Source organism: Amycolatopsis marina, from assembly GCF_900111885.1.
Lineage (GTDB): Bacteria > Actinomycetota > Actinomycetes > Mycobacteriales > Pseudonocardiaceae > Amycolatopsis > Amycolatopsis marina.
In genome coordinates this window covers 1-57671 of sequence record NZ_FOKG01000007.1, presented here as the reverse complement: position 1 = coordinate 57671, position 57671 = coordinate 1, and the positions used below count along the sequence as shown (strand labels likewise).

Below are 57671 nucleotides of genomic sequence, written 5' to 3'. Positions count from 1 at the left end.
CTCGACGTCGACGCGCTCGAACGGGCCATCCGCCCCAACACCAGGGTCGTCTCGGTCAACTTCCCCAACAACCCCACCGGCACGGTTCCGGACCAGCGGAACTGGGCACGGTTGGTGCGGCTCTGCGACGAACACGGGATCCGGCTGTTCAGTGACGAGGTCTACCGCGGCGTCGAAACCGACCAGGACACCACCCTGCCGCAGGCCGCCGACCTTTCGGCCACCGCGCTCTCCCTCAACGTGCTGTCCAAGGCATACGGACTCGGCGGACTGCGTATCGGCTGGATCGCCTGCCGGGACCGCGCACTGCTGCGGCGGCTCGAAGGCGCCAAGCACTACGCGTCCATCTGCAACTCGACCGTCAGTGAGATGCTCGCTCTGATCGCGCTGCACTCCCGCGAGCGCCTGCTGGACCGCAACCGCCGGATCATCGCCGCGAACGTGCCCGAGTTCGACGCCTTCTTCGCCGCCTTCCCCGGCCTGTTCGAGTGGCGGGCCCCCCAGGGCGGCTGCGTGACCTTCCCGCGCTACCTCGGTGCGGACGGGGTCGAAGCGATGTGCGCCGACCTCGTCGCCGAAGCCGGTGTGCTGCTGCTGCCGGCCAGCATGTACGTCTCGGAACTGACTCCCGTCCCCACCGACCGCTTCCGCGTCGGTGTCGGGCGCAGCGACCCGAAGGAAGCGCTCGAGGTGTGGGCGAGCTGGATCGAGCGGCGTCAGCGGGTCTGAACGTCCTGTTTTCTGCCCACCATCAGCAGCGCCAGCAGCATCAGCACCGCCGCGTAGACCAGGCTGGCGCCGAAGAAGGGCAGCATCGCCGCCGCGGTGATGGCGACACCGGCGTTGCACGCCCGTGCGCCGCGCCCGGTCAGCAGCCGGTGCGCGGCCAGGAAGGTGAACAGGAAGATCAGCAGGAAAGCCGCGGAGGTCGCGGTGATGAGCCGTTCCTCCGTGCTGCCGGTCACCGCGAGCAGACCAACCGGCACGCCGTAGCCGGCGATCAGCGAAAACAGCGCGAGGTAGGGCACTCCCCGGCGGGCGGAAATCTTCGTCAATGCGGCCGGGAGCAACCCTTCCCTGGCCGTCGAGTAGATCACCCGCGAGGTGCCGAGGACCCACGCGTTCGTCGCGAGCAACAGCAACACCACCGCGACGACACCCCCCACCTGCGACATCGTTTCGCCGCTCACGATCCGCAGCAGCGTCGTGAACGCGGTGATCTGACTGCCCTCGGCGGTCCCGGGCGGCACCACCAGCACGATCGTCGCGGCCATCGCCAGGTACAGGAATCCGATCACGAACACGGCCAGCGCGATGGCCTTCCGGAACGTCCGGGCGGGGTCCACCACCTCCTCGGCGACGGGTGCGGCGTTCTCCCAGCCGATGAACCCGAAGAAGCACACGATCAGTGCCGCGCCGAGGCTGGACATCCCGTGTGGCGCGAACGGCGTCAGGTGTGCGGAGTCGGCGCTGGGCATGGCGATGATCATCACCACGACCAGGAACGTGATGAGCGTGACCAGGACGGCCCCCTGCACGAGGCTGCTCGTCCTGACCCCGAACAGGTTGAACAGGATCGAGCCGACCATGATCACGAGGCCGAGCAGGACCACCTTCAGGTCGCTGGGGTCGGGCTCCCACATGTTCAGCAGGTACCTTGCCGCGGCGAGACCCAGCACGGGGTTCGCGATGAGCAGCGACAACACAAGGAACGCCCCGACCCAGCGGCCCGCCCGCTCGCCGAAGGCGGAGCCGACGAACCCGGCGATACCGCGAGCGCTCGGATACTGCCCGGACAGCCGCGCGAAGGTCAGCGCGAGCGGATAGGAGTAGATGATCAACAACGCCCACGCGAGCAGTGACAACGGCCCGGCCTCGGCGGCCGCATGTCCGGGCAGGATGAGGATGCCGACCCCGACCACCGAGGTCACGTAGTGGATGACCAGGCCGGGAACGCCCAGCGACCGGCGCAAGGTGGCCATCACCGGGCTCGCTCGATCTCGTCCAGCAGCAGTTCGACCATCTGCCGGTTCGCGGCGGTACCGACCAACCCGATCCGGAACGTCACGTCCGCGAAGGGCTCGAGGCCCGCCGCGATCATCAACCCAGCAGCCAACAGCCGGTCACACAGCTCGTTCGCGCGTGGATGGCGGGCGACGACCACCAGGTTCGCCGCGTGCTCGTCCTCGGCGACGACGTCAAACCCAAGGCGCCGCAGGCCATCGCGGCATTCGGCGCGCAACGCGGCGCGCTCGCCGACCCAGTTTTCCCGGCCGGCGAGGTGAATCCGCCGAACGCTGCTCGCCAGCACCTGCACCAGGCTGGTCGGCATCGTCACCGGGGTGGGCTCCCAGTCGTCCTCGGTCAACGCCCGCTCCCAGCGCGCGAGGTCGAAGTACCAGGTGGGCGGTCGAACCGAGCGGGCGTCGATCCGTTGCCTGCCCGACTCGGTGAGCGCCACCACGGCCAGACCGGGTGCGCCGCCGAGCCCCTTCTGCGACGCGGAGACGAGCGCGTCGACACCCATCGCGCGCATGTCGATGTGCTCGCCGCCCGCCGCCGCGATGGCATCGACGAGCAGCACCGCGCCGGACTCGTGCGTGAGCCGCGCCAGCCGTTCGATCGGATGGCGGACCGCGGTAGCCGTCTCCACGTGGGTGACGAGCAGGCCTTCGCAGCCGCCGAGATCCACTCGCGCCGGGTCGACGGGGCGCCCCGGTTCACACGGCACGACGCGCACCTCGAGCCCGTGCGCCCGCGCCATCGCGACGAGCCTGCTGCCGAAGTAGCCGGAGTCCACCACGGCCACCCGCTGGCCCGGTTCGAACAGGTTGAACAGCGCGGCGTCCAGCCCGGCCGAGCCGGACCCCGGCAGCAGGTACGTGCGGTCAGCCCCCAGCAGCAGCGTGAGATCCTCCCGCACCGCACGGAAATCGGCCATCCAGCCTGGCCCGTAGTGCGGCTGGATCTGCCGCCCCAGCACGGCCAGCTCACGGGGATGCAGCCGGCACGGGCCGGGGATCATCAGATGCCTGATCTCGCCCTGCCCGCCTTCGACCGCCGCCAGCGCGTTACTCATCGTCTGCTCCCCTGTTGTCGAATGCCGTCAAGCGCTGTCAGGCCGCACGCGCCAAGGGGAACCGCCGCGCGGCGATCTCGCGCAGTGCGCGCCACAGCCGTTCCACGTCGGCGCGGGTGGTGTGGATATTGCCGATCGACACGCGGATCACATAGCCGTCGTCGATCACCGTGTGCGAAACGAAGGCTTCGCCGGAGGCGTTGAGTTCCTCGACGATCTCGGCGTTCAGCCGGTCGCAGACCTCCCGATCCTGGCTGGGTTCGTAGCGCAGACACACCAAGGGGTAGATCGAGTCCACCGGGCAGCGCCACAGCGGTTCCGCGGTGACCGCTTCCCGTAGCCCGACCGCCAGTTCGACGCTGTGCTCCAGTCGCTCCGCAAGACCCGTCCGGCCGAACGTCCTGATCACCCACCACAGTTTCAGCGCACGAAAACTACGTCCCAGCTGCGGTGTCAGGTTCATGTAGTCGACGGTGTGCTCGTCCTGCGCCGACGTGAGGTACTCGGCGACCAGGCGGAACGTGTCCGCGAGCGCACCCTCGTGTCTGCAGTGCAACACCGTCGCCTCCATCGGGATGTAGAGGCACTTGTGCGGGTTGACCACCAGCGAATCCGCGCGGGTCAGATCCTCGACCTGGCCGGCGAGCGACGGCGCCAGCCGCCAGAACCCGCCGAACGCCGCGTCCACGTGCAGCCAGACGCCATTTCGCTCGCAGACGTCGGCGATCTCCTGGAGCGGATCGGCCGCCCCGACCGAGGTCGTGCCGACGGTGGCGACGACGGCCACCGGTTTGTACCCGGCGGCCAGGTCATCGAGGATCGCCGCTTCCAGTGCCTCCGGCCGCATCCGGTACCGCTCGTCCGACGGCACCTTGACCAGGTTCACCTGACCGAAGCCGAGGGTGATCGCGGCCTTGTCGACCGAACTGTGCGCCTGGTCGGACGTGTAGAGCCGCAGCACCGGAAGATCGCGCCCGGCCAGGCCCTCCACCCGCACGCTCGGCCCGAGCGCGGCGTCGCGCGCGGTCGCGAGCGCGTACAGCGTTGCCAGCGAAGCACCGTTCACCAGCACCGCGTCCGCTTCCGCCGGGTAGCCGACCATTTCCGCGACCCACCCGAGCACGACCCGTTCGAGCGCGGAGGCGGCGGGGGCGCTCTTCCACAGCATCGCGTTGACGTTCAGCGCCGCCGTCATCGTCTCCGCGAGTATCCCCGGAAAGCTGGCACTGTTGGAGAAATAGCCGTGGAACGACGGGTGGTTCCAGTGCACCAGGTACGGCAGGACCAGCTCGCGGGTGTCGTCGAGTACTCGCTCGAACTCCACGCCGTGCTCGGGCAGGTCCTGCCGCAGTGAGGCCGAAAGCTCCCCGGTGCCGCGCGGGACGGTCACCGGGACCTCCCGGATCGACTCGAAGTGCGCCCTGAGCACCGCGAGCAGCTCCCTGCCGTGCTCCTCGAACAATTCGGGCGGCCAGTCGCCGGGACTCTCAGAGCCCTTCCGGAAACTCGGGTCGGCCGAGTTCGACGGCTCACCGTGTCCTCGCGGTTTCCAGTCCTCAGACGCCCTCTCAGACATGGGCGGCCTCATCGCCGACCTGACCGGGCTCCTCGGCAAAAAGCTCGGTCACGTCCTCGTCGTGGTCGATCGGCCGGTTGTCCCAGTCCCAGCCGCCCGATACCGAAAGTGTGGCGCCGGAGATGTACCCGGCGCGGTCGGAGACCAGAAACGCCACCGCGTCAGCGATGTCGTCCGCGGTGCCCAACCGTCCCGCGGGCATCCGTTTCGCCATCCACTGGGCCTGTTCCGGTGGCAGATGCCCGTTGTCGATCAGGCCGGGCGCGACACAGTTCACCGTGATGCCGTGCCTGGCCTCCTCGATGGCCAGCGACCGGGTGAACACCGCGATCCCGGTTTTCGCCACCGTGTATGCCGCGAGGTTCGGCGCGCCCCTGACGTGGAGTGCGGGAGCGAGTCCGACGGTGATGACCCTGCCGAACCCCCTGGCTCGCATACCGGGCAACGCCGCCTTTGTCGCGTAGAACGCCGAGTTCAGGTTGCTGTCGATGATGAACCCCCAGCGCTGCGCCGAAGTCTCCGCCGCCGCGCCGAGGACGAACTCACCGACGTTGTTGACCAGTATCGAGACTTCCGCACCGAACATCTCGGCGGTCCGGCGCACGGCGAGTTCGGCCTGCTCCGGGTCGCACAGGTCGGCCCGGACCGTCACCGCGCGGGCACCGGCCGACCGGAGCCGGTCCACGAGCGCCTGTGCGCTCGCGGAGTCGCTGCGGTAGTTCACCGCGACCATCGCGCCCTCTTCGGCGAGACGCTCGCACAGGGCACTGCCGATCCCCCGCGCACCGCCGGTGACGAGAGCGACCTGGCCGGTGCCGGGTAGCCGGGTCCGCATCAGTGCTCGTGCTCGTGGTCGTCGTCGTGGTCGTGCTCGTGCGGGACCTCGGTGAGGTAGCTGATCTCGCGCGGCGCGGCGCAGTACGTCTCCTCGAACTCGCTGATCAGCGACGCCTCCCCGGAAATCAGCTCTTCGGCCTCCTCGCGGCTGCGCCACGGGTACATCACCCATACCTTGGTGGCCTGGTGCTCGTGCTGGTAGAAGGTGGCGTGCCCCAGGAAGGCAGGGTGCTCGTGCGCTCGCGGGCCGACCAGATTGTCCATCTTCTGCATCAGCTCGGGCACGCGGTCGGCGTAGTCGTCCTTCAGTTCCCAGGTTTCCAGAACGTGGATCATGACTCTCTCTCCTCATCGGTAGTGGATTGCCTGGAGTGGAAGAACTCGGACAGCAGAGACTTCCCCTCCGGTACGAACTGCTCACAGACGAAGATGTGGTGGCGCCGGTTGCGCGACTGCGCGGACCAGAGCCTGGTGGCCGCATCGCGCACGTCACCGGGCGCCCGCCCGGCCCGGTCCGCGGACTTGAACCCGCGCCGCAGCGCGGTGAGTCGGTTGAGCATCTGCTCGTGTTCGATGTTCAGCACGCCGGAAAATCCCGGTGTCATGAACGGCGGTGCCATCGAAGGGCGGATCACCCGCTCGTAGAGCTCCTGACTGAAGTCCGCGGCGTAGCGCATCGTCGCCGTCGCCGCGTCATAGAGGACGGTCAACCTGCCGAAGACCGCTTCGAGCTCCGGCCAGTGAGACTTCTCTAGCGCGTGTTCCCCCTGCAGCAGCAGCCCGTTCATCGTGGCCAGATGCAGGTGGAAAAGCTGATGCCCCAGCTTCCAGCGGAGCACTGCTTGTGCGGTGTCATTCACGCGACAGCCTCTCCGTACCCGGAGGGGGCCACCCACTCCTCCAGGGTGCTGTGCAGTACCACAACACAGCCCGCCAGAATCGCGGCCTTCTCCTCATCGGACAGGGTGCTGTGCTCTAGGTCCTCAAGCACCTCACGTTGAACGTCTAAGCAGGACCGCGTCCAGGTCGTGAGGTCCGGGCGTTCCCGTATCAGCCGGAAGTAGCCGTCATAGTGTTCCTGGCCCGCGACGCTGGTGAGCGCATCGGGTATCTTTCCGTCGCTTGGCAGGGAAATGGACTTGATTCCACCCAGCTCGCCACCGTCGTGCCCTTCTTCGTCCTTACTGCTCATGACGCCACTCCTCGAAATGCCTGCGAATGGTTTCGCTCGCGTTCTTGCCCGGTATCCCGAACACCCCGCCGCCCGGCCGGGTGCCGGAGCCGCACAGAAAGAGCCCTGGCACCGGGGTGTGATAGTCGGCGTAACCTCCCACCGGCCGCCCGGCGAACAGGTCTCGCGGAGACATCGCACCGTGGTAGAGATTCCCCCCGGGTAGCGCGAGTTCACGTTCGATGTCCGCCGGGGTGAACAGCCGACGGTCGGTCACCGCCGCTGTGAGTCCCGGCAGGTACGGCTCGACGTAGGCCAGCAGTGTGTCGAGATAGGACTCCCTGATCTCGTCCCAGGTCGTGCCTGCCGGCTGGTACGGCAGGTACTGCAGATACATACTCATGACGTGTTTGCCCGGCGGGGCGAGACCGGGATCGAGGATGCTCGGGACGGTGCACTCGACATGCGGCTGGGCGGGCGGGATCCCCGCCTTCGCCTCGGCGTGCACGCGGTCGAGATGATCCATGTCGGGCAGGATCTGCAGTGTTCCCTTGAAGTGCTCACCGAATCCGTCGAAGCCGCGGACCCCCGGCAGATGGTCGAGCGCGAGATGGACCTTCGCCGCGACACCCGGGTACTCGCGGCCCGCCAGTGCGGCACGGTAGCTCGCGGGCACGGCACCGGGTTCGAGTAGCTTCTCGAAGGTGGCCTTGGGGTCGGCCCCCGAAACCACCACCCGCGCGTCCAGCCGGGTGCCGTCCACGAGCTCGACGCCGCGGGCACCGTCGCCAAGCAGGATCCGCTCGGCCGCCTGCCCGGTGAAGATGTCCACCCCGAACTCGGCACACGCCGCGGCCAGCGCCTTCGTGATGCTCCCCATCCCGCCTTTCACCTGGCCCCACGACGGCCGAGCGTCCTCGGTCGCGCCCATCTGGTGGTAGAGCAACAGGTAGGCGGTACCAGGCATGGACGGCCCGCCGTCGATGCCGACGGTGCCGTCCGTGGCCAGCGTGACCTTCAGTGCTTCGGACTCGAACCATTCGTCGAGCACCTCACGCGCACTACCGAAGAGCGTGGACACCAGCAGGCGAAGGTCCTTGTCGCCGAGCGCGGTGGCGGCTCCCAGCGCCGCCTTCAACGCGGGAATGTCCTCAAGCAACGGTTTCCTGGACCCGCCGAGCAGATAGGGCTCGGCGAAACGGGCGATCCGGCGCATCGCGTCGCCGTATTCGAAATACTTGTCCGCGTCCTGCTCGGAGAATTTTCCTATTTCCGCGGCCATTTTCGCGGAATCGGCGCTGAAGGTGAGATAACGCCCATCGGGCAGGAGGGCCGTGACCGACGGATCGCGCTCGAGTACCTCCATCCCGTGCTTGGCGAGACTGAGGTCGTCGATGATCTCCTTGCGGAACAAGGTGGTCACCAGACTGGCCGTGCTGAACCGGTGGCCGGGAAAGATCTCCTCGGTGATGCACGCGCCGCCCACCAGCTCACGCCGTTCGACCACCGCGACGCGGTAGCCCGCCTGTCCCAGGTAAGCCGCGCAGACCAGACCGTTGTGCCCCGCTCCGATCACGACCACGTCATATGATTCAGTCACCAATCCATCGTCGGTGAACACGTCACCGGGCGGCATCTCCGAGGATGCTCTTGGCAATGCGCACTACCAGAGATGCCCTGCCTCACCCCGAATCGGCATGCTCCTCCCGGAGAACTTCACCAGGAGGTCACCGTGTCTTCTACCGTGTCTTCACTGCAGTTGGAACCGGCACTGCCCGCGGTGGCAGGCGCGGATGTCGCGGTGCCGCTGGCGAACGGATCGCAGGTGCCGTACGCGAACTTCGACTACGCCGCGAGCGCCCCCTGCCTGCTCGCGGTCAAAGACGCACTGGACGCGGCGTTGCCGCTGTACGCCAGCGTCCATCGGGGAGCGGGACACCTTTCCCGGATGACCACCCGCGCCTACGAGAACGCCAGGCAAACCGTGCGGCGCTTCGCGGCGGCCCGGCCCGACGATTCGGTCATCTTCACCCGCAACACGACCGACTCGATGAACCTGCTCGCCTCCTGTGTTCCGCTGGGCACCACCGTCGTGGTCTTCGAATCAGAGCACCACGCCAACCTGCTTCCCTGGCTGCACCGGCATTTCGTGGTGCGACTACCCATGCCCCGCTCGCCGGAGGACGCCGTGGCCACGGCCGCCGACGTACTCGCACCCGGCGGGCTGCTCGTGGTGACCGCGGCTTCGAACGTGACCGGAGAACTGTGGCCCATCGACGAGTTGGCCGCTGCCGCGCACGCCCGCGGCGCCCGGATCGCGGTGGACGCGGCGCAGCTCGCTCCGCACCGACCGTTGGACATGTCTAACGTGGACTATCTGGCCTTCTCCGGCCACAAGCTGTACGCGCCCTTCGGCTCCGGTGTGTTGATCGGTCGGGGCGACTGGCTCCGCGACGCGGATCCGTACCTGCGTGGCGGTGGCGCCAGCAAGACGGTCGGCTCCGGCACCGTCATCTGGGCATCCGCGCCGGAGGAAAGACATGAAGCGGGAAGTCCGAACGTCCTTGGCGCACTGGCGATCTCGGCGGCCTGCGCGGCGCTGGACGCCGCGGGCCGGCCGGCGCTCGCCGCGGCCGAGGAACGACTGTTCGCGCATTTGCGCTCCGGTCTGTCCTCGGTTCCCGGTCTGCGCGAACTGTCGTTGTGGGGGCCTGATTCGCCACGGGTGGGAATAGTCTCGTTCGTCATCGAAGGATGGGACCCGCACTCGCTGGCCCAGACCCTGTCTGACTCCTACGGAATCGGTGTCCGGGATGGCAAGATGTGCGCTCACAATCTCGTGCGCCAGCTGCTCGGCGGCACGGACGGCTCGATCGTCCGTGCCAGCATCGGCCTCGGCACGACCCGCGCGCACATCGATCGTCTCGTCACGGCACTCGCCGAGCTGACCACCGTCCGCGCCGCCGCCTGAACCCGCGATGCCGACAGCCGCAGGACAGAGGAAGTAATCCCGGGTCACCGGCGGACAATGGACCCGGGACGACCATTGCTATGCGATCGCATCGATGAGGAGACTTTTATGTCGGTCAGTGCTGAGGACAGGTTGGCGGCCTATTACGGTCCGTTCACTTCCGAACGCGAGAAGGAAGTTCTGAGCGTCCCGCTGCGTCTGGTGGGTGCGTGGGCGGAAAACGACGCTGATGGCGTGGCGGAGGTGTTCACCGCCGACGGGATCCTGGTCCTGCCCGGTGACGTGTACAAGGTCGGCCGCGAGGAGATCCGGGCGTTCATGAAGGCCGCCTACGCCGGCCCGTTCAAGGGCAGCGGTGTGACGGGAACTCCGGTGGATGTCCGGTTCGCCTCGGACACGGTCGCACTGGTGCGCACCCACGGCGGGATCCTCGCTCCCGGTGAGACCGAGATCGACCCCGAACTCGCCGTGCGCTCGACCTGGGTCTGCGTGAAGCAGGACGGTCAGTGGTACCTGGCCGGCTATCAGAACAGCCCCCGTGGCGCAGGCGCCACCCTCCGCTGGTAACCCCCGAACCGAGGAGAAAACCATGCCAGGCAAGGCATCCGAACTGGTCGCAGGCGCCAAGAAGTGGGCGTCCAACTACGGCGACTTCCCCAACGGCGAGGAGGGCGCGGTGCTGAGTGTGCCATTGCGCATTCGTGGCGCGTGGGAACGTAACGACGCCGCACTGTTCGCCGAGGTGTTCACCGAGAACGGCAGCATGCTCGTCGGTGACAACCAGCTCACGAGCCGCGAAGAAATCCTCGAGTACATGAAGGAGGCCTTCGCGGACGGCTATGCGGGCGCCCGGATCGAGGAAACTCCCGTGGTCATCCGCAAACTGTCGGACACCGTCGCCTTCGCGGTCACCAAGGGCGGCCTCGTCCTCAAAGGCGAAACCGAGGTCGCTCGGGAACGCGAAGTCCGCGCGACCTGGGTGATCGTCAAGGAAGGTGGCGACTGGAAACTGCTGTCCCACCAGACCAGCCCCATCGCGGGCTGAGCGCGCTTTTCCTTCGCAGATGCCACTTATGGAACCTTGGCCGTTCCATAAGTGGCATTCCTGTATCCGTGGCACGGGATACAAGCGAGCCCCCGCGCCGGGGCGGGCGCGGGGGCTCGGGTGAAGTCGGTTCATCCGCGCAACGCGGCGACGGCCTTCTTCCATTTGGTCTGGTCGCGGGACTCCCGTGGGGAGACGATCTCGGCGAATCGGACGATTCCCTCGGTATCGATGAGGAAGGTACCGCGGTTGGCCATCCCGCCGACGTCGTTGAACACGCCGTAGGTCTTCGCGACCGCCCCGTGCGGCCAGAAGTCGGACAGCAGCGGGAACGTGATGCCCTGCTGCTCCGCCCAGACCTTGAGGCTGAACGGGGTGTCCACGGAGACGCCGACCACCTGGACGTCCTCGTCGCGGTAGCCGGCGAGTTCGTCACGGACCTGACAGATCTCTCCTTGGCAGAGCGGGCTGAACGCGAACGGGTAGAACACGAGGAGCACGTTGTTGTCCCGCCGCAACGAGCCCAGCGACACCTGCTCCCGGTCGAGATCGCTGAGCGTGAAGTCCGGCGCCACCGAACCTGGTTCAACCACCATGAGCCGATACCCTTCCGTCATCCCTTGATGGGGCTGGTCTGGTGGGACAGCAGCTTCAACTCGCCGCCGTCCCTGACGATCACCCAGGTGACCCGGACCTGCCGCTCGGGAGCGGTCTCCGTCTCGCCCTCCAGCAGGATGCCACCCTGGCTGATCACCATCGCCGTGTCCTCGCTGAGGAACTTGACCGACAACGGCCAGCCGCGCACCCGCGCGCCACGGAAGTAGCCCTCGAAACCTGCCTTCATGTAGTCGCGGATCTGCTCGCGGCTGGTCAGCTGCTCGTCCTTCATCAGCAGGCTGCCGTTGCCGGTGAAGGTCTCGGCGAAGAAGTCGGCATCGTTGCGCTCCCAGCCCTCCTGGATGCGCATCGCGACCGTGAGCACGGCCTTCTCGTCGTCCCCGGTGAATTCGCGGTAGTACGAGGTGTCCTCTTCGATGCCCGCGGCGGCAAGGATGGCCGACGCGTCTCCCCACGGCGTGGTCGTTGCAGCCATGCTGTTTTCTCCCTGTTCGCTAGTCGTCGCGCGCCTGTCGGTTCAGACAACCTTCGCGCAACGCGCTCGCCGAGAAGTCCTCTGCCTTGCGCGAAGACGCCGACCGTGGGGCCGGGTCCGCAGGGTTGCCCGGCCCTGGCCGCCGGGGATGAGAGACAACGGCTGCCGACTATGAATTTCTCATGTTCCGCGGTGCAGGAAATCATGCCAACTCGTGAATGAAGCACTTAAGAAGATGTCGGGCACGGCGCTAATGTGCGGTGAGAGGAATTCGAATCGCGAAATTTCGCCGAGCGGGCCGACAAGGGCCCTGAGGGGACTCCGCAATGGATGACATCGTTCGTCGCGCCGTTGAGCGGGCCATCGGCACCATGCAGGAGCAGCTCGGCGAGCGGCTCACCATTGACGACCTGGCGCGCTCGGCGATGTTCAGCAAGTTCCATTTCTCCCGGGTGTTTCAACAGGCTACCGGGGTCTCCCCCGGCCGGTTTCTGTCGGCGCTACGAGTGACCGAGTCGAAGCGGCTGTTGTTGTCCACCTCGATCACCGTGGCCGACATCAGCCATCGCGTCGGTTACAACAGCGTTGGCACCTTCAGCACCCGCTTCAGCAGGAGTGTCGGGGCCCCGCCCATCGCCTACCGCCAGCTCCGTGGGGTCCTGCCATGGGTCCCCGCCGGACAGGCCCATCGCGGGACCCGGTTCGGCCCCGTGCGCGGAAGGGTCCGCGTCCCGCCCGGAACCAACCCCGGCACCGTTTTCGTCGGCCTGTTCCCCAGCCGGATTCCCGAAGGACCACTGGCGGCGTGCGTCATTCTCGACGAGCCGGGGCCCTACCTGTTCCAGAACGTCCCGCAGGGCACCTGGCACGTCGTGGCGCAGTGCCTCTTCCGGGACGAGCGGAACGACATGATCTACACGGGCCACCACGGCCCGATCACGATCCAGTCCGACGTCGCCCGAATCGCCGACGTCCAACTGCGCCCCACCCGAATCTTCGACCCGCCGGTCCTGCTGGCCCTACCCAACCCGGGCCTCAACCCGCCTGTGCGAGTCGCGGTATAGCCGCCAACTGACGTATCCCGCCGCTCAGGGCAACGAAACAGGCAGCCCGAACGGCGGGAAGTGCTCTTCGCCGATGAACGCCGTGATCTCCCTGATGCGGTCGTCGCGCAGGGTCAGCACGTTGATCGACCAGGCCCGATGCTCGCGGACGGCGTCGTCCCACAGATAGCAACCCACCCCTGGCTGTCCGTTGGCGGTGGTCGGGAGGTGGCGCCAGCTTCCGCAACTGGTCATCGGAATCCGGATCGCGAAGTCGGTCACGGTGTCGACGCCGTGGTACCAGTGCGGCAACGGGGGCATGGACCACGTGACGTCTTCGGTGAGCAGGGTGACCAGTGCGTCGGCGTCACCGCGTTCCAGCGCGGCGGAGAATCCGGTGACGATCTCCCGCAGCCGCGTGTCGCCGAGCCTGCGCAGCGTCCGCTGCTGGCTGGCTGGAGGAATCTTCTCGGCGACGATCCGCCGGGCCCGCTGCAGGGCGCTGTTCACCGACGCGGTCGAGGTGTTCATCGTCGAGGCGATCTCGGCGACCGAGAAGCCGAGGACCTCGAAGAGCAGTAGCGCGGCGCGCTGGTTGCCCGGCAGGTGCTGCAGCGCCGCGACGAATGCGAGTTCGACGGCCTCCCGCTGCTCGTAGCGGGCCTTCGGGTCCGCCCGTCCTTCGGCGAGGCCGGCATCGCAGTAGGGACCGAGCCAGGCAACGTCGACCAGCGGGGTGTCACCGACCACCGGCTGCGTACTGGACGGACCGAGGTCCACGGGCAGCGCGCGCTTGCGGCGGTGCGCGACCACGTCGAGGCACGTGCGGGTGGCTACGGTGTAGAGCCAGGACCGCAGCGAAGCGCGCCCCTCGAAGCGCCCGAGCCCACGCCACGCCCTCAGCAAGGCGTCCTGCAACGCGTCGTCCGCGTCGTACGCGGAGCCCAGCATGCGATAGCAGTGCGCGTGCAGTTCCCTGCGCAGCGGCTCCACAAGGCGGGTGAACGCGGCGTCGTCCCCGTCGCGCGCCCGCGCCAGCTCGGGGCCGGTCTCCGCACCGGCCACAGGGGCCTTCGCGACAGTTTCGCTCATAACCGATGATTCTGCCCCACGACGGGAGTCACTTACGCCGAACACGCGATTTCCGCCGTCCACCAGGAGGATCCGATGAATCACGCGGCACCAGCCGTCACGGTCGAGTCACTGCGGGTGGCTGACGCCCGCCTGCACTACGAGGTGCGCGGCAGCGGCCCCCTCGTGTTGCTGACCGCCGCACCGATGGATGCCAGGTCGTTCGAACAGCTTGCCGATCGTCTCGCTACCGAGCACACGGTGCTGACCACCGACCCTCGGGGAATCCACCGCAGCCCGGTCGACGACCCCGACCGGGACTCGACGCCGGAGTTGCGTGCCGACGACCTCGCACGCCTGTTGACGCACCTCGACGCCGGACCGGCCGTGGTCCTCGGCTCCAGCGGCGGCGCCGTCAGCGCCCTCGCCCTCGTGCAGACGCATCCGGAACTGGTCCACACCGTCATCGCGCACGAGCCGCCACTGGACGAGCTGCTCGACGAGCGCGAGGAGCTGCGCGCGAGGACCGAGGACATCATCGCCACCCACCTCTCCGGTGACGTGCTCGGTGCCTGGCGGAAGTTCCTCGCCGTCGCGAACATTGATCTGCCGGAGGAGGCCATCGAGCAGATGTTCGGCGGCGACCGTGATCCGCAGGAGGTCGCCGACGATCACTTCGCCCATGCGCACATGCTGCGTGCAACCACCCGCTGGCAACCCGACATCGGGGCGCTGCGTACGGCGTCGACCCGTGTCGTGGTCGGCATCGGTGAGGAGTCGGCCGGACAGCTCTGTGACCGCACATCGCGGGCGCTGGCCGCGGCACTCGGCATCGAACCGACGATGTTTCCCGGCGACCATGTCGGCTTCACCAGCGAGCCGGACGCGTTCGTCGCCCGGATGCGCGCGGTCCTCGACCGATAGTCGGCCCGCGCGGACGGCCCCTCGGGAAGGGTCAGTTGTAACCGAGGACGATGCAGTCGTCCTTACCGTCTCCCCGGGGTTCGGCCGCAAGGGACGTACGTCCCGGCTCACCCGGAGGATCGCCGCTCGGCGGGACGGCAACGGGTTCCGTCGAGATGTCCGGTGCCGTCCTGTTCTCCGACATGGCAACCTCCGATGCACGCCGCAACCTGGACCTACCGGGCAAGTGTGAGGCAAGTCACCACAGCTACGGTAGGTCGCCCGCTCGAGAACCGGTCGACCCGGAGGCTGGATCAGACCGGCAGTCCCGAGCCTCGCCAGGCATCCGGACGAGACGGACGGAGCACCCCGAGGTGGCGGCCCGGGTCCGCCCACACCGGCGTGCAGGGCCGTGGTGTCGGTCGGGGTGGCTCGGCGAGCGCCGCGAGCACGGCGGTGACGGCGGCTACCTCCTCCACGTCCGGCATACCCCGCAGGATGTGGAATGCCGGGTGCGGCAGCTCGGGTGGCGGGCCGCTCACAGCGGCACATTCCCATGTTTGCGTTGCGGGGGCCGGGAACGCTTGTCCCGCAGCATCGCCAGCCCCCGAGCCACGGCCGAGCGCGTGTCGGCCGGGTCGATCACGTCGTCCACCAGCCCGCGCTCCGCCGCGTACTGCGGATGCATGAACTCCTCGGTGTACTCCCGGACCAGCCGCGCCCGCAGTCGTGCCGGATCCGCCGCGGCGGCGAGTTCTCTCCGGTGCAAGATGTTGACCGCACCTTCCGCCCCCATCACGGCGATCTCGTTGGTCGGCCACGCGAGGGAAAGATCCGCACCGATGGACCGGGAGTCCATCACGATGTACGCCCCGCCATAAGCCTTGCGCAGGATGACCTGGATACGCGGCACGGTCGCCTCACAGTAGGCGTAGAGCAGCTGCGCGCCGTACCGGATGATCCCACCGTGCTCCTGTTCGGTTCCGGGGAGGAACCCGGGCACGTCGACCAGCGTCACCAATGGGATGTTGAAGGAGTCGCAGAACCGGACGAACCTGGCCGCCTTCTGTGCCGCGGCGCGGTCCAGCACGCCGGCCAGCACGAGGGGTTGGTTGCCGACGACTCCGACGACCGCACCGTCTATGCGCGCCAGCCCGCACACGATGTTGCGCGCCCACAACTCGTGCAATTCGAAGAACTCACCGTCATCGACCAGTTCTTCGACGACCGCCCGTATGTCGTAGGGCTGGTTCGGCTCGGCGGGCACGATGTCGGCCAACCTGGGACGGAGTTGTGTCGTGGCTCCCCGGCTGGCCGCGGCCGGTGCGGGGTCGAGGTTGTTGCCGGGCAGCATCGATACCAGGTATCGGACGTCGGCGAGACAACTCTCCTCGTCGTCGTGTACGACGGTCGCGACACCGGACAGTCCACCGTGGACGTCGGCGCCGCCGAGCTCGTCGTGACCCACTCTTTCCCCACTCACCGCCTCGACGACGTCCGGCCCGGTCAGATACATCTTGGCCGTCCCGCGCACCATGAAGGTGACGTCCGCGAGCGCGGGCGAGTATGCCGCACCGCCTGCGCACGGCCCCAGGATGACGTTGATCTGCGGGATGACGCCCGATGCCTCCACGTTGCGCCGGAAGATACCGCCGAACCCGTGCAACGCGAGGACGCCTTCCTGGATCCGGGCGCCCCCGCTGTCGTTGAGCCCGATCAGCGGGGCGCCGGTGGCGATGGCCAGATCCATCACCTTGTGGATCTTCGCGGCGTGGGACTCACCGAGCGACCCGCCGAACACGGTGAAATCCTGGGCGTAGACGAACACCCGCCGCCCCTCGATGGTCCCGGAACCCGCGACCACGCCATCGGTGTGCGGACGGCGCTCGCCCGGCCCCGCTCCGGTCGCCCCACGCCGGCGATAGAGATCGACCTCGGTGAACGAGTTCTCGTCGAGCAGCAGGTCGAGACGTTCCCGCGCGGTGCGTTTTCCCAGGGCGTGCTGCCGTTCGATCGCTGCCGGAGCACCCGCGACGATCCGCTCGCGCAACGACTGCCGCTCCCCGTTCAGCTCCACCATGGACCGGATGGGCACCGGTTCCGGAACGATTTCGAGATCCGGCTTCTCCTCCGGCCGCCCACCGGCCGAACCGCCCTCGGTGCGGAATTCCTCCTCCGGGAAGGAATCCTGGAGCGCTGCGCTGCCGTGGACATAGGATCTTCCGCCAGATCGCTCGGTCACGCCGCGGCCTCCCGGTCCTCCAGTTCCCGGTCCACGAGTTCCTGGTGCATCTCCGCGACCAGGTCACTCCATCGGATCCCTCGTCCCAGCCGAGGGACAGAGGTACGCGGCATCTCGGGCACCTCGCTGGTCTCGGCGCGGCGAGCCACCAGGCCGGTGAGTTGTGCGGTGTTCTCGATCATGGTGATCTTCCTTCCGATGTGGCTACGTCGACGACGGGCACCTACGCGACCTGGTGGTAGTCACCACCGAAGAACAGCAGTGCCTCGGGACTGGAACCCCGGCTGGAACTCAGGACCTCACCGAGGAAGATGGAGTGGTCCCCGCCCGCGTAGGTTCGGGCGAGACGGCACTCCAGCCAGGCCAGGGAGCCGGCCAACAACGGAGCTCCGGTCTGGGGACCGGGAGTCCAGTCGACCTGGTCGAACTGGGCGAGCCCGCGAGGTCGCCGCCAGTCGGCGAAGTACCGGGCCTGTTCACGCTGCCCGGCACCGAGAATGGACACGGCGAACGACTGCGCCGAGACGATCGCCTCGTGCATGCGCGCGGCCCGGGACACGCAGCACAGCACCATCGGCGGTTCCAGTGACACCGAACTGAACGCGTTCGCCGTCATACCGTGACCGTTCTCGCCACCAGCGGTGAGGACGGTGATACCGGTCGCGAACCGGGACATCACTTCCCGCAGTGTGCTCTGCTCGGACAGGCGCGACTGTCTCGGCGAGGAACCCGCACCTGGTGCCGCCGTTCGCGTCATGGGGCCGCCGGAGCCGATCACGTCACACCCCCGTGGCCGGAACGGCCGCGGACTCGGTTCTGGCGCCCTTCACGTCCTCGGCATAAGGAGCGAGAGCCGTGCGCAGTTCCTCCGGCACCCGTGCGGGAACCGTCGCCGTGTTCGGTCCGCGCATACACGCGATGCGCTGTCGCCCTCTGGCAACAAGATTCTCCCTGCCCTCGGCGAGCTGCACGTACTCGAAGGTGAACTGGATCTGGGTCTGGGTCAGTTCTTCCAGCCGCATCCGGATGGACAGTTCGTCGAACGCGGTGATCTCGGCGAAGAACTCGCAGTCCACCTTGAGGGTGAACAGCTTCAGGTCGGCTCGTACCTCCTCGAGCACCGCGGGAGCCTTCTCCTTGAGGAACATCTCCCGGCAACGCCCCTGCCACCGCAGGTAGTTGACGTAGTAGACATTGCCGACCAGATTGGTCTCCTCGAACCCGACGATGTGGCGGATCTCGTAGTAGGCCATGCGTCAGTCCTCATTTCCCTCGAGTACGGCGAACACCACGGGCTCACTCCGGTCGTTGACCGTGCTCACCCAGGTCGCGACTCGTGCCCTTCCGCAGGCCAGCACGACCCAGCCGTCCCCGTGCACTCGATGCACGGTCAGCGCCTGGGTCATCAGGCCGGTCTTGCGGACGGACTCCAGAGCGGTCCACACGCGCGTGCCTGCCACCGAGGCCGACTCGCCCGTGTCCGCGACGAGCAGATCGCGCACGGCCACCAGCTCCGGCCCGAGCAGGCCCGACCAGTCCTCCTCGCCGCGCTCGACCGCCGACTCGATGTCGCAGGCCAACAGTCCGGCACCGGCCACCGCCAGCGTCAGCGCGGCACCGTGCGAGGCGGACACCTCCGCGCCGGCGACCTCGGGTTTGCCGTCGGCGCGATACAGCGGCGCGACCGGCCGGTCCAGTGCCCTGCTCACCGCGAGCCGCGTCTGTGCCCTGCGCTGCGCGGTCGTCGCGACCTCGGCACCGGCCGGGTCCGGCTCGACGACGACGGCGCGGTGTCCACCGAGGACTCGTTCCAGCGAACGCTCGAGGTAGGAACCGAGCATCGAGGGCACCCAGGGGCCTGCGCCGTCGCGCTTGCGGACCGCCCGCAACGACAACCCTTCCCAGCGTTCCACCACCATGCCGTCCGGATCACGCACGTCGAGGTCGTAGACGTAACTGTCCCCGTCCTGCGAACGTTCGCGGGCGTGGAGCACCACGTAGTCGGCTTCCCGCACAGAACTGTCGGCCAGGTAGAGCTTCTCGATCCCCTGTGGCAGCAGAATCGCGTCCGGGACACAGCACTGGATCGCGTGCATCATCGTGTCGCGCGTACCCGGATCGGCGAGCAGCTGCCGTTGCGGCAGGAACGGAGCGAACCAACCCGCGTCCGACCCGCTCGCGACCTCGGCAACGGCATGCCGTGCGCTCACCCGCCGGTAGCCGGTCAGCTGCTGGAAACGCTTGCCCTGGAACAGCACACCGCCGTACAGCTCGGTCACCGGGTCTACGGGGACGGCGGGCAACTCCGCCGGCGAGGGCGCGGGCGGAGTGGGTAGCTCGGGGCGCGGAAACCTCAGCCGGGCCCGGAAATGGTCCGCGCTGAACCCCGTCTCCTCACTGCGCAGCGCGATGTCCACGGTGGCGGAGTCGGCGGCCAGTGCCGCCAGGCGGATCGTGGTCGAACCTCCCTGCGACACCACGACGGGTCGCAGGAACTCCACGTTCTCCAGCAACGGCACGCCGGGCCTGCCGGTGACCGCGGCGGCGACCTGGGCCATGGCCTCCATCCCCAACACGGCGGGGAACAGCAGGTCCCCGTCCAGCAGGTGATCGACGAGATAGGGGTCGCTGCCCGAGGACAGGTCCGCCTCGGTGATCAACTCGACGCCCGGATAGTGCACCACCACCCGGTCGACAAATCGAGTCAGCGGCAGTTCCCGTTGCTCCACCGGCAATGTCACCAGTCCGGCGGTCCGTCCGCAAACCACGAGCACGGGCGGCGCAGACGGGTCCGCGAGCACCTGGCGCAGTACGTCGATCCCGCTCTCGGTGGGAATCGGGGTGATGCCGTCACGCAGCAACGCTCCGACGACGCCGAGCCGCTCCCCCATGCCCGCGCCGGACCACACCGACCACTCGAGCGCCAGCACCTTGGCCCGGGGATGACGTCGGCCGAAGCGCAGCGTCTCCTCGGTCATCCAGTCGTTGGCCGTGGCATAGTGCGCCTCACCACGGAGGCCGGCCCGGCCGATGATGCTGCCGAACGTCACCAGCAGCTTGATCCGGTCGCCGTCGACCGCATCGAGTACGGCACGCAGTCCACCGGTCTTCGGCGCGATGGTCTGCCGGAACGCGTGCTCGGTCAGGCTGAACAACCCCGCTGGTTCGTTGCGGCCCGCACCGTGCAGTACCGCCGTGACCGGGCCCAGTTCGGATTCCACCCGGCGCACCGCCGCGCGCACCTGCTCGGCCGAGGTCACGTCGGCCCGCTCGTACCGGTACCTGACGCCGGAGGAGTCCATTCTCGACAGGTTCTCCGCCAGTTCGGCGTCGTCGGCCGGATCGCCGCGTCCCAGGAGTGCGAGGCCGGCTTGCGAATCCCTCGCCATCGCCAGCGCGCACTCCGCGGTGATCCCCTTCCCGCCCCCGGTGACCAGCAGGACGTCATCCGGGCCCAGCGGAGAGTCGTTCTCGGCCGGGCCGGCGGGAACCGAACGAAGCACGGGTACCGTACGGACCCCGGCCGCGTCATAGCGCACCTCGGCGAAATCCGTGGTCGCCGCGGTCTCGGCGACCACCCTGGACACCGCATCGTCGATCCCGTCCGCACCATGGGGTTCGATGTGCGCGAGGTCCACAATGGTGGTTCGGGCGGACGGGTCCTCCAGGCGCAGGGTCTTCGCCAGTCCGGAGGCCCCGAAACCGTGCTGCACGACCACGAACCGCGTGCCGTTTGGTGCGGCCATCACCGCCCTCGCCGCGTCGAGAAAGAGACCGGTATGGCTTTCGTCGCAGTCCTCCGGCAGGCAGAGCAGCACACCGTCACCGATACCGGCCCTGGCGAGTCCTCGCTGAAGGTGCTCGGCCAGCGGGTGTCCTGGCGTGGTGAACACGGACCAGTCACTCGCCGCACCGTTTCCGCCCGTTTCGACCACGGGACGGTCGGCTTCGACGTACTCGACGGCGAACGGACGCACCCAGGGCGCGACCCCCTGCACCTCACCGGTGCCCGTGCTGTCCGACGGCCGCGACGTCTCCGCGAGTTCGTCGATCATCTCGGCCAGTTCACCGAGACAGACGGTGGCGAAGTTGGGCATTCCCTCCAGCGGCGGACGGCCGAGCGCACGGGTCACGTCGTTGACGATCTGCCCCACGGTGATGGAACTCAGGTGCAGGTCGTCCAGCGGGTGCGTATCCGGTGTGACGGTCTCCAGCGGCAGCTCCACGCGCTCGACCGCGAACTTGCGCAGCAGCTCGAACGTCGTGTCACCGTTGTCGGTCGTCACCGCCGTGGGCGATCCGGTCGCCGACAGGGTGGTCTGCCTGGCGAAGTCGCCCCCGTACACCGGAACGGACTCGCACGGGTTCTCGAGAAAGGTCATCTTGGTGTCCAGCGACAACGGCCGGACGATCCGGCCCGCGAACAGCGCACGGACGTCGACCGGAACACCGAGGGCGAAAGCCGCGCCGACGACACGCAGCAGGGCGACCAGCGAACCGCTGTCCGTGTCGACCGAAAGGGCAGGCGTGTCGGGCACGATTTCGTGCACGAGTCCGGTGAGCACACGGCCGGGACCAACCTCGACGACGAGATCACTGCGATCGGCCGCTCGCTCCGCGGCCTCACGGAACCGCACCGGCAGCATGATCTGCTCCCGTAGGAGCTCGCGCAGATCCTCGCCGCCGTGCAGGACGTCACCGGTCACAGTGGACACTACTGGCCTGCTCAGCCGAGCGAAGCCGATATCCCGCAACCGGTCGCTCATCGCCTCGGCCGCGTCAGCCACAGCCGGGGAATGGAAGGCGTGGGAGACGCTGAGTCGCGTCGCGGTGACGCCGTCGGTCCGCGCCTTCGCGCACACCCGGTCGATGGCGTCCGCCGGGCCGGAGATCACGGTCTGGGCAGGGGCGTTGTAACCGGCTACCACCACGTCCTCGCCGTCGGCAAGATGTTCGGCGCGGTTGGGGCCGACGCTCAGACCGGCCATCGCACCGTCACTGCCACCGGCAGCGGCCATGACGCCGCCGCGGATGGCCGCGAGGCGCAGCACCTCGGCCTCGTCCAGAGCACCGCCCCAGTGCAACGCGGTCAGCTCCCCGAGACTGTGCCCGACCGCGGTGTCCGCGTCGATGCCGAACTCGCGAAGGACCCGCAGCGCCGCGAGCGAGCCCGCGACGATCCGTGGTTGGGCCACCTCGGTCGCCACCTGGTCACCGCCCTCGGGCAGGGTGGCGGTCCGGTAGACCTCGTCCGCGGCGAGGAACCTGCGGCGGATGGCGCCACCGGTGCCGTTTCCCGACCCCTGGCCGGGGAACAGGAAGGTGACCCTCGGGGCGGAGGTCCTGCTGTCCAGGAAGATGCCCTCCTGCGCCGCGAAGACCGCACCCTTGCGCTCGTCGATCAGCGTGAGCAGCCGGGTCAGCCGCTGTGTCGCCTCCTCGGGAGACGTGGCGACGACCGCCGCACGGACCGGTTGTCCTGACAGCTCACCCGCCAGGGTGCCCGCGAGGTCGGTCAGCTCCGCCATCGCCAGCTCGGGCGTGCGCTCGACCAGCCGGGCGACTCGATCGCGCAGTTCCGCGTGGTCGGTGGCATCGAGCAGGAGAAGCTCGGCGTCCTGACGCCCGCGAACCACACGCAGGGTGTGCTCGTCGAGAACGTCCCGCCGCTCGGCGTCCGGCGGCTGTTCGACCGCGATGTGGGAGTTGATGCCGCCGAAGCCCATCGCCGACACTCCTGCCCGGACCGGCTGGTCGCCGGGCCACAGACCGGCCTCGGCCGGCACGTACATCGCCGCCCCCGCACCGGTCAGCAGCGGATGCGGCTGTTGGTGTCCCGTCGCGGGCGGGATCACCTGGTGGTGTACGGCGAGGGTCGCCTTGATCAACCCAGCGACCCCCGCCGCGGCTTTGGTGTGTCCGATGTTGCCCTTGATGGTGCTCAATGCCGCAGGCCGGGCGCTCGCGCTCGCGTCCCTGCGCGCCCCGGACAGTGCCTCGATTTCGGTGGCGTCACCGAGTGCCGTTCCCGTCCCGTGCCCTTCGAAGTACGACACCGTCTCCACGCCGTATCCGGCGCGGGTGTAGGCCCGGTGCAACGCGAGGCGATGCCCGCTCGCCTCCGGCCTGGTGATGGCGCCCTTCCCGTCGGAGGACACCCCCCAGCCCGTGATCGAGGCATAGATCCTGGCTCCTCTGCTGATGGCGTCCCGCTCACGCATCAGGACGAGGAGGCCCGATCCCTCCCCCGGCCAGAAGCCGTTGGAATCCTTGTCGTAGACCTTCATCTCCCCGGTGGCGAGCGCCCCCGTCTTGGCGAACCCGATCAGTTCGAACGGATCGATCGACAGGTCGACACCTCCCGCGAGGGCGACGTCGAGGTCGCCCGCGACAAGTGCGTTCGCAGCCGTGACGACCGACAGCAGTGAGGACGAACACGCACCGTCCACTGTGTATCCGCCACCGGCCAGGTCGAAGTGGTTGCAGATCCGACCCGCGATCGTGTTGGCCAGTCCGCCCGCGAGTGTGTCCTCGTTGATCTCCGGAAAAGGTGACTTGTACTGCACCTCCAGGTCGCGGAGGAACGCGGTGGCCTCGTCCTCGCCCCAGCCCTTGTCCACCAGTGCCGCGGCGACGGTCCGGCGAACGTACGGCCAGCGCAACCGCATCACATTGGCTCGGGAGAACTCTCCGGTGAGGCTGTTGCCCAGGATCACGCCGGTGGACTGCCTCGGGAGTCCCTCGCCTCCGTCGTACCCCGCGTCGGCCAGTGCCCTCGCGGCCACGTCCAGCGCGAGCCAGTGGGTCATGTCGGTCGAGCGGAAGGTACTGCCCGCCACCTTGTACCGCACCCTGTCGAACTCGAAGTCGCGCAGGACCGCGGCTTTCTCCGCGTAGTAGCGGTCCGGGTCCTTGGGATCGGGTGACCAGTAGTCGTCCCGGTTCATCCGCACGCCGGGCAGCTGGCGAAAGGCTCGACGGCCGGCCAGCACGTTGTCCCACAGTTCGTCCGGTGAACCGGCGTCCGGATAGCTGAGACCGATACCGACAATCGAGATCCGCTCACCGCTCATGCCACCGCACTCCAATGTTTCCACCCGGCACCGTGCTCGACCGGGAAATCCGTCCGGAACTCGGTCAAACTCGCCTCGCCTGACCACGACATCGCGTTCATGAAGCCCCGGCCACACTGTGGGGCCTCCGGTACATCAAGCATGTCCCAGTGGCACGGAACAGTCTTCTCCGTACATGCGTAGGACCACGGTGCGTCTCGTGCACGGATCGGACTGTTCGAGGCCGGCGCGCGATCATGCCGTCTCTCAGGAGTTGTAGGGCATCGTCGGCCACCACATCACGCCCGCCCGGTAGCCGAGTTTCACCGACCAGTACGCCACGAAGAATGTGCCGACCACGATGAAAGCCACCGCGGAGAATCGCGCCGCTCGCCCCGGAACCCGGAAGAGCCAGCGCTGGAACCGGCCGCGTGTGGCGAGCATGACGAGAAGGAAGAGAACGGCGACACCCAGGATATTTCCGATCGACTGCAAGGCGAATGTGAGGAATCCGAGCAGAATATTGTCGGTCGAGACCGCGTACTCGAACAGGCGCCGGAAAGGCGGCCACGGCCTGCCGATGAGAAACGCTCCGATCAGGCAGCCGAGAAACAGGGTCTCCGCCCAGGAGCGCCGCTGGAACACCCTTTCCAGCGGGTTGCGGACCAACCCCGCGTATGCCAGGCCACGCCAGAGCATCACCAGTCCGATGAGCCCGAACACGATTCCCGCCTGCAGGATCCGGACGGCGAGTCCGGTCTCCGGATCGCCGATCCGGGCGCCGGACACCTGCGGCATCGAGGGACCCACCAGCACACCGAGCACACCGTAGGCCCCGGCCACTCCGACCGCGCCGAGCATCAGCCAGCCCACCGGCCGCGCGAGCGCGAGCAGTGACGTGCGGGTTCTGGTCCCCTTGGCCCGATCACCGCTCATCGGAGCCAGTGCGCAGAAGACCGCGATGTTGCAGGCGGTGAACATTCCCGCGATACCGGTGATGACGGCGAAGCCCATGGCCATACCGGATCCGGTGATCGCGACCTCGTTCGCGTCCGCCCCGAGGACCGGTCCGGTGATGGCACCCGCGATGACCTTGTCCACCAGGTAGGGCGACCAGATCACGGCGAGAAGGAGGCCGGCCAGTCCACTGATCACCACCAGTCGCCATGGCTTTCCCGGTCCGCCCCCAGCCGGAACCAGGTCTCCCGCTGAGAATGGCGTTTCGCTCAGGCCCACGGCGCCGGTTGTGTCGGTCGAACTGCTGTCGCGGATCATTATGCCTCCTCAGGCGCGATCAGGTGCCGAGCCGAACTGGCCCGGTGCCCGGCCTGCGCCCGCGGGGCCGCGATACGCCTGGGCGATATCCAGCCAGTGGTCGGCCTCCGCTCCCACTGCCCGGACGCCGAGGTCGTCGCGGTGCCGTCGTCTCGTCGCGAGGAGGCAGAAGTCGACGGACGTACCGGTGATCCGCTGTGTGGCGTCCTCGGGCCCGAACGTCAGCACCTTTCCCGAAGGGTTGACGAGTTCGAACCGGAACTCCGTCTCCGGCGGGGTCAGCTTCCGCGCGTGGTAACCGAAGTCCCTCGTCCGGACCGCGAACTCCACGAGATGGGCGATCCGGTCGGTCCGGCGGGAACGTACTCCCACGGCGTCCGCGATGTCCTGCCCGTGCGCGAAGAGTTCCATCATCCCGGCGGCAGCCAGCACCGCGGGCGGAAGCGGGTTCACCAGCCACGGAACCACCTGGTCCGCGGGAACCGCCGCCAGCGCCTTGATCCCCGCGTCGCGCTCTGCCCGCCAGCGCGCGAGCAGCACTTCCGCGGGGTCGTGCACGTAGTCGGCGAGCGCGCCGTTCACCGCGGCGTCGAATCCCGCTCCATCGCTGATCCGGGCCGTCATCGCCGAGAAGGCCTGTGGGTCTGCCGCCGCCATGCCCGCGATCCGGAAGATGAAGGCGAGGTGCCCGACCTGATGCTTCACCGTCCACCCCGGTGCCGGTGTTTCCCGTTGCCATTCCGACTCGTCCAGGTCCGCGACGAGCTGGTCGACCGCCTCCGCTTCGGCTGTCAGGTCGTCGATCACGTCCTGCAACGTCGTCATCTGTCTCGTCCTCTCCTCGGGCAGGTGCTCGGAGTCGCCGTAGCGAGTGCGTCTCGAGCCCGTGCCTCGGCGCCGCCGAACTGACGTCGTCAATTCTCCTTCGCCAGCGGTGGCGCGGTCTTCTCCTTTCGCGCTGCACCGTCGAGCAACTCGCCGCGCCTGCGGGCGCCGGCGAGGCTCGCCCACGAGATCGCACCGACCAGTGTTCGGTCCCCGGGACGAGAGCGCCGGAACTCGTTCACCACACGGTCGTCGACCCGATAGGACGCCATCGCGCAGAGCACGGCAAGCCGTACCGCAGCGGTGTCCTTTACGGACGTCGCACCCACCGTGCGCACGGCCGACTCCAGCCACTCCTGGCCCAGTTCGGGCGGAGCACCGTCCCAACGGGACAGGATGTGCAGTACGGCATCGCGGACGGGATGCGGCAGTGCTGCCCTGCCCGCGGTTTCGATGGCGGCGGTTGCGCGCGCGAACGCCCCGCTGAGCACCGGGTCGGCCCCGGCCCAGGCCAGATCACCGGGCAACGGCGCCTGGGGCAGCAGCGCCAGTGACTCGCCCCGCGGCGGACCGGGACACGACGGCCGCAGCACGCGCGCGAGCAGGCCGCGAGCATATCGGCGCGCCGCCGCGGGGAGTTCGGCAGGAAACGGGGAACTCCCGAGAAAGACGTTCACCATGCGGTTCAGGTACTCGAAGGTGACGGCGACGCCGGTCAGCTCCGCGCGAGCGGGCTCCGAGAACGTGGCCAGGCCACCGGTTCCCCGCAACCACGCCACGATCGCCGTCAGCTCCGGGTCGGCCGCGTCGGGGCTCGCGCCCGTGAACGCCGCGGTGTGCACCTCGACGCAGTACGGGCACGTGTTGAGCGCCGACACCTCGGCCGCCACCGCCTCCCTGGCGGCCCTGCTGGTCTCTCCCGCCGCGAGCAGCGTCTCCCTGAGCAGCATCCAGCTCGCCGCGAGCGGGCCAGGTGCGGTCGAGTGCAGCGCCACCGGCGGGGCCAGCATTCCGAAGTCCTGTTCGACCTGTCGGTAGACCTCGCGCACGGCGCCGGTCGCCGCACGCGGGTGGACACATTGGACGTACCGGATCTGGGTCAGCGTTCTGCGCAGCGCGAACCGGATGGGTGCCGGGGCCATGGCACACCTCACTTCCCTGGAAAGCCTGCCTCGATCACCCGGCGGTGGACAGGATCGTGGCGTGTCCGGCCGCCGCGACGAGGGTGCTGGCGAGCCCCCAGGCCACGATCCGGACGGCTGTCAGCGTGCGTGGTGAGCGCGGCCTGCAGATCGTGGACCAGGACAGACCGACGAGTGCGATCGCGAGGCCGGTGTGCAACAGCACGGCAACGCCGTCCTGGCCCCGGTCCCCGAGCCAGGCCCTGCCGAATTCCGTCGCCGCGGCGGCCGCGGCCGTCCCCACCACCCACGGCGCCAGCCGAGCGATGCGTGTGGCTGCCGAGACCAGCCATGGTTCGCGAGCGCGGGAGACGGTCACCGGGACCGCCAGCGCCACGAGCAGCACGAGGGCGATCTGCTCGGGCACGTCGACTCCCTTGGCGAGCAGGAAGTCGAGCAGTCCCGTTCCGGCCGCGATCCAGGTGACGATCACGACCGTCCGCTGGCTCTGCTGCTCGAGGAACGGCCACAGCAACACGAACGCGGCCACCACGAGCGCGCCGCCGATCAGCAGGACGCGTAGCCAGAGCGACCCGGTGGTGCCGGAGAAGGTGACCAGGTGGTCGTGCGGTCCGACGGCGACGCCACCTGACACGCTCATCGCGTACCGGAGGCCGCGACCGCGCGGGCGGACCGGGGCGTGCACGAGCAGCGCATGAGCGCCGACTCATCGGGCCTCGGCCGCAGGTGGTACACCATCGCCACGACCATGGGAACGAAGACGATGGTGTTGTAGAACAGATGCAGCTCAACCCGTGGGATCACCAACTGGACGATGCTCGTGGGTTTCGCGTTGCCGAGCAGGTGTGCACCGGTGAGAGCCTGCAGGAGCAGCAGGAGATGCTCGAAGTGATGCCAGATCTGGATCCACATCGCCGCACGCCACCATGGGCGGGACCGGCCGGTGAAGCCGCGGCGCAACACGACGAACGCGACCATCATGCCCACCGCATAGCCGTAGTGCAGCCACTCCGACTTCACCAGCGCCGGAAACGCGAGGCCCAGTGCGCCGTTCGCCTCGGGAACAGGCCAACCCAGTAGGTAGATCTGAACGGCCTGAGCCAGGTGTTCCGCCCAGTGGGCGAGGACGACGATCGTGAAGACCGCCAACGCGGCCCTGTGCCAACGGCTGTTGAGTGCCGCGCTGACGTGCTGCCAGCGGCCGGGCCCGCGGAACTGGTTCGTCGTCATCGCGATTCCCCCGTGCGGCTCGGCACGAGACGGAGCGTCCCCCGCCGGGCGCTCGTCGCGCCGTCCGGTGCGGGCGCACCGTATGTGACGTCGACGCCACGAGCCCGCGCCGCCTGGACGATCCCCGGCACAGCACGCTCCGCGAGCGCGGCGATGGTCATCGCCGGGTTCACCGTCAGCGCACCGGGAACGGCCGAACCGTCGGTCACGAAGATGCCGGGATGACCGCGTAGCTCGTGGTCGGCGCTGAGCGCGGACGTCCTCGGGTCGTCACCGATCCGGCAGGACGCGAGGGGGTGCACGGTGTAGGCCCCGACCACGTCGTTGGTCCACGGCGCGACGGTGGCGATCCCGTCGCGCTCCAGTATCTCCTTGACGTCGGCATCCGCCAGCGCCCAGCCGTGCCGGGTGTTCTCGGTCGGATCGTATGCCAGCGGACCGCGGCCGAGCATCTGCTGGGAGATGCGGTGCGCGTTCCCGGTGGGCGGAGGCGGCCCGAAGACCCCCTCGTTGTCGTCCTCGGTCATCAGGAAGATCGTCAGCCAGGAACGCCAGCGCTTCAGCATCTCCTTCTTCTCGGCCCCGAACCAGGCGGGCTCACTCCCATTTGGCACCTGGGCGAGGATCGTGCCGAGTCCCGGCGGGAAGTACAGCTGCTCCAGGGAGTACCGGGAGTACTCGGGAAGCGAACCGTCGAGCCGGTCCCAGTTCGCGACGGTAGGGCCCTTCCCGATCTGGTTCGCCTCGTAGGGGACCCCGTCCTCGCGGGAGAGGCCCAGGACGTCGCGCACCCTGTCCTCGTTGATGACAGCGGTGTTGAGGCGCTCCCCGTTGCCGGAGAAGTACCGTCCTACCGCATACGGCATGGTGCCCAATGTGGACTCGGAGCGTTGCAGGATCACCGGTGTGGCGCCGGCACCCGCCGCGAGCACGACAATCTTCGCCTCGATCGCACCACTGCCGGTGTGAATCCGGTAGTCCTCGTCGTCGATGACGTTGAACTCCACCCGGTAGCCGCCGTCGTCGGTCCGGGACAACCGCTGCACCTCGTGCAGCGGGCGGATCTGCGCACCGTGGGCGAGCGCCGCAGGAAGGTAGTTGGTCAGCAATGAGCGTTTGGCGTCGAACCGGCAACCGCCCATCATCCAGTTGCAGTTCGTGCACCTGTCGTTGTCGATCGCCACCGGAGCCGGATTCGCCGTACGACCGGAATGGTGGCAGGCGGCAGCCCACAGACCGCCCGAGTAGGAGACGTCCCGCCAGTCCTGCTGACTGACCGGAAGCGATTCGGCCACCCGGTCGTACCACGGATCAAGGCTGTCCCTGCTGATCGCCGAAGGCCACATGCGCCTCCCGATGCTGCCGTGCCGGTCGAAGACGAACTTCGGTGCGCGGGGCATCGCCGCGAAGTACACGACGCTTCCCCCGCCGACACAGTTTCCGCCCAGCACGCTCATACCGTCGCCGACCACGAAGTCGAACGCGCGTGTGTACGACGAACCGAGCAGGAAGTCGTGCTCGAAGTCGTTGGTCTGCAGCCATGGTCCACGTTCCAGCAGGACGACCTCGGCACCGCCCGCCGCGAGGTGGTACGCGGTGATCGAGCCGCCGAAGCCACTGCCGACGATGAGAACGTCCGTCTTCTCGATGCTCATGCTGGGCTCCCTGACGGCGTCGTGTTCGGGTGGATGTCGGCGAGCTTGCGGCGGTAGGAGTAGTGCGGGAACCGCCAGAGTCCGTCGGCATCGGGATCGAAGAAGCCCATCGCGCGCAGTCCGGGATGCCCGGTGGCCATCGCCTCGGCCGTATGCAGATGCGCGGCACTGTCGAAGGCCATGTTGCAGAACAGCGCGAGGGCCACCCAGCCGTCCTTCTCGGGGTGGCCCGGAGCGGTGAGGGTGTACACGAGCGAGGTGCGTTCCCCGAACGGCAGCGCGACGAACGCGGGCAGCTCGGCATCGAGCTGGAGGCCGCGCTCCTCCGCCCAGCTCCGTGCGTGCTGGTTCAGTGCGGGAACCAGGAACTCCAGGCCGGCCGTCACTCCGGTCGCCGGAGTGTTCAATAACTCGAGAGCTCCGGCGGCAACTGCTCCCGGTCCCGCTGCCGCACCCGCGATCGCGTGGTCCGCATCGTGTCGCTTCTCCCCTGGCACGATCGTGTCGGCGAAGGCCTCAAGAGTCGAGGTCAGGCCCTGATCGTCGTCTCCGCTACCCGTGCGCACAGTTCTCCTCCTCCTCAGACCGCCCACAGTGGACCGTCAGCTGTGCGTCCCCGTCTCAGGACGCAGGGTGGACGGTCATCGGCAAACCGCCCCGGACACGCAGGGACAACATCGGTTCCGCGACGACCCGCCTTCCCGGAACTCCCGTCAGCCGCAGATCCCGCATGAGTACCGCGATGGTGAAGACCGCCTCCATCGTTCCGAGATTGCTGCCCACACAGAAACGTGGGCCGCCGCCGAAGGGCATGTAGGCGTATCGAGGCCGCGTCACCGGGCGGTCGGGGGCGAACCGCTCGGGGTCGAATCGGCCGGGGTCCTGCCAATGGCCGGGATGGCGGTGCATGGTGTACGGGCAGACGACCACATCGGCGCCCGCGGGCACGTGGTAACCGCCGATCTCGTCATCCGCGAGCGCCACGCGCGGGAGCAGCCACACTGGCGGGTAGAGCCGCAGCACCTCCTGAACCACCATGCCGGTGTAGGTCAGGCGGCGCAGGTCCGCGAACTCCGGCAACCGGTCGCCGAGCACGTCGACCGCCTCGGCGCGAAGTCGCCGGGCGACCCCGGGATGCCGGTCGAGCAGATGCAGCGCCCAGCTCAGTGTGCTGGCCGTCGTCTCGTGCCCCGCGAGCAGGAGGGTGGTCAACTCGTCGCGCAGCCCGCCGCGCTGCCCCCCGGCCGAATCGATCAGGCTGGACAGCACATCCGCCCCGGCCTCGGGACCGCCGTCCTGCCGGGCCCGTCGCACCCCGGCCTCGATGAGATCGTCCACCACGTTTCGCAGCTCAGCGCGTGCCCTGCGGAATCTCGACTGCCGTGGCAAGGGCAACCACGCCGGGACCATGGACAACGTGACCGCCTCGAACATGGCCTGATCCTGCACCGCCTCGAAGGCGTGTCCGATCGACTCGAGATCGCCGAGGTCGGAGTCGAGCAGTGTGCGCCCGAGCACGCCGAGCGTGAGCCCGGTCATCTCCCGGGTCATCTCGACAGGTCCCGCCCCGATGTGCTCGCGCAGCCGGGCGACGAGACCACCCGCCTCCTGCGCCACGGCACCGGCCTGCGCGGCGATCCGCTTGTGCTGGAAGGCAGGCTGGATCAGCGCACGCTGTCGTCGCCACAGCTCGCCCTCGCTCGTCAGCAGACCGTCGCCGATCACCTTCTTCGCTTCGACCAGACCGATTCCCTTGTGGTAGTTGGCGTGGTTGTCGGCGAGAACGTGCTTGGCCGCATCCGGGCCGTTGACCAGGTACAGGGCCTTCGGCCCGATCGCGATTCTGGCGACGTCACCGTAGACCGACGCCGTCGACGACATCAGCGCGAGCCGATCGGTGAACAGTTGCCGCAGCAGCCTTGGTGTGGCCGAGCGCGGTGGGCCGGGCGGCACCCGGCGCACCCTGCTCGACGCCCCCGCGAGGACCGTCATGCCGCGGCCCTCCTCGAAGGTTCGCCGGGCTGGGCGGCGACGGGCGCCGGGGAGACCGCGGGCGCGGCTTGCTCGCCTTCCGGTGCGGGAGGCGACGCCAGTTCGAGCGCGTCCCGCTGCTGGGCCTCCCACTGTTCCCGAGCCTTGTTGACGAAGTGCAGCGACCACAGGAACCCGCCGCGGATCAGACAGACCACCGCGGTCGCGAAGAACAGGCCGTAGGCGATGCCCGCACCGGTGAGCAATCCGTAGACGACCGCGACTCCCGCGCCGAAGGCGAACTGCGAGCCGGGTTTCGACGGCGTGGTACCGGGGTCGGTGATCATGTAGTTGGTGAACAGGACGAACGCGATTCCGGTCATCGTGCCGAGCGCGCCGAGAATCGCGGTGTCGAGCACCCAGCCACGCACCACGGACTGCAGGACGAAGAAGCTCAGCCAACCGGCGATCAGCCACATCCGGCCGGTCAGCTTCGCGTTCAGCATTGTTCCCGCGCCGATGATGACGGCGGGAATGAGCCAGTCGATCGGACCGCTCACGTTCTCACTGAAGTGGTAGGGAGGCGCGATGCTCGCCCAGGGGAACAGCACCAGGATGATCGCGATGCCGAAGTTCGAGGGGTTCATGTAATGCCGCATCCGGCCGCGGACCGGCGCCCGCAGAACCCACTTCGCACCCACCGCGACCGCGATGCCGAACATCATCACCAGTACCTGGTCGTTCGGGTAGGTCAGCATGTTCACGGCGAGGCTGGTGATGTGCGCGGGAAGCAGGAACTCGGCCAACCCCCGGAACCCGTTGCCGAGAAAGCGAGGCGGGCGCCGATCCGTACGGGCACCCACGAACTCCAAACCGATCTCCAGGCTGTAGCCCGTGGCGAGGGCGATCAGCGGCCACAGCCACGGCTGCTCGAACCCGAGAACCGTGTACCCGAGAATGTTGAACACGGTCATCGAGATGGCGAACCGGCGCAGCGCCGTGATCACCTTGGGGTCGTGCCGCGGCGCGGCCGCTGTCTTCTGGTCGGTCAATGTCCTCACCTCTCCTCGGCCCGGGAGCCCAGTCGCAGCGAGTGCCAGCCCGGGGTCAACTGAAGTTCCTGGTCGTGCATCCGGCCGGACCGGTCCCGCCACTCGAGCACCACGGTGACGGGCGCGGTCACGTCACCGAGACCGATGTGGACATCGCTGCTGCGCTTGCCGGAGTGACCCCCGCCGCCGTCTACCCGGTCGATCAGGGTGCGCCCGTCCGGCGTGGTCACGGTGACCTGTGCACCGACCACCGGCGATCCCGGTGCTCCTGGTGTGTCGTCATGCGACAGCTTCAGGCCGAGGAAGGCTCCGGCGTCAGGAGCCTCGTTGTGGTAGAACGCGGGCTGGTCCCACTGCCGGGCGACCGCGAGGTCGATCCGGCCGTCGCCGTCGGCGTCCCCTGTGGCGATTCCGCGTGTGGGCACGGGAACATCCAGGCCCAGCCGCCCGGCGATGTTGACGTACCCACCGTCCGGTTTCCTGGCGAAGAAGTGCAGGCGCTGGCTGCCCGCCAGGTCGTCGCCGGCACGCACGTGCGGCCACCAACTCGGATCGTGCACCACCAGGTCGTTGGCCGTGGCGAGTTCCTGCAGCTGCGGCCAGCGGTTCACCTCGCCCTTCACGAACCCGTTGGTCTGTGCGATCGCCAGGTCGCCGCTGTTGTTGAAGTCGCCCATCTTGACGTCCCAGGCCCAGCCGGACCATGCCGTGCCGTCGTCGGTGCTGCGGTCCTCCCATGGCGCCTCACCGCTCTGCAGCCTCGCCCGCATCTCCGAACGGCTCTCCGGGGTCGCCATGAACTGGTAGTTGCTCTCCTGAATGCCGAAGGACGTGGTGATGTTGCTGACGAACAGGTCGTAGAGCCCGTTGCGATCGAGGTCACCCCAGTCGACGGCCATGCCCTTGAAGGAGTCGGCGCCCATGCGCTTTGACTTCGGCAGCATTGGCGACGACGCGCCGAGGACCGGCTCGAACTTGATCGTCCCTGGGGTGGACCGGTTGTGCAGCATCGCGTCGCGACCGTGATCCTGTGCGAGGTACAGCTCCGGAAGCTGGTCACCGTCCACGTCGTTGGCACTCGAGCCGAGCACCCAGCCCTTCGAGAGATCAGTGGGCAGCACATCGTCGAGCCGTTCGAATCGGACCTCGGGGACAGGGCCTTCCGTCGCTCCGGTCCAGCGGAAGAAGTAGTCCTCTCCCCCGTTCGACGCGTTGGAGAGCGAGTCGTTCATCGCCACTCCGCCGGAGACCTTCGGGTCGAGAACAGGACCGTGCGGAAAGTAGTTCCCGAGATAGATGTCGACGTGCCCGTCACCGTCGAAGTCCGCGACGGCAACCGCGTTGCTGTTCCACTGTGGACCGGTGTACTGGGAGCCGGCCGCGGTCGGGACGAGCTCGGTCGGCAGGTAGGAGGCCGCGGTCAGGCTTCCGGCCTCCGGCTCGGCGAGGTGCACAATGGGCGTCCTGCCCCAGTAGTAGACGAGCAGGTCCATGAACCCGTCCTCGTTGAAGTCACCTGGGGCACAACCCATCGGCGCCATGACGTCGTTCATCGGCAGGGGCGCGTTGCGCAGGGCGAACGGCGGATAACGGTCCGCACGGGCACCGGGGGTCGGTGTCACCACCACCTGGTCGATCCGTGGGTCCGTGATGCACAGGTCGTTGGCGAGGCCGTCACCGTCGAGGTCGTTCATCGCGATTCCCGCGCCGACAGAGGAGATCCAGGCGTCGATGTCGGTGTAGTCCTGATTGACCTCGCGGATCTCCTGTTGTGGGAACCCGCTCGGCATGGCGATCGACATCGGCGTGAACCCGTAGCCGCTCGCGAGCTCGTCGACCTCCGCAGCCGACGACTCAGGCAGGCGGCTGACCAGGAACAGGCCGGCGACGAGTGTCAGCGCCACGATCCCGGCCAGCTGCTTACGCAGCCAGCGAACTGTCGCGATCATGAGTGCACACCTCCGAGGGTTGCGAATTCGTCGGCGATCCGCTGCCGCCACAGTTCGTAGGCCGGGACATCACCGTTGACCGGGTTGCTTGGCCGGACGTCCTGGGTGATCCGCGCCGCGGACTCCGGTGTGGTGCCGCACAGGACCCGCGTGGCCACCGCCGTGTGCGGTACGAGCAGGCCCGCTCGTACCCTCGCCTCCGCGGCGAACGCGGAAGCCTGCGCGAGGTGTTGCCGGAACCGCCCCGCACGGTCGCGAAGCACGTGCAGTTCTCGCTCGTCGGCACCTCCGGCATAGGTCGCCGCGAGCGCCGCACCGGAGTACAGGTCTGCTTGGCGCGAGACGGGGAACGCGTCGATCAACGATGCGACCTTGACCGCGTCCGTGCCCCCGACGAACCACATGGCTCTGCCGATGCCCTGGTCGATCGCATGGTGGGAGTACGACCTGCTCGCGTCGTCCGGCCAGGAGAAGCCGGGATCCTGATACCGCTCGTGCACGTACCGTCCCGTGTGGAAGTAGGCCTGATGGAAGCCGTACCCGTCGAGCACCAGTCCGCGCAGCAGCGGGTCGAGCGAGTCGGCCTTCGGCCAGCGGAACCGTGGCAGCCGGGCCATTGCCCAGCCGATGCCCACGTACACCATGTAGACGTGCCTGCCTGCCTTTCCCTCCAGAAAGTCGGCGACGTGGTGGCGGTGACCGAACGGCAGACCGTCGAGCATGGCGAAGCCCATTCCGGCGCCCTCGTAGGCGAAACCGCGAAGCGGTGCCGCCACCTGCTCGAGCCGGCTCTCCGCATCCTCGACGGAACGTGCCTCGAGTGCGTGCGCATACCCCTCGAGAAACGTCCGGCCGACCGCTTCCAGCATCTCCTGCGCTTCCGGGCTTTTCTTGTGAAATCCCCGCACGTCAAGCGACGTCTCTGCTACCTTTGGCGTGAGAACACGACGCCGGAGCGCACGTAGTCCGGAAACCAATTTACTCTCCCTTGCTGACAGAAATCGCGCTGGAAGAAGATCTGAACAGATTCTCACAGGTCGCGCCGATTCCTGACTACTCACCATTTGCGCGCGCGACCGGGAGAAATGCGCAATTCTGAAGAACCGGGACAGGAATCCGGGTTGGCGCGCGAGTGGCGGGCGGAAGGTGACCTGGTCAGCTCGCGATCCGCTCGGCGGATCCTGCCAGGCCATCGCGAATGCGCCGGCGCCACGACTCGTATGCCGGAACAGGCCCGGGCACACCGGAGCCCGGCGCGGTACCGTCGGCGAGGTCGACCGCAGCACGCACAGAGAGCCCGGCCAGCGTTCGCAGTGCGTTCTTCGTGTGCTGTGGGACAAATTCGGCGTAGTCACGCGCCTTGGCGGCGAACACCGCTCCGAGTGCCATCTCGGGCCAGTGTTCGCCTGCTGCGCTGTGCAGGTGTGCCAGCCCGGCGGAGTCACACCCTCCGGCGAAAGTGGCCGCGAGGCCCACCCCGCTCCACAGGTCCGCCTGCCTGGGACCGGCGAACCGTGTCACCGCGGCGGCGACCTCTTGCGCATTGGCCCCGTGAATGAACCACAGTGCCCTGCCGATTCCCTGATCGACCGCTCGTGGAAAGTACGCTGGCGCGTCCTCCCACGGATATGGTTTCGGCACGAACTGGGCGTCAACCCAGCGCCGAGTGTCGAAATAGGCTCGGTCGAAGCCGTATCCATCCACGGCGAGCCAGCTCATCGTGGGGTGGTACGGAGATTCGGCGAGGTCGGGAAGAATCCCTTTCCATAGCCTTCTCGGTAGTCTCGCCATGGCGAATCCGATACCGATGTAGGTCAGGAATATGTGCTGCTTCCCTGGTCCGACCAGCAGTTCACGGGTACGCTGCCGACCGCGTATCGCCATCGCGTCCAAAATGCTGCAGGCCATCGCCGCACCCTCGTAGGCGAAGCCTCGAAGTTCCGGCTCCACCATGTCCAGCCTGCGCTCGATCTCCCACAGTTCCGGTGCTTCGATCCCCCATTCGAACCCACACACCACCGATTGTGGAATCCGGTCGAGTTCGGCCGCGGCGATCGAGTCGCTGCCGGGGAAGCCACGGGACTCGGATGTCACCGAGGTCATCGACGGTGCGAGAACCAGCCGTCGGATGGTACCGAGAATTCTCGCCACCGTCAGTGTCCTTTCCGTACTACGCGCGGCTCGTGCCGCATCGTGTGACAGCCTCGGTCAGGCGACCGCTCGCAGATTCATGGGCCGCGTGAGATGACGTCCCGGTTCGACCGGGGAGTTTTGGTCGGCCAGGGTGATCGCGATCGGCGGATCGGTCGGCCGGATTCCGCGCATCCGGATATCGACCCGCGCCGCCCGCCCCGCGGTAACCGTGACGGGTTCGTCGATCGTTCCGATGGAGAAGGCACCGGGAGCGCCGGGAGTCCGCTGGTGCTCGGCGGCCGCGAGCAGCGTCCACCGGCCCTCGGGCACGTTGTTGATGACCAGTTCGGTCGAACCGACCTCTCGCATCCCCTTGAACGCCACCGGGCCGCGCTGCGGGATGGCATCGGCGAACACACCTACCAGCACTGTGGCCGGCATCGAACCGGTGGGCATTTCCACCCGCCCGATGATCGAACCACCATCCCACTGCGGAACGGCGCAGCTCCTGCCCGCGTTCTGCAGCACCTCGAGCGCCGGCAGTCGCCGGAAGTGCGGTGCCACCGCGACGAGCAACTGGTCCACCTCCGGGCTCCGATACTGCGTCGGTGTCATGCCGACGGCCTGGGTGAACCGGCTGGTGAAAGTGCCCACGCTGCTGTAGCCGACGCTGCACACGACATCAGCCACCGTCAGGGACGTGGTCAGCAGCAAACGCTTGGCCTCGAACAGCCGGACGGCCGTCAGATAACGGCCAGGCGTCACGCCGGTGACCTTCGTGAAAACCCGGGAGAAATGAAACGGGCTGACGAACACCTCCGACGCCAACTCGTTGACGGTGATCGGTTCGAAGTATCTTTCGTGCATGGACGCGATCGCGTCCTGAACGGCGGCTAGCATGTCCACTCCCTGGCTCGGGCTGACTCCCCTGGTCAACGTCGTCGGCTCTGGTCCGCCGGTCCCCCTGACGCGGGGCATCGCGGAACGTGAGTTCGGTGGCACGACGAACGAACCAATTACCGGTCCGAGGAGCGACAACGCACAACGAACGAGCGCTCCGCTCGCCGCCCTCCGGGAGAAGCCGACATCACCCCTCCTGCAAATCAGCTCACTGTCACCACGCGGTCCGTTACCTAACCCACACGAGTGAGTTTTCCCTCGACTGCTCGAACCGAGGTCGAAGCGGCTTCAAGCACGGACGCTGCGGAAGGCGGCGGTGGACAGGGCCGATACCAGCAGTGCGACTGACTCCCACCACTCGCTACAGAACGTCACAACGGAGCGAAGGCCATAAACGCGGCGTCACAGTTGGTATCCGACGCTGCCTGAATGCTCCATTAGGCGGCTCCAACGAAAAAACGACGCATAAGGTGGACGGGGCAAGATGAACCGCCGAGCAACGCAGAAGGTGAACAGGGAGCAGACAGTGATCAAGGTACTGCTTGCGGAGGACATGCACATGGTCCGAGGTGCCCTGGTCGCCCTGCTTGACCTCGAGCACGACATCGAGGTCGTCGCCGAGGTCGCGTCCGGCAACGAGATCCTGCCCGCGGCCCACAAGCACCAGCCCGATGTCGCGATCATCGACATCGACCTCCCTGGCATCGACGGGCTCACCGCCGCGGGTGAACTCCACGAGAGTCTGCCGCGGTGCCGCACACTGATCTTGACCAGCCTCGGCAGGCCGGGTACCGTGCGCCGCGCACTCGACGCGCGGGTGAACGGTTTCATGCTCAAGGACGCGCCCCCGGAGAAGCTGGCCAACGCGGTCCGGCAGGTGGCTGTGGGCAGGCGGGTCATCGACAGTGAACTGGCCCTGGCCGCGTGGGACACGGACGTGTGCCCCCTCACCACACGAGAGACCGAGATTCTCCGGCTACTGGCTGCGGGCCGCGACGTGGGAGATGTCGCCGCCCAGCTGTTCCTGTCCCCCGGAACGGTGCGCAACTACCTCACCACGGCGGTCACCAAACTCAACGCGCGCAATCGGGTCGACGCTATCCGGATCGCCACTGAGGCGGGCTGGATCTGACCCTGCCGGAACCGCGGGAGCCCCGGGAAGCCGTCACCGGACCGGGGTTCGGCCCCCACGTAACCCCATCGCGCGCGAGGCCGGGTCCACCTCGCCGGCATCGAGCGGAATCGTCGCCCGGAGCAGGTGCCTGCCGTCCTGCCCGGTGTGCGCCTCGAGTTCGCCACCGAGCAGCGCCACCCGATGCGACAGGTTGTCGATGCCGCTGCCACCGCCCGGCTCCGAGCGTGCACTGTCCGGCGCTCTGGAAACACCGTCGTTGACGACTTCCATCCGCACCACCTCGTCATCGGTGCACACGGTGATGACGCACCACTTGGCCTTGCTGTGGCGCAGAACGTTCGTGACCGCCTCACGCAGCACCGTCGCGAGCACGGTGCCGACCGCCGCGGGCAACGTCGTTGCTCGCCGCTCGACACTGACCCGCACGTCGGCCGCGGTCAGCACCCCCTTGGCCGACCGGCACTCCTCATCCAGCGACAACTCCCGGTACCCGCTCGCCACCGAGCGCACGTCGCCAAGTGCCTTGCGGGACATCAGCAGGATCTCGTCGATCTCCTGACTCGTCCGCGCTGGGTCATCAGCCATCAGTCGTTTCGCCAGCTCACTCTTCAGTGTGATGGCCGACAGACTCAGTCCCAACAGGTCGTGGAGGTCCCGCGCGAACCTCAGCCGCTCGTCCGCGACCGCCAGCCGCGCCAGCTCGTCCCGGGAAGCATCGAGCTTGCCGATGAGCCTGGACAACCGGCTCAGACCGAAGACAACCAATGCGGTGACCATGGTGGACACGACGGCATACAGGACGGTGTACGGGACCGACTCGAAGATCGGACCCACGCTGGTGTCGATGGTGGCGACGCTGGCCACGATCAGGGCGAAGAGCGGGATGGCCGCCTTCGGGGGCAGTGCGAGCAGCACGCTACCGGCGAGAAACCCGGGCAGACCCAGCCAGATCTTGCCGAACTGGAGCAGGGGCAGGTACACGAGGCAGGCCTGACCCAGCAGCGCCAGATAACTCACCGGAGGAGTCAGGGAGACGCCTGGCCTGCTGAAGTATCCGAGTTGCAGGGTCAGCAATGCGGCGAGGTAGACGACGCTGAGCACTTGGGGCCAGAAGCTGTCCGTCGCGATCAGGACCCGGGTGACCGCAAGTGCTCCGATCCCGGTGAACGTCAACGCGACCACAATGCTCGCCAACCGCGGCGCCATTGGCGTGAGCAAGCTTTCCGGGACGTATGGCGAACGTTCAGAAACAGTGGGTTGTGCTGTTACGCCATTCGGTTCATTTCGTTCTCGCATTTGGACCGAAGAGTCTGCACCCTCATTCGCTTGCCCCATAGCGGCCCCTCCTATGCAAAGCGCAGGGGCACGACCATACGCAAGCCGCCCATCCTGGGCAATCGTCGGAACGGACGTACCCGTCAGTTGAGCCGATCGAGCACACACTCCCCGATCCCAATCTCCGCGGGCCAGTTCAAGCCTAGAGCTCGCTCGACGATGTCATTGTCGTCGACGGGAACGGCGTGCGCGGACAACCCCATGGACTTCGCCGTGAGGTAGAGAGTCTGCTGCAGTGCCCCGAAATGCATCAGCGCGGTGGAGTAGGCCGCCCCGTCGAGCCACCAGGCCGTCAGCTCCATTCTCGCGGTCACGGAGAGCAACACCGAGGGCTGAAGGGTGCTCGCAGCCGCGGCCTTGGCCATGTCCAACATGTTCTCGAGGTCGATGTCGTCCTCGTTGATCAGCGTCAGTGCGTGCTCCCGCGGTTCGTAGTGGTAGACGCCCCGGTCGAGACCGGCACAGCGGTTGACACAGAGATAGAGCTCCAACTCGTAAAAGCAGGCGATGTTGAAGTACGGTCGCTGGGAGACCTCGTGAGTTCCGCCCAGTGGCAGGTGCGCGGGCCCGATCGACCTGACTCGAGCCGCCCTGAACAGCAGCTCGCCGAGTGCCTCCGAGGTCAGCCCCGTGGTGGAGAACTCGGGACAGACGTGGTCGGTCTCGAGCAGGCCGGTCAACGAGTCGCCCGCCGAGGTCGCACTGGGCAGCGTTGGCCGGTGCAACGGCACGGACCTGCCGGCCGGACGCGGACGGACCAGGGGTGGTGGCACGACCTCGTGTTCGGCACCCAGTTCGACAGGAGCCACCCCCTGTCTCCTCCTGCTCTTGCGGTGGAAGGACAGTTCGTGGTGTGACCACGTGCGCAGGGCGGGATCCGTGTCCTCGGCGAACACCAGATCCTCGTTGCCGACCAGCACGACACCAGCGGCCACCAGGTAGGTCACGACGTCCGCGACGACCGACGCGGACGCCTGGGACTGAGTTCCGATCTCGCCGACCGAGGTGCGGGTAGTCAGCGCCGCGACGATCTGCACGGCCAGCGGCTGCTCCAACGCGACCGCGAACTGCGCCGTCGGTGACTCCAGCAGAAGCTTGCCCTCGCTCGGCCTCATCGACACGAACCGGGACAGCCGCACCGGGCTGGAAGCCGCGACCGTGACCGGGGTGAACGCGGGTGTGTCCACCACAGGTATCACCGACAGCAGCGGGGCCTGTCCGTCACTCAGCCCGAGTGAGTGCACGACAGAACCACTGAGCTGCTCCAGCACCTTCTCGAGTGCCGCCGGGCTCACGTCGGTACCGCTGTCCCCCACCACTCCCTCCGAGGGGGTCCCGGACGTGACGTTGTGCAGTGACACGGGGCCGAGGCGCATCCGTCTCAATGACTCATAAACCATCGGGTCCGCACCGCTGAGGTCGAACTCACCCCATGTGGTGACCACAACGAGGGAATCGCTGGTCTGATCCATCTCGACCAGGGCATCCTGCCTCAATGACCACAGCCGGACCGTGGTCATCTCCGCCTCGCGGAATTCGGGCTGCAAATGGTGCTCCTCTGCGGGCCAGTCACCTATCCCTTCACAGGAACAGGGGCATGGGGTTGAGATCCTCGTACTTCGTCGGTTCGGCTCGTCTCCCCAGGCGCACCGGGACGTCGTACAACCGTCCCGGCGCGAATCGTGCCCAGAACGACCGCATTCCCGGAATGACGACCTTGACCACGGGAATGCCGACATCGGGTCTCGTCTGGTCCAGTACAAGCATGTCCATTCCCCGTTCGGCGATGGTCGAGACTACCGAGTCGACGTCGTCCCTGACGTCCTCGGTCCGCTCCCAGGTGAAGTCGCCGGGAACACGTGCCCTGATGCTGGTGTCCGGAAGCAGATATGGTTGATTGCCGACTGTCGCGTCCGCCATCCAGCGTGCCGCGTCCTTGTCCCCGGTCATCGGCCGGTCGGTGAGCACCGCGGGCAGCAGCTGATTCAGTTCGCTGAGCGCCCGGCGCAGGGCGGTTCGCGGATCGAGATGCGCCCCGAACCCGAACATGATGTTCTCCCGTGCGGAATCGGTCCGCCGCGAAATCGCGGTCATGGCGGGAATTCCGAGATCCGAGGTGACGTCGAGAACCCACAACTCCCGGCCGATGCCGGCATAATGGTCCCGAAGCTCGTCCATCCAGGGATCGCCGAAGGCGGCGATATCCACCCCGGGCGCCTTCGTCCGGTTGTACCACCACAACGCGACGGCGTCACGTTCCACCAATTCCAGAGCGCCCTGCAGAATCGCGTCCTCAAGGCTGCTTCCAGCGGCGTTGCCATTCGAATCCGCTCGCACGCAGCGGCTGCCTTCCGCGGCAGGAGCGCCGAAGTACAGCAGACCCGTGGGCAGCATTCGGTGCCGCAGTTCTGTCAACGACCACAGTGGGGTCCAGTCCAGCACGGTGCTTTCCGATACCGGGTCGAACACATAGTTGAACGGAGAATGATCTCGATTCCATTCGCTCCTGCGCTCGTACTGCCGGGCGTCGAACAGGGTGCAGTCGTTCGGATGAATCGCGACGTCACCGAGTGACTCCAGGCTGCCACGCACCCGGTATTCGTCCCCATGGAATGAACCCGAGTACCGCTCGGCCGCTTCGCAGAGCGCACCGACCTCCGCGTCGAGCGGAGTCGTACCCTTTCCGCCGTTCTCCGAACGGAGGCTGGCCCGCAGGCCGTCCAGTCCCATGAGATTGCGTGCCACATTCGGTCCGGACCGAAAGGAGTTGACGAACGCCGGAGCGGCGGCGTTTCTCGTGATCTCCTTGATGATTCCGGTGACCGGGCTGACGAGATGGCCGAAGGTCTCGAGTACCTGGCCCGGTGTCATGGTGCGATGCCCGCCGCCGCTGGAGGACACCTTCGGAGCAACTCTGAGGCGCACCGGACGGCGTGCGCGTTCGGCCATCAGCGACGTGTCACCGCACTCCCGGCACTGCGGTCGCCTGCGCAGCTCGTGCAACCGCCCGGTCAGGTCGCGGCTGTCGAAAGTCCACACACACCGTTGCCCCTGGTATCTGTGCCCCGCGAACCACTTGGCGGCCTCCAACGAAATGAGATGCGCTGCCGCCGAGGTGAGTGAGGGAACCGCCGTGGCCGGGCGCGAGGCAGGCCCCACCCGGCCGAGGGTTGCCTGAACACACGCCTCGGCGTTGCGGTGGGCCCACAGACGGTGACTGAGGCAGTGCCAGCACCCGGACGTGCCAGGCAGGAATGTCGGACCGATCCACACCTGCGCACCGACAGGCTTCGCGAGCAGCCACGGCCGTCCGGCTGCCCGGTGGGCCGTATCGATGTCGGCGAGGAGCGGGTCGAGATAGTCGTCGCACAGCACAACCGACAGCTGCGCTGCGTCCTGGTCCGCGGCGCCGTTGCCCACGTCGAAGCCGGCCGCGCCGAGCGCGAGCCGGACCGCGTCACCGTCGACCTGCTCGCCCAACGGGAACAGGTCGACGCGGCCGTTCACGGTACCGGTCGCCGCGCCGGCGTCCACACCGCAGGCATCCCAGTACGCGAGCGCACGCTCGTCCGCGGCGAGCTCACCTCCGGTTCTGCGGGTGACCAGGTCGGCGGCGATCAGTTCCCCGACCAGCCGTGCGACCTGCTCCGGTGCCAGGCCACCCGGCCTGGCCCGGAACAGGCTCTCGAGATCGCGGGTGCCGTCGAGAAGGGCCGCGAGAGAGGCGATGTGTGTGCCCTGGAGCGCGGTCACTCCGCGCTCGGAGAACAGAAACGCGGCCTTTCCCTCGCTCACTTCGGCGCGCAGATGGCGCTTGAAGCCGAGCAGGCCCGCCGCGTCGGCACCGGCGGTCATCAGGCGGCGAGTTCGTCTGCGCGGCAGTAGGTCGCGTAGCAACTCAGTGCCGCGGAATTGTTCGTGTTGCCCCAGTGATCGAACCTGTCGATGACCAGCTCGACGCGGTCCGGTTGTGTCTGCACCTCATGGGATCTCGCCACGAACACGCCGAGATCGGTGACTCTGTCAACGTTGCTCATTGGAACTCCCTGGTAGAGAGAATCGGTGATCCGAGGGGCCCAATCCTGTGCTCCGGACGTTCCCTCCGGCCAGTGCCCAGCGCACAGCTCTCATGTGTCTTTTTCATACGACAACAGGACTAACGCACGCCGCTTCTGATGCCGCCATCACTGCCGGGGACCACATGCCTTCTGCCAGTCTTCGACCTGCACACGACCGTCCCTGGACGCCAAGACGTCGAGCCGCACGGATCCCGGGTCAACTGTGAGTCGAACTGAGAGGTGTCTGCGATGCATCCGGAAGTCGTAGTATCGAGCAAACCAGAGATCGCCGCAGCACGGCATTTCGACGACGAGCCGAGCGGCGTGGTCACCTTCACGCTACTGGGGCCGGTCGAGGTACGAAAGGGCGGCCAGGACTACGCGCCCACCGCCCCCAAGATGTTGCAGTTGCTGGCATTGCTGCTGATGCGGCCGGGCAAGATCGTACAGATCGACTCGATCATCGAGGAACTCTGGGCCAACGACCCCCCGCGAAGTGTCCGGACGACGATGCAGACGTACGTGTACCAGCTGCGCAAGTGCATCGAGCACAATGGCCTCGCCACCGACGGTGAAGAACTGCTCGTCACCAGGACGCCTGGATACGCCTTCAAGATCGATCCCGCGCAGGTCGACGTGTTCGCATTCGAACTGAGGTGCAGGCAGGGGCGCCAGCTGCTCGACGAAGGACGGTTCGACCAGGCGGCCGCCGCGTTCCGGGCCGCCCTTTCGCTGTGGTCAGGGGCGCCGATGGCCAATGTCAACTGCGGATCCGTGCTCTCCGCGTATGCCGTGGAACTACAGGAGCAGCGGCGCAACGCACAACACTTGCGCATACAGTCCGAGATCGAAGGCGGCATGCACCGGGACCTGATCGGCGAACTACGGTCACTGGTCACATCGAACCCCCTCGACGAGGGCCTGCACGGCCAGCTGATGCGCGTGCTCGGCCGGAGCGGGCGCCGGTCCGACGCGATGGCGACCTACCGCCAACTGCGGGCCAGGCTCAACAACGAACTCGGCGTCGATCCCTGTGACGAACTTCAGTCACTGCACCACCAGCTGCTGTCGGCCAAGGAGCACTCCCCGTGACCAGACCACGACGAGGTCCCGGAAGTGACGTTCCCAGCGGCTCGAACCGGCCTCACCGACAACCCTGCCCTGCGGACTCGAAACGGCCTCGTGCTCCCTGAGCTCGATGACACGGACATCAGGAAGCGACTCGAATAGCCGCGGACCCACGCACTCGTCATTCATCGGTATCGGACGCACGCGAAGACAACGAAAGCTCGCATGGGAAAAGTGAGGTTTGACTTATGACTGGACGAACGTACGGACAGTACTGTGGTCTGGCACGAGCCCTCGAACTCGTCGGCGAACGTTGGGCGATGCTCGTCGTCCGCGATCTGCTCCTCGGGCCGAAGCGCTACGCCGATCTGCGGGAGACTCTGTACCGTATTCCACCCAGCATGCTTTCGGCACGGCTCAACGAACTCGAGCAGGCAGGCGTGGTGCGGCGGCGCGTGCTGGCCAACCTGGATGCGGCCGTCGTGTACGAACTCACCGACTACGGGAGCGAACTGGAGACGATCGTGCTCCAACTCGGCCTGTGGGGAGCACGATCGCTCGGCGACATGGCCGAAGACGACATCTTCACCCTCGACTCGGCTGTCCTGTCGCTGTACACGACCTTCCGGCCCGACATGGCGGTCGGTTTCCGCGCGACCTACCAGGTGCACTACGGGCCGTCGATCGTGGTGCACGCGATGGTCGACGACGGGGCACTCAAGGCCGCAGAGGGCGCACACCCGGACGCAGACGTCGTCATCGACGTGCTCGGGCCGTTCAAAGCGGTACTGACCGGTGCTCTCAGCCCGCGAGAGGCGTCCGACGCCGGACTGATCCGCGTCAGCGGCGACCTCGACCTGCTGGACCGGTTCGGCGACCTGTTCCGGATTCCGCCCGCACCGGTCCCCACCGAAGGTCTTGTCGTCCGCTGACGCGGACCGGCATGGTGCCGACGGTGCTCCGCCGGCGCCGTGCCGTTCAGGCGCGTACGGCCCGCAGAGGTGCGCCCATCTCGTGCAGATGGCGCAGCACGTCGGCGTACGAGCGGAACAGTCCGCACTGTTGGTAGGAAATCCCCCGCTCGGCACAGAACCGCTGCACGATGGGCTGCGCGTGACGCAGGTTCGGGCGCGGCATGTTGGGAAAGAGGTGGTGCTCGATCTGGTAGTTGAGCCCACCGAGGACGAAGTCGACCACTCGTCCGCCACGGACATTGCGCGAGGTCAGTACCTGCTTGCGCAGGAAGCCGACCGATTCGTCCCCGGTCATCGTCGGCATTCCCTTGTGGTTCGGAGCGAATGACGATCCCATGTAGACACCCCACAGCCCCTGGTGCACCACGATGAACACAACCGCGATGCCGGGCGAGAGCACCAGGAACACAGCTGCGAGATACCCCACGAAATGTCCCGCCAGTAAGGCTGTCTCCAGCTTGGGGGACTTGACGTCCCTGCGCAGCAACGCACGCACGCCGGACACGTGCAGGTTCCAGCCCTCGAGTGTGAGCAACGGGAAGAACAACAGCGCCTGATGCTTGGCCATCCAACGCAGGAAGCCGGTCTTCAGTCCGGCCTGGCCGCGGGTGAAGGCCAGCGCGGGAATGTCGAGGTCGGGGTCGTGATCCTCGTGATTCGGGTTCGCGTGATGTTTGTTGTGACCGCTGATCCACCAGCCGTAGCTCATCCCGACCAGGCCACCGTGGCTGGTCCCGATCACGCTGTTGGGTCTGCGGGTACGGAAGATCTGCTTGTGCCCGGCGTCGTGCCCGATGAAGGCCAGCTGTGCGAACACGATCGCCAGGAACGCGGCCACGAACAACTGCCACCAGGAGTCACCGATGAAGGCGAAAGCGACCCACGCACCGGCGAGCGCGACGAGGTTTCCGGTGATCTTCCACGCGTAGTAGCGGTAACGCCGGTCGAGCAGTCCGGCGCCACGGATCTCCCGGGACAGATCCGCGTACTCGCTTCCGGATCGTTTACTGGTCAAGGTAGCGGTGCTGTCGTCGATGATGGCGAAGCGCCTCTCTGGTTGGGCGTGCGCGGAGTCCCCGCGCTGATGCCTCTCCGAGGGCCGACGCCGGCGAAGCGGTGACCGGTCGGTCCCGGCCCCGGCCCTTTCCATCGTACGCGTGCCCCGGCGACCGGCCGGTGAACAATCGCCCCCGTCAGGGCGTAGACTGGGTGATGTCGATGGCATTCCGCACGCGAGCGTTCAAGCTCGCGTCGTTGTCGACTTCCACGCCGGCCTGCTGCGAAACAGCAGGGGACAGGAGCATCGCCCGGGTGAGTCCGGGCCGCACGCTCCCCCTGCCAGCCGCCCGCCTTCCGCCGGTCGGCCATGGCTTCACCGCCCGGCGCACTGACTGCGGTCGCACATCTGGACCCCGCAGGCAAGAATCGCCGGCAGCACCAAGAAAGAGTCTCGTGCACCAACTCAGTCTCGGAGTCATGGCCCACTCTCGGAAAGAGAACGAGCGAAGGGCGCCAATCCATCCACGTCATTTCGAGCGGATCGATGCCGGTCTCCGGGCTCGCGTATTTCTCGAGTACGGCTACGGGGAACGCTTCGGAGTTTCCGACGAGCAACTTGCCGCGGTAGTCGGTGGAATGCGCTCCCGGGAACAACTCATCGCCGAATGCGACGTCGTGCTGCTGGCAAAGCCGGAAGCGGGCGATCTGGCGGAGTTGCGGACGGGGCAGGTTCTCTGGGGCTGGCCGCACTGCGTGCAGGACGAGAAGCTCACCCAGCTGGCCATCGACAGGAACCTCACGCTGATCGCCTTCGAGGCGATGAACCACTGGCACGCCGACGGATCCTTCAATCTGCACGTCTTCCACAAGAACAACGAACTGGCCGGCTACTGCTCGGTGCTGCATGCCTTGCAGACGATCGGATCGACCGGCAACTACGGCCGCAGGCTGCGCGCCGCCGTCATTGGCTTCGGTGCCACAGCGCGAGGTGCGGTAACCGCACTCAGTGCGCATGGTGTCCACGACGTCGACATTCTCACTCACCGGGGCGTCACCGCGGTGGGTTCGCCGATCCACTCCGCCCGGATGGTGCATGTAGACCACGACGAGAACAACCCTGGCGACCCCCGGCGCAGTCACGCGCTCTCCGAGAAGGGCCGGGTACCGCTGGCCGGATTCCTCGCCGAGCACGACATCGTCGTCAACTGCGTGCTGCAGGACACCGGCGCCCCGTTGACGTTCCTCGTCGAGGACGACCTCGCGGCGTTCACACCGGGAAGCCTCATCGTCGACGTCTCCTGCGACGAGGCCATGGGATTCAGTTGGGCCCGGCCCACCACGTTCACCGAGCCCACGTTCCCGGTCGGCACCGACATCACCTACTACGCCGTGGACCACAGCCCTTCCTACCTGTGGAACTCCGCGACTTGGGAGATCAGCGAGGCCCTGCTCCCTTACCTGGGCGCCGTGCTCGACGGGCCGGCCGCCTGGGACTCGGTCGAGACACTTCGGCGAGCCATCGAGATTCGCGACGGCGCCATCCAGAACCCCGCCATCCTGTCCTTCCAGAACCGGTCGGCGGACCACCCACATCCACACATCGAACAACGACAGCTATCGGACAAGGAACTGACATGACCGCCAACGCCTCCTCCACCGCCACGTACACCCCTCGCTATGAGCAGCGGGTTAAGCTCGTCCAGGGCATCGTGCGCGAACACTCGACCCTCGACGACGCAGCGGCGAGCGAGCTTGCCGTGCACATGCTGCACGCCCTCGACACGATTCCCGAGAAACTGCGCTAAGCACGTCGAGTGGGTGGGCTCACGGTCGTCGGCCGGGAGCCCACCCCACCCAATTCGCGGCTGATGACCGCACGTACCAACAGCCGCACGTGCTACTTGTTGGCAGTGATGTAGCTGTACCCGCTGTCCGGCGCGTTGACGTACCCCACAGCCATGACCCGGTCGGTGCCCGGCAGGTGCTCCACGTTCAGCACCTGCCCCCTGTGCACGCCGAGGTCCTCGGGCTGTCCGTGCCGGGTCCACGTGGTTCCGTCGAAGGCGGCATACTCACTTTGATCGCTGGTCAGCGACGGCCAGCCACCGAGCATCATGCTGTTGCCGTCCGCCGCCACCGAGATGTCGTTGACCTCGGCCAGCGCGCGACCGGTCCACTGTGTCCACGCGCTCCCGTCGAATCGATAGGCGGTCGCGAGCGTGCCGTCTGTGTACAGTGACCTCCCGGTCACGAAGACCTCGTCCCCCATGACCGCCACCACGTCCGCATTCCATCCGTTGGAAAACCCCAACGGTATCGGAAGTTCGGTGATATCGAACTTCTTACCGTCCCAGTGCGCGACGAAGGGAGTGTCCTTCTCCGGCGTGGGGAAAGCGCCGGACAACCACACGTCGTCCGGGTCGGCTCCGGTGAGACCGAACAACGCACTGGGCTTGGTGGTCAGGTCACCGGGAAGCACCATCCTGCGCCACTTCCCGTTCTGGTAGCGATCGATGAAGGCCTGTTGTCCCGAGGCCTGGCCCGCATCGTGTTCCAGGCCAACCGCCCAGATCTCCGCACCCACCGTCTTCAGTTCGGCGACCAACGCCTGTTTTCCGGCAGGTGGTGCCGGCGCCTTCTCCGGCGCCCACTCCGAACCGTTCCATTTGGCGAGAGCGTAGGGAGCCGGGCCCGCGCCTGCGACTGCCCGCGGTGTCGAGTCCGGCAACGCACCCTTCTCATCGCGATACCAGAGACCGGAACCGGGACGAGGCGAGGCGGTCGCCGACCGAGCCTGCTCCAGTGTTCCCGTCGCCCATGCCTCGTCCGCGGCGAGCGTCGCCACCCGGTTCAGCGACTGGGGCTGGTTCACGAAGTCACCGATCCTGGCCTCCGTCCAGGTCGCACCATCCCAACGCATCGCGAACGGGACGGGAGACGGCGGCTCGAAGTTCGTGCCCACAACCCACCCCTCGTTCGGCGCGGAGAAGGCAATCGCATCGCTTGACTCGAGGTTTATGCGCTTGTCCACGAGCACCCACGGATCCCCCTGGATCGTGTCCGCCCCGTCCGCCCCCGCGACGCCCGCCGGTACGGCGAGAGCTCCGGCGAGTGCGACCCCGGCGAATGCGCCAAGACAACTCGTTCGCATAGTGCCTCCTCTTCGAACCCGATTGGAAATTGCTGTCGGCAGCGGGAGGACGCTAGAACCGAGCTGTACACAATCAATACAAATCTCAGGACGTCCGGCCGGACAAAAAATTCACCTGAGTTGTTCTCACATCTTTGCCCGATTTCGTCGTGGCGATAAACAGGATTTCCGAACTCGCGACTTCGAACTGCCAGTCCGCCTGTCGCCCACCGGGGACACCGCAAAAGACGCAGGAAACAGCTTGTCAACCGCCATTCAGGCGACATCATGAACACCTGCATCAGCCGTCGCGCTCCGTTACAAGCCATCCCGGAGAGCGACGAAGGCCCCGCGACTGCCAGATGTCGACATTTTTTCGGCGCCCTGCCCGCGCCTAGGCCATACGTTGCTAGCAATTACGCTTTTTGGCTTAACATCTTCTGTCCTGACAAGTCAGAAGTTGGAGTATTTTGACCGAAGTTATTTACGTGTGAGCCACAAGTGATTAACGTCCCCGGCGAAAACCGCGGCGCGGGAGGCGGCACATGAGGCGAACGTCACCACTGCCTGAGAGGAACCACCGGGCGTCGTCGGCGTCGCGGACGCGGTTTTCTCACCCGAACCAGGCTGAGCGTGCCCAGCCCGGACACCCGCCCGGACTGACCCCACCTTTCCCCGACGCGCTGGCCGGAAGGACAGCTGCCCAGCCAGGAAGCGGCCTCGATTCCCCGGTCCCGGTGCCCGGGGACACCGAATGGAGACCCATGACTGATCCACGCGCCCAGATCGGAACCACCGGCAAACGACTGTCGCGCCGGTCAATGCTGGCCGGCGCGGCTGCCGGCGTTGTCGCTCCCGCTGCCATCGCTAGCCTCGGCGGCTCCGCCGCGACCGCACAGGGAAACAGCAAAGGCGACAGCGGGAAAACCCGGCGCATCACCATGTACGCGGAGGAGTTTCCGGACGGAAACGTCGGCTACGGCCTGGCCCCCGGCAAAGCCAGCATCCCGGGCCCGATCCTGGAGATCTGGGAGGGCGACACCCTCGAGATCGACCTGGTCAACAACACCGACCGTCGGCTGTCGATCCATCCGCACGGAGTCAACTACAGCGTCGACTCCGACGGCAGTCCGCTCAACGACTCCTTCAACGAACCAGGTGAGACACGCACCTACATCTGGAGCACCACGGCGCCCTACAAGGCGAGCGGAAACATGTGGATGCCCGGCAGTGCGGGGTACTGGCACTACCACGACCACGCGCTGGGTGGAGCCCACGGCACAGAGGGCCTGCGCAAGGGCCTTTACGGCGCACTGATCGTCCGACGCAAGGGCGACATCCTGCCGGAGCGACAGCACACCGTCGTCTTCAACGACATGACCATCAACAACAAGGTCGCGCCGCACGTTCCGATTCTCGAGGCCAATCTCGGCGAACGGGTCGAGTTCATCGCGATCGGGCACGGCAACACTTTCCACACCTTCCACCTGCACGCACACCGCTGGGCTAACAACCGCACCGGCATTCTGGAGGGCCCGAAAGATCCGAGCCAGGTCGTCGACAACCGGGATCTCAACCCCGGTGACTCCTTCGGCTTCCAGGTGATCGCGGGCGAGGGCGTCGGCCCTGGCGTGTGGATGTACCACTGCCACGTGCAGTTCCACTCCGACGGAGGCATGGCCGGAATCTTCTTGGTGCGCAACGAGGACGGCAGTCTGCCCGACGGCGCACAGGCCGCTCTCGATCGCTACCACGGGCACGAACACGGCGGAGACCACCCGCACGGCCACTAGCACCCGCGTGCGCGGGAATGCCCCACGCACGCGGGTTGAGTTACGAGTGAAGGAGTAGGGATGGGCCGAAGAAGCCGATTGACATTACCTCACAACGGTCGCGCACGACCGAGATCACTGCGTCGCGCGACGATTCTGGTCACGAGCGCCACCCTGGCGCTCGGACTCTCCTCCATGCCCGCACTGGGGGCGCAGGCGAAGCCCGAACAGCCCGGGAACTCCGAAAGCCAGGCAGGCGCCAGCGCATCCGAGTCCGGCAAGGACCCGGCGAACGACGTGAACGTGCTGGTGTTCCACGGCCCGGCGGCCGAGCAGAGCGATCCGGTCGTCAAGGCCACGGACGCCATCGAGGAACTGGGGGCGGAGAACGGCTTTACCGTCGAGGAGTCCACGGATCCTGCCGTCTTCTCGGCCAAGAACCTGGACAAGTACCGCGGAGTCGTCTTCCTTTCCGCCAAGGGCACCGAACTGACAACTGGTCAGGAGGACGCCCTCGAGGGCTACATCGAGGACGGCGGCGGATTCCTGGGAGTTCGGGACGCGGCGCGGGCACAGGAGCGTTCCGAGTGGTTCACCGGCCTGATCGGCAGCCGCCCGGTCGGCGCCCTTCCCGATGCGGAGGACGTCGCCGAGATCACGGCCACCGGTAACAGCCCGTCGAACGAGGGCGTGGAGAACCTCATCGACGGGGACGACGACACCAAATGGCTAGCCTTCGACTCGTCCGCGACGATCACGATGAAACTGGCCGAGGCCACCGCGATCGGGCACTATGCGTTGACGTCGGCCAACGACTTCGACGGACGCGACCCGAAGGACTGGACCCTGCAGGGCTCCCAGGACGGCCAGAACTGGACGGACCTGGACCGCAGGACCAATGAGGACTTCCCCAACCGGTTCCAGGCCAAGGATTACCGTTTCGACAACACGGAGTCCTACCAGTACTACCGTCTGGACATCACCGCCAACGGCGGCGAGGGCGCGACCCAGCTGGCCGAGATCCAGTTGTTCACCGACGAAGCGACGACGGAACCGCCGCCGGAGCCGAAGGTGCAGGAGGCGACGGTCAACGTCGTCGACCGGCAGCACCCCGCCAACGAGGGACTGCCCCTCAACTGGACGCGGTCGGACAAGTGGACCAACTGGTCACCGAACCCCACCGGTGAGGTCCACACGGTCGCGCAGGTGCAGGAGAACACCTACGAACCGGGTGAGGGCGCGAACGGGCCGTTCCATCCGATCTCCTGGTGCCGTGACTACGACGGCGGGCGGTCGTTCTACACCGGAATGGGCGGTACCGAGGACAGCTACGCCGAGGACGCGTTCCGCGGGCACCTGCTCGGCGCGCTCAAGTGGACCACCGGCATGGTCCGTGGCGACTGCCAGGCGACCATCGGGTCGAACTACGAGATCGAGCGGCTGACCGCGCCGAACCAGCCCGGTCAGCTCGACCAGATCGGTGAGCCGCACGGCCTGACCATCGCCCCCGGTGGCAAGGTCTTCTACATCGGCAAGGCGGCCTGCCCGTCCGGCCCGATCTCCAGCTGGGACGACCCGAACGTCGGCCTCGGCTGCGGCACCATCCACCAGTGGGACCCGGCCACCGAGGAGGTCAAACTCCTCACGACGCTCGAGGTCATGGGTAACCGGGGCAGCGGCAGCGAACTCGTCAAGAACGAGGAAGGCCTCGTCGGCATGACCCTGGACCCCGACTTCCAGGAGAACGGCTGGTTCTACGTCTTCTGGATGCCGCACGACTCGATCGACCGGGAGAACCGGATCGGTCAGCGGACGGTCTCGCGGTTCACTTACGAACACGAGACGGAGACGATCGACCAGAACACCCGCAAGGACCTGCTGAGCTGGGACACCCAGATCCACAGCTGCTGTCACGCGGGTGGCGGAATGGCCTTCGACAACGACGGCAACCTCTACATCGGCTCCGGTGACAACAACTCGTCGCAGGGTTCGAACGGCTACTCCGGCAACAACTGGAGTGAGAAGTTCAAGGGAATCTCGTTCCAGGACGCACGCCGGACCTCCGGCAACACCAACCACCTGAACGGGAAGATCCTGCGGATCCACCCCGAGGACGACGGCACCTACACCATCCCCGAGGGGAACCTGTTCCCCGAGGCCGATGACCCGGGTGACAAGACCCGCCCGGAGATCTACGTGATGGGCGTGCGCAACATCTCGCGGCTGGCCTACGACAAGAAGAACGACTGGCTGACCGCCGCCTGGGTCGGCCCGGACGCGGGCAAGCCGAGTCCGGAACTCGGACCGGCCAAGTACGAGACCGCGACCATCATCACCTCGGCGGGCAACCAGGGCTGGCCCTACTGCATGGGCAACCGCCAGCCCTACCGTGACCGCAGCGACACCGATGCCAGCGTGCTCACCGGCTGGTACGACTGCGACAACCCGAAGAACACCTCGCCGGCCAACACCGGTCTGGTGGACATCCCGCCCGTCCGGGACAACATGATCTGGTACTCGCCGAGTGGTGGCGGGCCGGTCTTCCCGACCCGGGACGACGGCAGCGGCATCCCCACCTACAACGACGAGGACGCCACCTACACCCAGCCGTACCTCAAGGGTGGCTGCCAGGCGATCATGGACGGTCCCACCTACCACCGCTCCGAAGTGGACACCAAGAGCGGGGTCGCGTGGCCGCAGCACTGGGACAACAAGTGGTTCATGGGTGACAACTGCAACCCGAACAACCGGGTCGCACTGACCGTCAACCCGGACACAGTGGACGAGGCCGGTCCCCCGGTCTTCGCCGAGGACCTGCGCGGCATCATCCGCGCAGGCGGCGGAAACACTGAACTCCAGGCCTGGATGGACGCGAAGTTCGGTCCGGACGGTGCGCTCTACATGGTCGACTACGCGGGTGGTTTCTTCAGCCTGCACCCCAACCAGAAACTGATCAAGATCAGCTACAAGGGTGGTCCGGCCACTCCGGCACCGACCGCGACGGCGACCTCACTGCACAACCGGCCGCTGACAGTCGCCTTCACCGGGGAGAAGTCCGGTGGCGTCTCGTACAAGTGGGACTTCGGCGACGGGAACACCTCCACCGAGGCGAACCCGACGCACACCTACGCCAAGGTCGGCAACTACACCGCGACACTGACGGTGACCTACGCCGACGGCGAGAAGGCGACGACCGAGGCCGAGGTCGCCATCGAATGTGCCCTTCCGGACAGCCGGGGCACGGTATGGATCGGTGACACCGACACCGGTGTGACCAACCACAAGGTCGGCGACAGCTGCACGATCAACGACCTGATCGACGACGAGGGCGTCTGGGAGTCACACGGAGCCTTCGTCGACCACGTCAACGCGGTGGTCAACCAGCTGAAGAAGGACGGGGTCATCTCCGGCAAGGAGAAGGGCAAGCTGTCCAGCTCGGCGGCCAAGTCCGACATCGGCAAGAAGGGCAGCACCGGATACGAGCCCATCTTCAACGGGACCCGCGAGTCCCTCGAGGGGTGGACTCAGGCTCCTGGCGGTCACTTCGAGCTGCGGCCGGACGGGTCCCTGCGTGCGCATGGTGGTCTCGGAATGCTGTGGTACTCGGCAAAGGAGTTCGGTGACTTCTCGCTGAAGCTCCAGTTCAAGGACATCGCGGCCGAAGGCCACCGGGCGAACAGTGGTGTGTTCACCAGGTTCCCGAACCCGAACACTCCGCTGGACGAGCGTCCCGAATGCGGGAAGCAGGGATCTGCTGCCAACTCGGCGGCCTGGGTCGCGATCTACTGCGGCCAGGAGATCCAGATCTACGACGGGGAATCAGGAGAGCCCCAGAAGACCGGTTCGATCTACAACTTCGACCCGGTGGGTCTGGACAAGGCCGGCGTGACGCCGAAGGGCCAGTGGAACAACTACGAGATCCGTGTTGTCGGACAGCACTACACGATCATCCGCAACGGCGTGGTGATCAACGAATTCGACAACACACCTGGCAAGCAGTCGTCACGACCCAGTGACCCACCGACCGATCTGCGTCAGTTCAGCAGCGGTTTCGTCGGGTTGCAGAACCACGGCGACAACGACCAGATCGAGTTCCGCAACATTCGGGTGCAGGAGCTGTAACCAGGACAACCGGGTCGGTGCGGTCTGCGTAGCCGGCCGCACCGACCCGGCCTCAGCACATCGGGATGCTCAGTGAGCGCCCGGAATCACGAGAGGTGCAGCAATCCCATGTTCCGTCGATTACTTTCCGCTCTACCGAGAGGCGCGACGCCAGGGCACCGCCGAGTGCCCGTCCGTCGGGTGTCGCTGGCCATGCTGGCATCGACACTGATGGCGCTGTGGCTCGTCCCGACATCCGCGGCCGAGCAGGCTCAGGATGTGTCCCAGACCGCGGCCGCCGACCAGGTGCTCACCTGGACCGCGGGCGACAGCATGACCGAATACAACACCGCACCGACCGAGGCGACGGCCGGTGCCGCCACGATCGTCTTCGAGAACAGCACGGCCACCGGTAACACCTTCGGGATGTCACACACGCTGACCTTCGACACCTCGACCCCGGGCTACAACCACGACGTCGACCTCAACATCGTCGCCAGTCCCTACGACTCCAACGGGGGCAAGCACGAGGCCCAGGTAAACCTGACGCCCGGCAAGTACCGCTACTTCTGCGCGATCCCCGGGCACGGCGAGATGGTCGGCGAGTTCGTGGTGACCGAAGGCGGAGGCGGCGAGGACATCACCCCTCCGCAGGTTTCCGCGGAGATAACCGGTGACCAGGACGCCGATGGCAACTACGTCGGCTCCGCGACCATCGCTGTCTCGGCCACCGACGCCGACTCCGGCGTGGCCTCGGTCGAGTACGAGATCGACGACACCGGCTTCCTGCCCTACACGGAGCCGGTGACAGTGGACGAGCCAGGTGACCACGCGGTCCAGTTCCGGGCCACCGACAACGCAGGCAACGCCTCGGAGACCGGCTC

Annotated in this window: 51 protein-coding genes (1 of these 51 running past the window's edge); 14 read left to right on the top strand and 37 right to left on the bottom strand. The window is 67.1% G+C overall.

Features of this window, described 5'->3' with window-relative positions:
- Positions 1 to 729, top strand: the 3' portion of a protein-coding gene (locus BM199_RS13230; protein ID WP_091673714.1) for an aminotransferase class I/II-fold pyridoxal phosphate-dependent enzyme. The gene continues 411 nt to the left of window position 1, outside the view; 729 of the gene's 1140 nt are visible here — the last part of the coding sequence; its start codon lies off the left edge, out of view; its stop codon occupies positions 727 to 729.
- Here the strand turns inward: BM199_RS13230 and BM199_RS13225 are convergent.
- The 8 genes from BM199_RS13225 to BM199_RS13200 are packed head-to-tail and all read right to left on the bottom strand — an operon-like array spanning position 717 to position 8263.
- Positions 717 to 1982 carry an APC family permease gene (locus BM199_RS13225; protein WP_091673353.1) on the bottom strand — a complete coding sequence of 422 codons (1266 nt, stop codon included), beginning with the start codon at positions 1980 to 1982 and terminating at the stop codon, positions 717 to 719. The genes BM199_RS13230 and BM199_RS13225 overlap by 13 nt on opposite strands.
- Positions 1982 to 3079, bottom strand: a complete 1098-nt coding sequence (locus tag BM199_RS13220) for a pyridoxal-phosphate-dependent aminotransferase family protein (RefSeq protein ID WP_091673352.1) — start codon at positions 3077 to 3079, stop codon at positions 1982 to 1984. The genes BM199_RS13225 and BM199_RS13220 overlap by 1 nt, the downstream gene beginning before the upstream one ends.
- Positions 3080 to 3116: 37 nt before the next feature.
- Entirely contained in the window at positions 3117 to 4655 is a 1539-nt protein-coding gene (locus BM199_RS13215; protein WP_177242611.1) for a pyridoxal phosphate-dependent decarboxylase family protein, read from the bottom strand.
- Positions 4648 to 5490 (bottom strand): SDR family NAD(P)-dependent oxidoreductase, encoded by an 843-nt coding sequence (locus BM199_RS33865; RefSeq protein WP_177242610.1) that lies wholly within the window; start codon positions 5488 to 5490, stop codon positions 4648 to 4650. The genes BM199_RS13215 and BM199_RS33865 overlap by 8 nt, the downstream gene beginning before the upstream one ends.
- Positions 5490 to 5828: a hypothetical protein gene (locus BM199_RS33860; protein ID WP_177242609.1), complete on the bottom strand. Its 339-nt coding sequence runs from the start codon at positions 5826 to 5828 to the stop codon at positions 5490 to 5492. Before BM199_RS33860 ends, BM199_RS33865 begins: the two co-directional genes overlap by 1 nt.
- Positions 5825 to 6352 (bottom strand): hypothetical protein, encoded by a 528-nt coding sequence (locus BM199_RS33855; protein ID WP_177242608.1) that lies wholly within the window; start codon positions 6350 to 6352, stop codon positions 5825 to 5827. The genes BM199_RS33860 and BM199_RS33855 overlap by 4 nt, the downstream gene beginning before the upstream one ends.
- Entirely contained in the window at positions 6349 to 6684 is a 336-nt protein-coding gene (locus tag BM199_RS13205) for a hypothetical protein (protein ID WP_091673346.1), read from the bottom strand. Before BM199_RS13205 ends, BM199_RS33855 begins: the two co-directional genes overlap by 4 nt.
- A complete protein-coding gene (locus BM199_RS13200; protein ID WP_177242607.1) occupies positions 6674 to 8263 on the bottom strand; it encodes a phytoene desaturase family protein in 1590 nt (529 codons plus the stop codon). The genes BM199_RS13205 and BM199_RS13200 overlap by 11 nt, the downstream gene beginning before the upstream one ends.
- 132 nt (positions 8264 to 8395) lie before the next feature.
- Here BM199_RS13200 and BM199_RS13195 point away from each other — a divergent pair, with 132 nt between their 5' ends.
- The 3 genes from BM199_RS13195 to BM199_RS13185 all read left to right on the top strand — a co-directional run bounded on the left by BM199_RS13195 (position 8396) and on the right by BM199_RS13185 (position 10679).
- Positions 8396 to 9634 (top strand): aminotransferase class V-fold PLP-dependent enzyme, encoded by a 1239-nt coding sequence (locus BM199_RS13195; RefSeq protein WP_245788334.1) that lies wholly within the window; start codon positions 8396 to 8398, stop codon positions 9632 to 9634.
- 108 nt (positions 9635 to 9742) lie between these two features.
- Positions 9743 to 10201, top strand: coding sequence for an SgcJ/EcaC family oxidoreductase (locus BM199_RS13190; protein WP_091673342.1), 459 nt, complete (start codon positions 9743 to 9745; stop codon positions 10199 to 10201).
- A 22-nt stretch (positions 10202 to 10223) separates the two neighbouring features.
- Positions 10224 to 10679: an SgcJ/EcaC family oxidoreductase gene (locus tag BM199_RS13185; RefSeq protein ID WP_091673340.1), complete on the top strand. Its 456-nt coding sequence runs from the start codon at positions 10224 to 10226 to the stop codon at positions 10677 to 10679.
- A gap of 131 nt (positions 10680 to 10810) precedes the next feature.
- On the opposite strand, the gene BM199_RS13180 is transcribed toward BM199_RS13185, so the two are convergent.
- Both BM199_RS13180 and BM199_RS13175 read right to left on the bottom strand, forming a co-directional pair.
- A complete protein-coding gene (locus tag BM199_RS13180; protein WP_091673338.1) occupies positions 10811 to 11275 on the bottom strand; it encodes a peroxiredoxin in 465 nt (154 codons plus the stop codon).
- Positions 11276 to 11292: 17 nt separating this feature from the next.
- A complete protein-coding gene (locus tag BM199_RS13175; RefSeq protein ID WP_091673337.1) occupies positions 11293 to 11772 on the bottom strand; it encodes an SgcJ/EcaC family oxidoreductase in 480 nt (159 codons plus the stop codon).
- A gap of 326 nt (positions 11773 to 12098) precedes the next feature.
- On the opposite strand from BM199_RS13175, the gene BM199_RS13170 reads away from it, so the two are divergent.
- On the top strand, positions 12099 to 12836 hold the full coding sequence (locus BM199_RS13170; RefSeq protein WP_091673335.1) for a helix-turn-helix domain-containing protein: 738 nt from the start codon (positions 12099 to 12101) through the stop codon (positions 12834 to 12836).
- A 24-nt stretch (positions 12837 to 12860) separates the two neighbouring features.
- On the opposite strand, the gene BM199_RS13165 is transcribed toward BM199_RS13170, so the two are convergent.
- The gene (locus tag BM199_RS13165; protein ID WP_091673333.1) at positions 12861 to 13907 is read right to left on the bottom strand and encodes a sigma-70 family RNA polymerase sigma factor; all 1047 of its coding nucleotides are present in this window, start codon (positions 13905 to 13907) and stop codon (positions 12861 to 12863) included.
- Between the two features lie 75 nt (positions 13908 to 13982).
- Here BM199_RS13165 and BM199_RS13160 point away from each other — a divergent pair, with 75 nt between their 5' ends.
- Positions 13983 to 14810, top strand: a complete 828-nt coding sequence (locus BM199_RS13160) for an alpha/beta fold hydrolase (RefSeq protein ID WP_091673332.1) — start codon at positions 13983 to 13985, stop codon at positions 14808 to 14810.
- A gap of 31 nt (positions 14811 to 14841) precedes the next feature.
- Here the strand turns inward: BM199_RS13160 and BM199_RS33850 are convergent, their stop codons facing one another.
- The 20 genes from BM199_RS33850 to BM199_RS13065 all read right to left on the bottom strand — a co-directional run bounded on the left by BM199_RS33850 (position 14842) and on the right by BM199_RS13065 (position 38215).
- Complete coding sequence (locus BM199_RS33850) at positions 14842 to 14994, bottom strand: hypothetical protein (RefSeq protein WP_177242606.1); 153 nt, start codon at positions 14992 to 14994, stop codon at positions 14842 to 14844.
- Positions 14995 to 15103: 109 nt separating this feature from the next.
- Positions 15104 to 15331, bottom strand: coding sequence for an acyl-CoA carboxylase epsilon subunit (locus BM199_RS13155; RefSeq protein ID WP_143101826.1), 228 nt, complete (start codon positions 15329 to 15331; stop codon positions 15104 to 15106).
- A complete protein-coding gene (locus BM199_RS13150) occupies positions 15328 to 16869 on the bottom strand; it encodes an acyl-CoA carboxylase subunit beta (RefSeq protein WP_091673711.1) in 1542 nt (513 codons plus the stop codon). The genes BM199_RS13155 and BM199_RS13150 overlap by 4 nt, the downstream gene beginning before the upstream one ends.
- Positions 16870 to 17027: 158 nt before the next feature.
- A complete protein-coding gene (locus tag BM199_RS13145) occupies positions 17028 to 17213 on the bottom strand; it encodes a DUF6222 family protein (protein WP_091673330.1) in 186 nt (61 codons plus the stop codon).
- 41 nt (positions 17214 to 17254) lie between these two features.
- Positions 17255 to 17788, bottom strand: a complete 534-nt coding sequence (locus BM199_RS13140) for a flavin reductase family protein (protein ID WP_091673710.1) — start codon at positions 17786 to 17788, stop codon at positions 17255 to 17257.
- A gap of 22 nt (positions 17789 to 17810) precedes the next feature.
- Positions 17811 to 18284 (bottom strand): acyl-CoA thioesterase, encoded by a 474-nt coding sequence (locus BM199_RS13135; RefSeq protein ID WP_091673328.1) that lies wholly within the window; start codon positions 18282 to 18284, stop codon positions 17811 to 17813.
- A 3-nt stretch (positions 18285 to 18287) separates the two neighbouring features.
- Positions 18288 to 24104, bottom strand: coding sequence for a type I polyketide synthase (locus BM199_RS13130; protein ID WP_091673326.1), 5817 nt, complete (start codon positions 24102 to 24104; stop codon positions 18288 to 18290).
- 246 nt (positions 24105 to 24350) lie between these two features.
- Positions 24351 to 25358 carry a hypothetical protein gene (locus BM199_RS13125; RefSeq protein ID WP_091673325.1) on the bottom strand — a complete coding sequence of 336 codons (1008 nt, stop codon included), beginning with the start codon at positions 25356 to 25358 and terminating at the stop codon, positions 24351 to 24353.
- A gap of 9 nt (positions 25359 to 25367) precedes the next feature.
- Positions 25368 to 26183 (bottom strand): TIGR03084 family metal-binding protein, encoded by an 816-nt coding sequence (locus BM199_RS13120; protein WP_091673323.1) that lies wholly within the window; start codon positions 26181 to 26183, stop codon positions 25368 to 25370.
- A gap of 89 nt (positions 26184 to 26272) precedes the next feature.
- Positions 26273 to 27325: a carboxymuconolactone decarboxylase family protein gene (locus tag BM199_RS13115; protein ID WP_091673322.1), complete on the bottom strand. Its 1053-nt coding sequence runs from the start codon at positions 27323 to 27325 to the stop codon at positions 26273 to 26275.
- A 34-nt stretch (positions 27326 to 27359) separates the two neighbouring features.
- A complete protein-coding gene (locus tag BM199_RS13110) occupies positions 27360 to 27965 on the bottom strand; it encodes a DUF6239 family natural product biosynthesis protein (protein ID WP_143101825.1) in 606 nt (201 codons plus the stop codon).
- A complete protein-coding gene (locus BM199_RS13105; protein ID WP_091673318.1) occupies positions 27962 to 28555 on the bottom strand; it encodes a hypothetical protein in 594 nt (197 codons plus the stop codon). The genes BM199_RS13110 and BM199_RS13105 overlap by 4 nt, the downstream gene beginning before the upstream one ends.
- On the bottom strand, positions 28552 to 30210 hold the full coding sequence (locus tag BM199_RS13100) for an FAD-dependent oxidoreductase (protein ID WP_091673316.1): 1659 nt from the start codon (positions 30208 to 30210) through the stop codon (positions 28552 to 28554). The genes BM199_RS13105 and BM199_RS13100 overlap by 4 nt, the downstream gene beginning before the upstream one ends.
- A complete protein-coding gene (locus BM199_RS13095; protein WP_091673315.1) occupies positions 30207 to 30776 on the bottom strand; it encodes a DUF5987 family protein in 570 nt (189 codons plus the stop codon). The genes BM199_RS13100 and BM199_RS13095 overlap by 4 nt, the downstream gene beginning before the upstream one ends.
- A 55-nt stretch (positions 30777 to 30831) precedes the next feature.
- Positions 30832 to 32202: a cytochrome P450 gene (locus BM199_RS13090; RefSeq protein ID WP_091673313.1), complete on the bottom strand. Its 1371-nt coding sequence runs from the start codon at positions 32200 to 32202 to the stop codon at positions 30832 to 30834.
- A complete protein-coding gene (locus BM199_RS13085; RefSeq protein WP_425425522.1) occupies positions 32199 to 33233 on the bottom strand; it encodes an enediyne biosynthesis protein in 1035 nt (344 codons plus the stop codon). The genes BM199_RS13090 and BM199_RS13085 overlap by 4 nt, the downstream gene beginning before the upstream one ends.
- 5 nt (positions 33234 to 33238) lie before the next feature.
- Entirely contained in the window at positions 33239 to 35182 is a 1944-nt protein-coding gene (locus BM199_RS13080; RefSeq protein ID WP_091673312.1) for a CRTAC1 family protein, read from the bottom strand.
- Positions 35179 to 36159, bottom strand: a complete 981-nt coding sequence (locus tag BM199_RS13075) for a DUF1702 family protein (RefSeq protein WP_281245694.1) — start codon at positions 36157 to 36159, stop codon at positions 35179 to 35181. The genes BM199_RS13080 and BM199_RS13075 overlap by 4 nt, the downstream gene beginning before the upstream one ends.
- Before the next feature lie 178 nt (positions 36160 to 36337).
- Positions 36338 to 37333, bottom strand: coding sequence for a DUF1702 family protein (locus BM199_RS13070; RefSeq protein WP_091673310.1), 996 nt, complete (start codon positions 37331 to 37333; stop codon positions 36338 to 36340).
- A gap of 57 nt (positions 37334 to 37390) precedes the next feature.
- The gene (locus tag BM199_RS13065; protein WP_091673308.1) at positions 37391 to 38215 is read right to left on the bottom strand and encodes a helix-turn-helix transcriptional regulator; all 825 of its coding nucleotides are present in this window, start codon (positions 38213 to 38215) and stop codon (positions 37391 to 37393) included.
- 526 nt (positions 38216 to 38741) lie between these two features.
- On the opposite strand from BM199_RS13065, the gene BM199_RS13060 reads away from it, so the two are divergent.
- Positions 38742 to 39347, top strand: a complete 606-nt coding sequence (locus tag BM199_RS13060; RefSeq protein WP_091673707.1) for a response regulator transcription factor — start codon at positions 38742 to 38744, stop codon at positions 39345 to 39347.
- A gap of 33 nt (positions 39348 to 39380) precedes the next feature.
- On the opposite strand, the gene BM199_RS13055 is transcribed toward BM199_RS13060, so the two are convergent.
- From BM199_RS13055 to BM199_RS13040, 4 genes are all read right to left on the bottom strand, one after another.
- Positions 39381 to 40556: a sensor histidine kinase gene (locus BM199_RS13055; RefSeq protein WP_091673307.1), complete on the bottom strand. Its 1176-nt coding sequence runs from the start codon at positions 40554 to 40556 to the stop codon at positions 39381 to 39383.
- Positions 40557 to 40768: 212 nt separating this feature from the next.
- Entirely contained in the window at positions 40769 to 42232 is a 1464-nt protein-coding gene (locus tag BM199_RS13050) for a SagB/ThcOx family dehydrogenase (RefSeq protein WP_342741709.1), read from the bottom strand.
- Positions 42233 to 42266: 34 nt separating this feature from the next.
- Positions 42267 to 44540, bottom strand: a complete 2274-nt coding sequence (locus BM199_RS13045; RefSeq protein ID WP_091673305.1) for a TOMM precursor leader peptide-binding protein — start codon at positions 44538 to 44540, stop codon at positions 42267 to 42269.
- Entirely contained in the window at positions 44540 to 44722 is a 183-nt protein-coding gene (locus BM199_RS13040; RefSeq protein ID WP_091673304.1) for a hypothetical protein, read from the bottom strand. Before BM199_RS13040 ends, BM199_RS13045 begins: the two co-directional genes overlap by 1 nt.
- A 270-nt stretch (positions 44723 to 44992) precedes the next feature.
- Here BM199_RS13040 and BM199_RS13035 point away from each other — a divergent pair, with 270 nt between their 5' ends.
- Together BM199_RS13035 and BM199_RS13030 are read left to right on the top strand one after the other, a co-directional pair.
- Positions 44993 to 45835, top strand: a complete 843-nt coding sequence (locus BM199_RS13035) for an AfsR/SARP family transcriptional regulator (protein ID WP_091673302.1) — start codon at positions 44993 to 44995, stop codon at positions 45833 to 45835.
- A 224-nt stretch (positions 45836 to 46059) separates the two neighbouring features.
- A complete protein-coding gene (locus tag BM199_RS13030; RefSeq protein ID WP_091673301.1) occupies positions 46060 to 46743 on the top strand; it encodes a winged helix-turn-helix transcriptional regulator in 684 nt (227 codons plus the stop codon).
- A 46-nt stretch (positions 46744 to 46789) separates the two neighbouring features.
- On the opposite strand, the gene BM199_RS13025 is transcribed toward BM199_RS13030, so the two are convergent.
- Positions 46790 to 47800, bottom strand: a complete 1011-nt coding sequence (locus BM199_RS13025; RefSeq protein ID WP_245788332.1) for a fatty acid desaturase family protein — start codon at positions 47798 to 47800, stop codon at positions 46790 to 46792.
- 461 nt (positions 47801 to 48261) lie between these two features.
- Here BM199_RS13025 and BM199_RS13020 point away from each other — a divergent pair, with 461 nt between their 5' ends.
- Both BM199_RS13020 and BM199_RS33845 read left to right on the top strand, forming a co-directional pair.
- Positions 48262 to 49422, top strand: coding sequence for a N(5)-(carboxyethyl)ornithine synthase (locus BM199_RS13020; protein WP_245788331.1), 1161 nt, complete (start codon positions 48262 to 48264; stop codon positions 49420 to 49422).
- On the top strand, positions 49419 to 49589 hold the full coding sequence (locus BM199_RS33845) for a DUF6307 family protein (protein WP_177242604.1): 171 nt from the start codon (positions 49419 to 49421) through the stop codon (positions 49587 to 49589). Before BM199_RS13020 ends, BM199_RS33845 begins: the two co-directional genes overlap by 4 nt.
- Before the next feature lie 92 nt (positions 49590 to 49681).
- Here the strand turns inward: BM199_RS33845 and BM199_RS13015 are convergent, their stop codons facing one another.
- A complete protein-coding gene (locus tag BM199_RS13015) occupies positions 49682 to 50935 on the bottom strand; it encodes a hypothetical protein (protein WP_091673296.1) in 1254 nt (417 codons plus the stop codon).
- 743 nt (positions 50936 to 51678) lie between these two features.
- Between BM199_RS13015 and BM199_RS13010 the strand changes: the two genes are divergently transcribed.
- The 3 genes from BM199_RS13010 to BM199_RS13000 all read left to right on the top strand — a co-directional run.
- The gene (locus BM199_RS13010) at positions 51679 to 52707 is read left to right on the top strand and encodes a multicopper oxidase domain-containing protein (protein ID WP_177242603.1); all 1029 of its coding nucleotides are present in this window, start codon (positions 51679 to 51681) and stop codon (positions 52705 to 52707) included.
- Between the two features lie 60 nt (positions 52708 to 52767).
- Complete coding sequence (locus BM199_RS13005) at positions 52768 to 56808, top strand: ThuA domain-containing protein (RefSeq protein WP_091673294.1); 4041 nt, start codon at positions 52768 to 52770, stop codon at positions 56806 to 56808.
- A gap of 108 nt (positions 56809 to 56916) precedes the next feature.
- Positions 56917 to 57671 (top strand): cupredoxin domain-containing protein (locus BM199_RS13000; RefSeq protein ID WP_425425521.1); only part of this gene is annotated, 755 nt, incomplete at its 3' end.

What these genes read in the sequence shown, in the direction of transcription:
- BM199_RS13185 (WP_091673340.1), top strand. Translation starts at nt 10,224, where the DNA reads ATGCCAGGCAAGGCATCCGAACTGGTCGCAGGCGCCAAGAAGTGGGCG.
- BM199_RS13035 (WP_091673302.1), top strand. Translation starts at nt 44,993, where the DNA reads ATGCATCCGGAAGTCGTAGTATCGAGCAAACCAGAGATCGCCGCAGCA.
- BM199_RS13090 (WP_091673313.1), bottom strand. Translation starts at nt 32,202, where the DNA reads ATGACGGTCCTCGCGGGGGCGTCGAGCAGGGTGCGCCGGGTGCCGCCC.
- BM199_RS13115 (WP_091673322.1), bottom strand. Translation starts at nt 27,325, where the DNA reads ATGGCCCCGGCACCCATCCGGTTCGCGCTGCGCAGAACGCTGACCCAG.
- BM199_RS13205 (WP_091673346.1), bottom strand. Translation starts at nt 6,684, where the DNA reads ATGAGCAGTAAGGACGAAGAAGGGCACGACGGTGGCGAGCTGGGTGGA.
- BM199_RS13125 (WP_091673325.1), bottom strand. Translation starts at nt 25,358, where the DNA reads ATGATCCGCGACAGCAGTTCGACCGACACAACCGGCGCCGTGGGCCTG.
- BM199_RS13065 (WP_091673308.1), bottom strand. Translation starts at nt 38,215, where the DNA reads ATGCTAGCCGCCGTTCAGGACGCGATCGCGTCCATGCACGAAAGATAC.
- BM199_RS13140 (WP_091673710.1), bottom strand. Translation starts at nt 17,788, where the DNA reads ATGACGCGAACGGCGGCACCAGGTGCGGGTTCCTCGCCGAGACAGTCG.
- BM199_RS13190 (WP_091673342.1), top strand. Translation starts at nt 9,743, where the DNA reads ATGTCGGTCAGTGCTGAGGACAGGTTGGCGGCCTATTACGGTCCGTTC.
- BM199_RS13045 (WP_091673305.1), bottom strand. Translation starts at nt 44,540, where the DNA reads ATGACCGCCGGTGCCGACGCGGCGGGCCTGCTCGGCTTCAAGCGCCAT.
- BM199_RS13165 (WP_091673333.1), bottom strand. Translation starts at nt 13,907, where the DNA reads ATGAGCGAAACTGTCGCGAAGGCCCCTGTGGCCGGTGCGGAGACCGGC.
- BM199_RS13135 (WP_091673328.1), bottom strand. Translation starts at nt 18,284, where the DNA reads ATGGCCTACTACGAGATCCGCCACATCGTCGGGTTCGAGGAGACCAAT.
- BM199_RS13215 (WP_177242611.1), bottom strand. Translation starts at nt 4,655, where the DNA reads ATGTCTGAGAGGGCGTCTGAGGACTGGAAACCGCGAGGACACGGTGAG.
- BM199_RS13220 (WP_091673352.1), bottom strand. Translation starts at nt 3,079, where the DNA reads ATGAGTAACGCGCTGGCGGCGGTCGAAGGCGGGCAGGGCGAGATCAGG.
- BM199_RS13225 (WP_091673353.1), bottom strand. Translation starts at nt 1,982, where the DNA reads ATGGCCACCTTGCGCCGGTCGCTGGGCGTTCCCGGCCTGGTCATCCAC.
- BM199_RS13175 (WP_091673337.1), bottom strand. Translation starts at nt 11,772, where the DNA reads ATGGCTGCAACGACCACGCCGTGGGGAGACGCGTCGGCCATCCTTGCC.
- BM199_RS13030 (WP_091673301.1), top strand. Translation starts at nt 46,060, where the DNA reads ATGACTGGACGAACGTACGGACAGTACTGTGGTCTGGCACGAGCCCTC.
- BM199_RS13130 (WP_091673326.1), bottom strand. Translation starts at nt 24,104, where the DNA reads ATGAGCGGTGAGCGGATCTCGATTGTCGGTATCGGTCTCAGCTATCCG.
- BM199_RS13055 (WP_091673307.1), bottom strand. Translation starts at nt 40,556, where the DNA reads ATGGCGCCGCGGTTGGCGAGCATTGTGGTCGCGTTGACGTTCACCGGG.
- BM199_RS13005 (WP_091673294.1), top strand. Translation starts at nt 52,768, where the DNA reads ATGGGCCGAAGAAGCCGATTGACATTACCTCACAACGGTCGCGCACGA.
- BM199_RS13020 (WP_245788331.1), top strand. Translation starts at nt 48,262, where the DNA reads ATGGCCCACTCTCGGAAAGAGAACGAGCGAAGGGCGCCAATCCATCCA.
- BM199_RS33845 (WP_177242604.1), top strand. Translation starts at nt 49,419, where the DNA reads ATGACCGCCAACGCCTCCTCCACCGCCACGTACACCCCTCGCTATGAG.
- BM199_RS33865 (WP_177242610.1), bottom strand. Translation starts at nt 5,490, where the DNA reads ATGCGGACCCGGCTACCCGGCACCGGCCAGGTCGCTCTCGTCACCGGC.
- BM199_RS13080 (WP_091673312.1), bottom strand. Translation starts at nt 35,182, where the DNA reads ATGATCGCGACAGTTCGCTGGCTGCGTAAGCAGCTGGCCGGGATCGTG.
- BM199_RS13150 (WP_091673711.1), bottom strand. Translation starts at nt 16,869, where the DNA reads ATGGTGGAGCTGAACGGGGAGCGGCAGTCGTTGCGCGAGCGGATCGTC.
- BM199_RS13105 (WP_091673318.1), bottom strand. Translation starts at nt 28,555, where the DNA reads ATGACGACGAACCAGTTCCGCGGGCCCGGCCGCTGGCAGCACGTCAGC.
- BM199_RS13015 (WP_091673296.1), bottom strand. Translation starts at nt 50,935, where the DNA reads ATGCGAACGAGTTGTCTTGGCGCATTCGCCGGGGTCGCACTCGCCGGA.
- BM199_RS13170 (WP_091673335.1), top strand. Translation starts at nt 12,099, where the DNA reads ATGGATGACATCGTTCGTCGCGCCGTTGAGCGGGCCATCGGCACCATG.
- BM199_RS13110 (WP_143101825.1), bottom strand. Translation starts at nt 27,965, where the DNA reads ATGAGCGTGTCAGGTGGCGTCGCCGTCGGACCGCACGACCACCTGGTC.
- BM199_RS13040 (WP_091673304.1), bottom strand. Translation starts at nt 44,722, where the DNA reads ATGAGCAACGTTGACAGAGTCACCGATCTCGGCGTGTTCGTGGCGAGA.
- BM199_RS13145 (WP_091673330.1), bottom strand. Translation starts at nt 17,213, where the DNA reads ATGATCGAGAACACCGCACAACTCACCGGCCTGGTGGCTCGCCGCGCC.
- BM199_RS13100 (WP_091673316.1), bottom strand. Translation starts at nt 30,210, where the DNA reads ATGAGCATCGAGAAGACGGACGTTCTCATCGTCGGCAGTGGCTTCGGC.
- BM199_RS13180 (WP_091673338.1), bottom strand. Translation starts at nt 11,275, where the DNA reads ATGGTGGTTGAACCAGGTTCGGTGGCGCCGGACTTCACGCTCAGCGAT.
- BM199_RS13160 (WP_091673332.1), top strand. Translation starts at nt 13,983, where the DNA reads ATGAATCACGCGGCACCAGCCGTCACGGTCGAGTCACTGCGGGTGGCT.
- BM199_RS33850 (WP_177242606.1), bottom strand. Translation starts at nt 14,994, where the DNA reads ATGTCGGAGAACAGGACGGCACCGGACATCTCGACGGAACCCGTTGCC.
- BM199_RS33860 (WP_177242609.1), bottom strand. Translation starts at nt 5,828, where the DNA reads ATGATCCACGTTCTGGAAACCTGGGAACTGAAGGACGACTACGCCGAC.
- BM199_RS13120 (WP_091673323.1), bottom strand. Translation starts at nt 26,183, where the DNA reads ATGACGACGTTGCAGGACGTGATCGACGACCTGACAGCCGAAGCGGAG.
- BM199_RS13010 (WP_177242603.1), top strand. Translation starts at nt 51,679, where the DNA reads ATGACTGATCCACGCGCCCAGATCGGAACCACCGGCAAACGACTGTCG.